A 57,671-nucleotide genomic window follows, 5' to 3' on the forward strand; every position below is an offset into this window, starting at 1 on the left:
CCGATGACCGACGATCAGCTCCGGGCGAAGGCGCATGAGCTCCGGCTGAGGGCCCGCCAGGGGGATTCGCTCAACCTGTTGCTGCCGGAGGCGTTCGCCCTGGTTCGCGAGTCGGCCAAGCGGACGATCGGCCAGCGGCATTTCGACGTCCAGGTCCTCGGGGGCGTGGCGATCCACAATCGCTGCATCTCGGAGCTGGAGACGGGAGAAGGGAAGACGTTGGTGGGGACCATGCCCACCTTCCTGAACGCGCTGCCCGGCAAGGGGGTGCACGTCGTCACGGTGAACGACTACCTGGCCCGCCGCGATGCCGAGTGGATGGGGCCGATCTATGAGCGGCTGGGCATGACCGTCGGCTGCATCCAGACCAATCAGCCCGACGGCTCGCGCCGTCAGGCGTACCAGTGCGACATCACCTACGGCACCAGCAAGGAGCTCGGCTTCGACTTCCTCCGCGACGAGCTCAAGCGGCTCCAGCTCGGCGATACCCACCGCAAGTCGTTCGAGGAGGTCTTCCTGGGGAGCGGGCGGCACACCGAATCCGAGCTGCCGGTCCAGCGGACCCACTTCTTCTGCGTGGTGGACGAGGCCGACAGCATCCTCATCGACGAGGCGAGGACGCCGCTGATCATCGGTGCCAACAATCAGCCGACGCAGGAGGAGGCCGCGGCCTACTACGGCGCCGACCAGCTCGCCCAGACCCTCGTCCGGGTCAAGGACTACAAGTATGACCCCGTGGAACGGAAGGCGGAGCTGACCCCCCCCGGCCGCCGGAAGGTGCAGGCGCGGGCCGCTCATCAGGCCTTCGTCACGCTCACGGTGGACGGGGTCTACGAGTACGTCGAGCGAGCCCTCCGCGCCCAGATCGCCTACCTCCGCGACCGCGACTACGTCGTCCACGACGGCGAGGTCGTCATCGTCGACGAATTCACGGGCCGCATGATGCCGGGCCGCCAGTGGCAGGACGGCCTGCACCAGGCCATCCAGGGGAAGGAGAAGCTGGAGATCACCCTGGAGACGATCACGGCCGCCCGCGTCACCGTCCAGGACTTCTTCAAGCGATACAAGAAGATCGCCGGCATGACCGGCACCGCGACCTCGGACGCGGCCGAGCTTCGCCGCATCTACAAGGTGGGCGTCATGAAGATCCTCACCAATCGGCCCTGCCGCCGGGTCTGGCTCCCCGATCGGATCTTCTCCACCGAGGACGAGAAATTCCGAGCGGTGGCCGACCAGGTCATCGAGTGGAACAAGATCGGCGTGCCGACGTTGGTCGGGACCCGGTCCATCGAGAAATCGGAGAAGCTCAGCCGGCTGCTGGCGGAGGCGGGCGTCGAGCATCAGATCCTCAACGCCAAGAATCACGAGATCGAGGCCAGCATCGTCGCCCAGGCCGGACACATCGGCAAGGTGACGGTGGCCACCAACATGGCCGGCCGAGGGACCGACATCAAGCTCGGCGAAGGGGTCGCCGCGCTCGGCGGATTGCACGTCATCGGCACCGAGCGGCACGAGTCCCGCCGGATCGACCGCCAGCTCGCCGGCCGCTCCGCCCGCCAGGGGGACCCCGGCTTCGTCCAGTTCTTCGTGTCTCTCGAGGACGAGATCGTCGAGGCCTTCGGCGAGAAGCCGGCGGGACGGATCCGACGTCGCTACGCAGGCCACGGCGAGCTCACCAGCGCGGCCTGGCGGCGGTTCTTCGTCAAGGCCCAGGCCAAGAAGGAACGGCAGCACTTCAAGGACCGGAAGCTCCTGATGGCCTACGAGAAGCAGCGAGCCGAGATGCGCAAGAACATGGGCCTCAACCCCGTCCTCGGTTGACCGCGACCGGCTCTCGCCTCAGCGCCGGAAGTAGGACCGCGCCTCGTCCTTGACCTCCTTGTTCAGGCGAGAAAGCGCCCCCAGGGCGGCCTCGGCGACCTTCAGCCGCGCGGCCGAGTCCGTTCCGGGTGCGGTTCGGATCCGGGTCAGGTAGTCGCGGAGACGCTCCCTGCGTGCCGTCGCGCGCATCAGGTGGTGGATCAGGAGCCAGCTCTCGGCATAGGCGAGTTGTTGTTGCTCGCCCTCGAAGGCCGAATCGTCCCGGAGCAGGTCGTCGAGATCGATCCAGCCGCCGACCTGCCGCAGGGCCTCCAGGCGAGGCGTGTTCACGCCCCCGATCGCGTTCTTCACGTTCGGACGCCAGAGCTCCACGTAGGTCGCCAGGCCCTCGCTGATGCAGAGGGGCGGGACGTGGTCGCGATCGAGGAGCCCCGTGTTGTAGCAGAGCTGATGCGCCGTCTCGTGGACCAGCGTGAAGAGATTGATCCGCTCCGCCTCCTGGCGGCTCCGCTCGCCGTCGGCCCGGAAATCGAAGATCACCAGCCGATTGAGGTCGAGATCGAAATGACCCCCGACGTCCCGTCCCGGTGCTTCGCCCAGCAGTTTACCGTAGGACGCGTCGTCCTTCAGACCGACCACCGTGAGCCGCCTGGACGGATAGGCGAGCTCGAAGCCTCGCCCCCGGAAGTGCGTCAGGAAGTCCTTGCCGAGCGATTCACACCGCTCGAGAGCCGCTCGAAGGTATGAGCCGGGGGCGTCGCCGACCGCGAGGAAATGCTCGGTCCGCGCGACCTCCTGCCGCCCCAGCCCGGCATGGCGGGCGGCCTCGCGGACGGCGGCCTCGTCATCGGCCAGCCTCGGTTCCTGTGCTCGAGCAAGGGAGAACGGGTGGAGCCCCCACCCCATTCCGTATGCGGCCACGGCCGCGCGGCCGAGCCAGGCACGACGACTCCCGTTCCAGGCTTGCTCCATCCGCATCGTCGTCCCTCGCTCGTAGATTGCCGCTTCTGTCACGATCGAATTCTACATGCCCCGACCGCGGCGGCAACCGGGTCTGCCTGGTCTCCGGCCCGGTCGATCCTTGATCGCGACCTGCGCCGGGTGGAAGATGGCCGAGAGGGCGCCCCGTTGAGGCGACGGCCCTCGATGCCGCGAGGATTGACAGGTTCTGGGAGAATCGCCATGACCGGCCCGAAGCCAGCAGATCGTACGTCGCGTCGAGGATTCCTGGAGACGACCGGCCAGGGCCTGGCCGCCTCGGCCCTGGCCGGCGTGGCCATCCCGGCCGTTCACGCCGGGGAGAGCCACACGATCAAGATCGCCCTGGTCGGCTGCGGCGGCCGGGGGACGGGCGCGGCCGCCAATGCCCTGTCGACGCGGAGCGGCCCCATCAAGCTGGTGGCCATGGCCGACGTGTTCGAGAACCGCCTCAAGATGAGCTACGAGGCGCTGACGAACACCAGCGGAGACGGCGGCTCGGTCGATCGGCCGGCCGGCACGTGGGGCCGGGACCAGGTGGACGTCCCGCCGGACCGCCGCTTCATCGGCTTCGACGCCTACAAGCACGCGATGGAATGCCTTTCGCCGGGGGACATCGTCCTCCTCACCACCCCCTGCGCCTTCCGCTCGGTCCACTTCGCCCACGCGATCGAACGGGGCCTGAACGTCTTCATGGAGAAGCCGACGACCGTCGACGGGCCCAGCACTCGCAAGATGCTCGAGCTCGCGGATCGCTCGTCGACCCGCAACCTGAAGGTCGGCGTCGGGCTCATGTGCCGGCACTGCGACGCGCGCAAGGCCCTGCTCGAGCGGATCCGCGACGGCCAGATCGGCGACATCACGCTCCTCAAGACCTACCGCCTAGTCGGCCCGGCGGGCTTCACCGGGCCGAAGCCGCCGGACATGTCCGAGCTGCTCTATCAGGTCAAGAACTACCTCAGCTTCTTCTGGGCGAGCGGCGGCCTGGTCCACGACTACACGAGCCACAACATCGACGAGTGCTGCTGGATGAAGGGCTCGTGGCCGGTCCGCGCCCACGGCCTGGCCGGGCGCTATTACCGGACCGACGAGGTGGACCAGAACCTGGACCATTACTCGGTGGAGTACACGTTCGCGGACGGGACGAACCTCTTCCTCAACGCCCGGAACATGAACGGCTGCCACGGGGAATTCGCCAGCTACGCCCACGGGACCAAGGGGTCGGCGGTGATCTCGACCTCGATGCACACCCCGGCGAAGTGCCGCATCTACAAGGGACACAACTTCGCGAAGGGGGAGCTGAACTGGGCGTTCCCCCAGCCGGAGCCGAACCCCTACCAGCTCGAGTGGGACCACCTGGTGGCGGCGATCCGCGAGGACAGGCCCTACAATGAGGCCCGCCGCGGCGCCGAGGCGAGCCTGGTCCAGATCATGGGCCGGATGGCCTGCCACACCGGCCAGGTCGTCACCTGGGACCAGGCCCTCAACCACACCCAGGAGTTCGCACCGGGCCTCGAGTCGTTGACCATGGCCTCGGCGGCGCCGATCCATCCGGGCAAGGACGGGAGGTATCCCACGCCCCAGCCCGGGCTCCTCGGCGATCGCGAGTACCAGGCCTAGGGTCGCGGACGTGATACAGCCCCGCTTCTCTCGGGGCTGGAAGACCGGCCGCCGACGACGTCGAGCCGAGAAAAGGCCCGGGGCGAGAAATGCGCCGGGCCTTGTGCTATGATCTTCCGCGAGGTCATTTGCAGCTCCCTCGGCCACCCGAAGGCGAAGTCGATCATGCCCAGCGGCGAGGTTCACTGGCACGAAGGGATGTTCCTCCGCCCGCATCATTTCCTGGCGGAACACCGGCGGGCGCTGGGCCTGATTCAGGTCGACGGCAAGTGGAACCAGCAGCACAACTGGGGCCTGCGGTCGATCTCTCTGAACACCGAGGCGCTCAGCAATCACCGATTCTCGGTCGCGTCCCTGAAGGCGCGGCTCCGCGACGGGACCCTCGTCGAGGTGCCGGAGGAAGGCCCCCTCTCCGACCTGGACCTGAAGCCCGCCTTCGTCGCCGAACGCAAGGTGACGGTCCTCCTCGGGGTGCCGATGTTGAGGTCCGGCCAGCCGAACGTGGCCGCGGAGCAACCTGCTGAAGGGCTCCGCTACTACTCGCGGATGCAGCAGGTCGACGACGAGAACGTCGGCTCCAATCTCCAGCCGATCGCGATCCGACGACTGAACGTCCGGCTGCTCCTTTCCACCCAGGATCTCTCCGGCTACGACGCGATCCCGATCGCCCGGGTGGAGAAATCCGAGCGGGCCGAGGCGACGCCGCAGCTCGACCCGAGCTACATCCCGCCGCTCCTGGCCTGCGACGCCTGGCACGAGCTGTCCGTGGAGATCCTGCGGGTGATCTACGACCGGATCGGACGCAAGATCGAGAAGCTGGCCAACCAGGCGGTCTCCCGCGGCCTCAGCCTGGAGAGCACCGCCCCGGGGGACGTGCTGATCTTCTCCCAGCTCCGCGAGCTGAATGAGGCGTATGCGACCCTGACCAACCTCGCCTTCCTGGAGGGGATCCATCCGCTGCCGGCCTACCTCGAGCTTTGCCGCCTGGTCGGCCAACTGTCGGTCTTCGGCCCGGGTCGCCGGACTCCGGCGATCCCACGCTACGATCACGACGACCTCGGCGGCTGCTTCCACCGGATCAAGAACTACCTGGATGACCTGCTCTCGATCGTCCCGGAGCCGGACTACCAGGAGCGCCCGTTCGTGGGCTACGGGCTGCGGATGCAGGTCTCGCTGGAGCGGAGCTGGCTGGACCAGTCGGTCCATCTCTATTTCGGCGTCCGGAGCCCGCTGGACGCGGACGCCTGCGTCGAGCTGATGGGCCCCCGCGGGATCGACATGAAGGTGGGGAGCTCCGACCGCATCGAGACGATCTATCGCCTGGGGGACCTGGGCCTGAAATTCAGCCACGTCCCGACCCCCTCCCTGCCGCAGGCCCTGCCGCGCGACAAGGGGCTCATCTACTTCGAGATCAACCGGGAGCAGCAGCAGAACGAATGGCAATACGTGGAACGGTCGCTAACCCTGGCCATCCGGTTCAACGAGAGCAAGATTGTCGGTAACATTGACGGCCACGAGACCATCAACCTCCGGCTGTCGTCCGAGATGCCGTTCCGCTTCGCGCTGTTCATGCTCGGAGCGGGAGTCTCCGCGAAACCCTGAACCGGGCCGGCCGCTCGGCCCCGCTCGGCCTCGGCGAAGGCGGCCCAGAGCCCTCCACAACCCCGGACCACCGCGACGAAGGATCCATGACTCCTCAGCTCAGCGAACTGGTCTTCCCCGTCATGACCTATGCCCTGGACCTGAAGGACCGGCTCGATGAGGGCCAGGAACTCGACCTGGAGGCGGAACAGCGGCAGCTCGTCGACCGCCTCCGCTCCGAGACCGAGGTCCGCCGCCTGACGGACTACGCGGGCGACGGGTCCGTCTTCCTCGGGGCCCGGTACGCCCTGACGTGCTGGATCGACGAACTCTTCATCGTCTACAGCCCCTGGGCGGATACCTGGAAGGAACGGATCCTGGAGCTATCCCTCTACGGCAGCCGGGACCGCGCCTGGAAGTTCTGGGACCAGGCCGAAATCGCCCTCCGCCGACCCAACGCCCCGCGAGTCGCGACGCCCCCGGGCCCCGATGCCCTGGAGACGTTCTTCCTCTGCACGGCGCTGGGGTTCCGGGGCAAGTACCTGGAGAATCCCGCCAAGGTGAGGGACCTCCTGGAGGAGATGCGGCCGCAGGTCACCCGGCAAGTCCCCTTCGTGGCCCCGAGGGATCTCGGCGCCGGCACCAACGTGCAGCCGCTCACGGGTCGGGCGGCGCTCGGCAGGGCCGTCGCGATCTACGGGGGCCTCTGCGTGGTCCTGCTAATCGTCCTGATGATCCTCCTGGGGGTCCTGGGATTCCTGGGACGCTGAGGCGAGGAGAACCATGCTCAAGCTCATCAACAAGCCCTGGGAGTGGATCTGCTACCTGTGGGGCCTGGTCTTCCCCATGTTCTCCTCCCAGGAGGCCGCGGAGAAGGCTGCCCCCGCGGCCCGCTGGATCGGCCGGGCCTGCCTCGTGGGGATCGTCCTGGGCATCCTCTGGGTGATCAACCAGTTGCCCGCCGTCGGGCTCCCCAACCTGATCCCGAATTACCCGAAGCTCGCCAGGATCTGGCTGCCGCTCTTCGCCCTCTGCCTCTACGTCCTGCTCTGGCTGGGCTGGTGGCTCTACCGAATCCTCAGCATGGAGGTCGAGACCGAGGCGTCCGAGTTCCCGGACATCGACCGGGCCTGGGCGCAGGCCATGGAAGCCCTGGCCCGCGCCGAGGTCCGCCTCGACGCCACGCCGCTCTATCTGGTCCTGGGGTGGACGAGCGGCACCGAGGAGTCCTTCTTCCAGGCCGGCGGGATCAAGGCCCGCGTGAAGCAGGTCCCTGCGGACAAGCTGGAGCCGATCCACGTCACCGCCGATCGGGAGAGCATCTGGGTCTCCTGCCCCGGCGCCTCGCTCCTGGGCCAGCATGACCCTTCGTTCGTCGGCCAAGCGGACGGCGGGGGCGCCGTCCTGTCGACGATGATGGAGGATCAGCCCGACCCGTTCAAGACGATGGGAGCCGGGCTCGGCCCGGGGGGCCTGGAAGACCTCCTGGCCAACGCCCGCAAGGAGATCGACGCCACCCGGGCCGCGGGCCGGCCCAGCCAGAGCATCGATCGGCAGAAATACCTGGCCCGGCTCCGCCACCTCTGCCGCCTGATCCGCCGCGATCGGCTGGGATTCTGCCCGATCAACGGCGTCCTCGTCGTCCTGCCGATCTCCGCGGCCGATCCACGATCCCGCCCGGAGGAGATCGCGGCGGCCTGCCGGCAGGACCTGGAGGAGGGCTTCGAGACGCTCCGGATCCGCTGCCCGATCCTCGTCTTGATCTCCGACCTGGAACGCGTCCCCGGGTTCTCCGACCTCACCTCGAGGCTCCCCTCGGCACAGCTCAACAGTCGGATGGGCCAGCGATTCCCGCTGGTCCCGGACCTGCGCGAGGACGAGGTGCCGGCGAAGGTGGAAAGCTCGGTCGAGTGGGTCACCAGCAGCCTCTTCGGCTCGATGGTCTATTCTCTGTTCCGCGTCGAATCCAACCGCAGCATCGACGAGATCGCGGAAGTCCTCCGCGGCAACCAGGCCCTCTTCCAGTTCCTGGGCAAGGTCCGGGAACGGAAGGAGCGGCTGGCACGCCTGGTCCGCGATTCGATCCCAACCCTGCGCGGCGAGAAGCTCATGTTCGGCGGCTGCTACTTCGCCGCCACCGGCGACGGTGACGGCGAACGGGCGTTCGCCTCGGGCGTGCTCAATCGACTCGTCCAGGACCAGGACCTCGTCTCCTGGACCGAGCAGGCCATGGCGATCGATGCGGGCTACGCCAGGACCGCCGTCGCGGTCAAACGCGTCCTGATGGCCTTCGCCGCCCTCCTCGCGCTGGGGATCGTCGGCCTCCTGGTCATGAAATTCTCCGGCCGTGCCTGACGATTTTGCGGATTCTCTCGATTGCGAAGCGCTCCGGGTCAAGTTCGGTGTCGCTCCGGTCGATCCCATGGGACGAGACGGCCGCATCCGGCAGCTCGGAAGGCCCGCAATGCACGGGTCCGTGGATCGAATCAGGGGAGACGATGGGACGCTGGACAGCCTTCATCCCGCTCGCGGCCCTGGCGGTGGCCTGGGTTGTTGCGGCGAACCGGGCGCAGGCCGACGATCTCCCCTCGGCCCTGCCGGCCGCGGGCGGCGGCGATGCCCTGGAAGTCCGCCTTCGCAAGCTCGAGGCCCTGAATCAGCAGATCCTGAACCGCCTGGAGGACTCCGAGCGGGCGCGCGAGGCGTCGCAGGAGCGTTATCGGAAACTCGAGGAGCGATACGACGAGCTCACTCGCAAGGTGGAGGGAGAGGGGCGAGAGGCCGAGCCGTGGGGCAGTTCGGTGACCGAGCGGGCCGGCGAGTCCGCGACGCGTGGTGAAGGATCGGCCGGGCGCGAGGCCAGCCGGGGACAGACGGGCAAGCGGCGCGGGAGCGGCCAGGGGTTCGACTCGCTGCCGGAACGCGAGCAAGAGATCCCCATCTTCGGGGCGCTCGGCGAGGGTTTCACCTTCAAGACCCGGGACGACGAGTATCAGCTCCGCGTCCGCGTCCTCGATCAGACGGACTTCAAGAACTTCGTCCCGGGCGACCAGGTCCCCGCTCGAAGCGGGCTGTACATCCCTCGAGTCCGCGTCTACTGGGAAGGGCAGCTCACCCGCCTCTTCGAGTATGAGGTCTCGATCCAGCGGAGCGTCGAGGGGCTCTGGGACCTCCTCGACGGCAACGTCAACATCGTCCCGGACCGGCGATTCCAGGTCCGATTCGGGCGGATGCTCGTCCCCTACAGCTACGATTGGTATGACCACCTCGAGCAGTATTTCATCACCCCGGAGCGCTCGCTCTTCCCGCTCAACTTCGGGCTGTCGCGATCCGCGGGGCTCATGGCCCACGGCTTCCTGTTCGACGATCGGCTCGAGTACGCCGCCGGCGGCTTCGACGGCCACCTCACGGGCCTGGCGGACGACAACACCACGAGGGATGCGGTCGGCTACCTGAACTATCGCCCCTTCCTCCACTCCGAGCAGCTCCCCCTGCTGCGCAACCTGAACGTGGGGGCGTCCGGATTCCTGGGCCAGCAGGTCAACCCGCTGAACCCGCTCCCCCTGAGGACCTCGATCCAGACCTCGGAGAACGACGAGGCGGCACAGGCCGCGTCGTCGATATTCCTCAAGTACAACGAGGATGCAAGGAACTTCGGCGGCCGGAGCGCGACGGCCCTCCATCTCGCCTGGTACGGGGCGGGCTTCTCGTTCGAGGCCGAATGGCAGGGCGGACGCGATCACATCACCCGCCCCGGTCTCACGGCCCTCCAATCGATCCCGGTCAGCGGCAACCACTTCACCCTGGCCTACTTTTTGACCGGCGAGGTCGTGAACCGACGCGAGGTCGTCGCGCCCCTGCGGCCATTCGACCCCATCAAGGGGGAATGGGGACCGGGCGCCATCGAGCCCTTCGTCCGGTACAGTCAGCTCAGCCTGGGTGACACGATCTTCACCGGCGGCTTCGCCGACCCCAACGAGTGGACGCGGAGCATCGACCTCGTGGACCTGGGGGTGAACTGGTATCTCACGAAGTACATCAAGGTCTACTTCGACTGGCAGCACTCGATGTACGGCACGCCGGTCCTGCTGAACCCGTCAAAGGACCAGTACGGCCGCACGAACGACCTCTTCTGGATCCGCGGCCAGCTCTATTTCTGAACCGGAGTGGGGCGAGATCGCGAGGCGAGCCCAGGTTTTTGACCGCGAGACGGCGACGCGAGTAGAATACTCCCCTCGACTCCCGGCGATGGTCCGGGGCGATCCTCGAATCCAGGGAGCGTTTCCTACCGTGGTGCCGGCCAAGGACTTCAAGCGGCGGATGGTCGTCGAGATCGACGGCGCGCCGCACATGATCGAGCATATTCAGGTCCAGACCCCCTCGGCGCGGGGCGCGGCCACCCTCTACAAGATCAAGGCGCGCAACCTCAAGACCAAGAACCGGATCGAGAAGGCCTATCGCGGCACCGAGGGGCTGAACGAGTCGAGCTTCGAGCGTCGGCCGATCCAGTATCTCTACCGCGACGCGGACGAGCTCCATTTCATGGACGCCGAGGATTTCACCCAGTTCTCGATGCTCGCGGACGAGCTCGGCGATCTCGTCTCGTTCATGACGGAGAACATGGAAGGGATCGAGTCCCTGGTCGTCGACGACGAGGTGATCGCCATCGAGCTGCCGGACACCGTCGAGCTGCCGATCGTCGAGTCCGCGCCGGGAGTCCGGGGCAATTCGGCCACCGGCCGCACCAAGCCGGCCACGCTCTCCACCGGCCACGTGGTGCAGGTCCCTGAGCACCTGGACCCCGGCGCGGTGGTCCGGGTCGATACCCGCACCGGCGAATACCTCGGCCGGGCGACCTGAGCCGGCTCGGCCGCCAGGAGCCGCTCCGCGGCGACGGCTTGTCTTCGTCCGGCGCGACGGCCAAACTACGAGGATTCGTCCGACGTCCACTCGCCCGGGGAACTCACTCATGAGCCGCGTCGCCATCGTTTCCAGCCTGGCCCTGGTCGTCTCGCTCTGCCTCGCCGGTCCGTCGATGGCCGACCCGCCCGGCCTGGCCACGCTCGCCATCGGGGCGACGGCTCCCGACTTCCGCCTTCCCGGCGTCGATGGCAAGGACCATGCCCTCAAGGACTATGCCGGGGCGAAGGTCCTCGTGGTCGTCTTCACGTGCAACCACTGCCCCACCGCACAGGCCTATGAGGCGCGGCTGGCCGACTTCCATGAGAAGTACAAGGACCGGGGCGTGGCCCTCGTCGCGATCTCCCCGAACGACCCGAAGGCCGTGCAACTGGACGAGCTTGGCTACACCGATCTGAGCGATTCGTTCGAGGAGATGAAGATACGGGCGAAGGACCACAAGTTTCCCTACCCGTACCTCTACGATGGCGAAACCCAGGCCACGGCGACGGCGTACGGCGTCCTCGCCACGCCCCACGTCTACGTGTTCGACGCGGGGCGGAAACTGCGTTACGTCGGCCGGTTCGACGACTCGGAGGTCAAGGAGGTCAAGTCGCACGACGTCCTCAAGGCCGTCGATGCCCTCCTGGCCGGGCAGCCCGTGCCGGTGGAGAAGACTCGCGTCATCGGCTGCTCCACCAAATGGGCCGAGAAGCAGGCCGCGGCGAAAAAGGCCCTGGCGAAGTGGGACGCGGAGGACGTCACCCTGGAGGCGATCGACGTGGAGGGCATCCGCAAGCTTGCCCGGGGCGATGGCAAGAAGCTGACCGTGATCAACGTCTGGGCCACCTGGTGCGGCCCCTGCGTCGCGGAGCTTCCGGAGTTCGTGACGATGCATCGGATGTATCGGGGACGTGACTTCCGCCTGGTGACGATCAGCCTGGACGATCACGCGAAGCGGGACGAGGCGCTCAAGATCCTGAGGCAGAACCACGTCTCCGCCACGAACGTCATCGTCAAATCCTCCGACAAGGATGCGATCGCCGAGGCGCTGGATCGAGAGTGGCCCGGCCCGGTGCCGTACACTCTCATCGTGGCGCCCGACGGCAAGGTCCTCTATCGCAAGGTCGGCGCCATCGATCCGCTCGAGGTTCGTCGTGCGATCGTGGCCGTCCTGGGCCGCACCTACTGACGAGCCGCCGTCCCGGAGCAGGCAGGTCATGCGAATCGTCCGATGCCGGTTCGACGCTCACGGGAAGGCCATCCTGGAGATCCTCAACGACGCGATCGTGAATACGACCGCGATCTACGATTACCAGCCCCGCCCGCTCTCGGCGATGGAGACCTGGTTCGAGGCCAAGGAGCTCCAGGGCTTTCCCGTGGTCGGGGTGGAGTCGGACGGAGGGGATCTCCTCGGCTTCGCCAGCTTCGGTCCGTTTCGCGCTTGGCCCGCCTATAAGTACACGGTGGAGCATTCCGTCTACGTCCACCCGGGCCATCGGGGTCACGGGTTGGGGGCGATGCTGACCCGGGAGATCATCGCCCGCGCGCGAGCAGACGAGAGGCACGTCATCGTCGGCGGCATCGACGCGGAGAACCTGGCCAGCATCCGCCTCCACGAGAAGCTCGGCTTCGCCCACGTGGGCACGATCCGGCATGCCGGCTTCAAGTTCGGCAGGTGGCTCGACCTGGCCCTCTACCAGCTCATCCTCGAGACTCCGACAGCTCCCGTCGATGGTTGAAGTCGCTCCGGGCGGGTCGGGGCCCCCAATGCGCCCCTTGAATCAGCCCGCCAAGGGGTCCGGCACGTGATGCTCTCCGGATCGGGCCTCCGACCAGTCTCAAGTGTCGCGACCCGCAAGAGGCCGAGAAGAAGCCGCGTCATTGCGCCCTGCCTGGATTGGGATTTGCTCCTCTTTCATCCGGGTGAAACGGTGACTTGATCTTTTGAGTGCGGGACGGAGTAACCTATAATGGTGCCACTGGGGGTGATCCCCACTTCGCAGGTTTCCCCATCTTGCCGAAAAAGGGCGAGAAGGATCCAAGGCGGGTCCGGGGAGCCCGGCGGAAATCTCTCGAGGGATGAGGAATGACCGTACAGTCCGATCGCGCGGCGTGGTTCGAGGGAGGCGAGGCGAAATGCTCGCAGCCTCCCTCCCCCAACGACAGACCATTTCGGCTCGTCCTGCTGGGGCCCCCCGGGGTCGGAAAGGGGACCCAGGCGGAGTTGCTTTGCAAAACGCTCGGGACTTGCCACCTCTCCACCGGCGACGTCTTCCGCGCCGCCCAGTGCCGCAACGACCATAGCCCCGCACTTCGCACGGCGCTCGACGCCATGAGGCGTGGGGAGCTCGTCTCGGACGGATTGGTCGTGTCGATGGTCCAGGAGCGGTCGAATTGCCTGAGCTGCTTCGGCGGCTTCCTTCTGGACGGCTTTCCGCGGACCGCGGCCCAGGCCGAGGCGCTCGATGACCTTCTCGACCAGCAGGGCGTGAGGCTCGATGCCGTGCTCAGCTACGAACTGCCGCTCGCCGAGATCGTGGACCGGCTGGGGGGCCGCCGAACCTGCTCGAAGTGCAAGGCCGTCTTCCACACGACCTCTCGCCCTCCGCACCAGGAAGGGGTCTGTGACATGTGCGGCGGCGAGCTCATCCAGCGGGAAGACGACCGCCCCGAGTCGATCCGCGTCCGCATGCAAGCCTACGAGGAGAGCACCCGCCCCCTGGCGGATTACTACGAGAAGTCAGGCCGCCTCCTTCGCATCAACGCGGCGGGGGCGCCCGATGAAATCCTGGAGCGCAGCCTCGAGGCGCTCCAGGCGAAGGCGTCCGCCCCGCGGACCTGAACGGTACGGACCTCGAGAACGGACTGGGCTCTGCCGGCACCGCGCCGGGTCCTTCCAGGACCCGCGCGATGCCGATGACGAGATGTCTCCGGAGCCTGCCACGTATCGAGTGCCCTCAATCCACCCCCTTTAGAGGTAAGCCGATCATGTTGAGTCTGCTGCTCTGGTTCATGCCCATCCTCCTCGAATCGCCATCGGAAGGGGAGGCGACGGATCGGCTCGTCCCCGCGGGATTCCGTGGGAATTACTGGGGCCCGGAAGCCTGCAAGGCCCGGAAGGAAGGGAAGCTCTCGGCGCTCAAGATCACCCCGGAGATGGCGCGCTGGGACGACTGGGGCCGCAAGGTCCTCAAGGATGGCGACATCGTCTTCCGGATGGGAGACGCCCGGGTCCTCCGCGGCCTGTTCCCCATGAGCAAGTTCTACGCGAATTGCAGCAACAGCAAGTTCTCGCACACCGGGATCGTCGAGCTCGAGGACGGCCAGCCGTTCGTCTATGACACGACCGGCACGGGACCGGCTCGGCAACCGCTCTCGATCTGGCTGCTGGATAACGTCGGATGCCTGGGCGTCAAGCGGCTGAAGGAAGGACTCAGGCAGGAGAAGGTGCCCAAGATCCTCGCTTACCTGCATCGGACGTTCAAGGAGCAGCCCCCGTTCGACTATGAGCTCGGGCTCGATGACTCCGCGCTCTACTGCGTGGAGATGACGGAGAAGGCCTATCGCTACGCGGGGGTCCGCCTCTCCGAGCCCGTGAAGATCGGCGACATGGAACGCGCCACCGAGTTCCCCGTCTGCATGCTCGGGATCGGCATCTGCACCAAGTTCGCGCTCGAGCATCCGTTGACGGCCGAGACGCCGGTCTATTTCCCCGGCAACGAGAGGCACGGGATCTGGTCGAGCCCCGACCTCGTCGTCGTCGTCCCCCCGACGTTTCGCCCAGCGGTCCCGGACGCCGCCGATTCGAGTCGTCCTCTCGTCGCGGACTTCGGCAATACGCGGAAGTGAGCCGCCCGGGCCGCCTCAGTTCGGTGCCCGCTCGGCACGCGGCGGACCGTTCCCGGGCTCTCCGGGGTGGAGCCGGCCCTCGATCTGCGAGAGGGCCTGTTGCGCCTCCTGGTCGAGCGGGTCGGCCTGGATGGACAGGCGATACCAGGCACGGGCCTCCGGAAAGAGTTCGGCGTCGATGCACGCGGCGCCGAGCTGCTTGACCAGGGCGGGAGTCCGCTCCTTGTTGTTCGCGGCACGCTGGATCAGGGTGTTCACCTTCTCCATTGCGTGCGAGTGCTGCCTGAGTGGTCCGACGGCCTTGTCGTCGCCTTTCAGCGAGAGGGCGTTGATGAGGCCGAACAGCGCGTCATGATCCTCGGGCATCTTCTCATAAGCCACTCGGAAGGACCTCACCGCGCCCTCGACGTCGTGACGGGCCAGGGCGAGCCGCCCTCGGAGTCGCGCCAGCTCCGGTTCATCCGCGGATCCGTTCGCGAGCAGCTCCTCCGCGCGATCGTACTCGTGGCGATCGATGGCCATCAGGACCCGCAGGGCCTGGACCTTCGGGTCCGACTCGGGGAGGGTCGCGATCGCCTTCTCGGCCTCGTCGTTCTTCCCCATCCGCCGATAGTTCTCGGCGGCGGCCAGTCGGGACCAGTGGTCGTCGGGATCGGCCTCCATGAACTTCTCGAGCTCCGGCAGGGCGCTGTCCGGCTCCCAGGTCGCGTTCCTCAGCAGGCACCAGTCGAAGGCGTTCTGGAAGGTGAGATCGGTCAGCTTCGACAGGGCCAGGAATTCCGCGGCCAGCTCGGTGCGACGTAGCTGGTAGCCGAGGATGTAGATCAGCTCGCGATGGGCCGCGGCAAGCTTCGGATCCAGCCGAGAGGCCTCCCGGAATAGCCGCTCCGCGTCGCGGGCACGATGCCGTTTCAACTCGACGCGTCCCGCCATCATCCGCGCTTGCGGGGCCATCTCATGGCCGTCGGGGATGTGCGAGAGCGAATCGAGGGCCGGATCCAGGCGGTCGCGGGCCAGTTCCACCTGGGCGCGAAAGAGCCAGTCGATGGGCGTGGGGGGGCGTAGCTTCTCCAACGTACGGAGGGCCGATTCGGCATCGTCGAAGCGTTCCTCCCTGAGGGCCTCCTGGCCCGCCTGCCAGACCCGGTCGGCATCGACCGGTTTCCGCATCACCCGGCCGATCAGGACAAGCCCCACGATCAGGCACGCCAGGGCAATTCCGACATGGGCCGCGATCGAGGGCCAGGTGGAAGGCCAGTCGAAAATCGTCCTCTCTCTGGCCTTCGTACTTTCTCCGGACGGCCCCAACATGCCGACTCTCTCCGCTGCATTGCTGCGTCCGTGGGGGTGAATTCGACCGGACTGAGCCTTCCCGGAGTATAACAGGAGCGCTCGGTCGCTCTCCACATTCCCGCAACGTCGATCTCCGCGAAGGTGATCGCGGCGCCTCCGGCCTCCGGCGTTTTCATTGGACAGTCGATACCGGATCTCCTAGATTCAGATTCAGTACCGGCATGGCCGACGGCGGTCCCTCTCGGCTCGCTGTCCGCCGCGATCGGACGTCGATTCCATCTCATCCGCTGATGTGCACGGGCCCTGGACATGGATGCCTTCGTGATCAGCGACCTCGAACGCGGAAAGGCCGCGGACCCCGACCGGGAATCCGCGGGAGCCCATGCCGGCCGACGCGACCGGCTCGGCGTCTCCATGATCGTGCTGGGGACGGCCACATTCCTGTGCGCGGCCGGCGAATCGGCCGTGAGTTTCATCGAATGGAACAGCTCCGGCCCTCTGACCTGGAGTGCGACGAGTCTCTTCCTCGGCGAGAGCCCTCCGATCTTCGTGATCGCCATGAGCTGGCCCCTGCTGATCGGGCTGCTGATCCGCCGGCCGCGAGGGTCGAAGTATCTTCCGGTGGCCTCGCTCACCTTCTTCGCGCTGGCCATGGGCGGGGTGCTGGAAGTGATCCGGGCGATATCGCTCCGGTCCGAGAGCCCGGTCCTGGTCGGCTCGTTCGTCGTCTCTCCCGTCTTGTTGCTCCGCGGTCAGCCGGGCGCGTGGGCGCGAGCCATGGCGGGGATGCTCCAGGTCGCCTTCGAGCTCATCGTCGCGATCGCCGCCGCGATCGAGACGCGGGCCCAGCGGAGCATCCCGGGCGAGCGGGAGGCCGCGAGGGCCCGCGTCCGGGGCCGCCTCGCCTTCTACCTCACGGTTTGCTTCGTCCTCGTCTGCATCCGGATCCCCATCTGGTCCTCGTACGTGACCCTCGTCAATCAGTCCTCGTTCGTGCGTTCGTTCGTGATGGCCACGGACACCCGTGCCCGTTACAGGAAGGGGACCTACGGCCCTGGCCAGGATCCGTTCTCTCGGTGGGCCACCCTCACGAAACTGAACGAGGCGGCGGGGCTGGCCGCGGAGGATCGCGTCCCCGAGGCGAAACGCGCCTACCTGGCGATCATCTCGCAGATCGAGCGCGGCCGAAAGTCCGGCGATCATGGCTTCGACGCGGAGCTTGCCCAGGCCTTGAACAACCTGGCCTGGATGCTCGCGACCTGCGAGGACCCGGACCAGCGTCAGCCCTCGGACGCGGTCGGGTATGCGATGCGGGCCGTCGAGCTCGAGGAGCGGGACGGGAATTACCGGAACACGCTGGGGGTCGCGTATGTCCGATCGGGCCAATACCAGGATGCACAGCGCGCCCTTGCCCGCTCGATGGAACTTCGACAGGGCGCCGGTGACGCCTACGACTGGTACTTCCTCGCAATCCTCCAGGCACGTCAGGGGAATCTCGCGGAGGCTCGAGGATGGTATGAAAAAGCGGTGGAATGGACGACTTCGGCCCGCCCCGATGATCGCGAGCTGCATCGATTCCGGGTCGAAACGGCCCGCGAGCTCGGCATCCCCGCCCCCCCTCCCGGCCGTTTTGCCGAGCGAGACGAGCCGGGGTCTCCCCTCGCGCCGGCCCCTTGATTCGTGTTGACCGGATCAGGGGTTCCTTGCATACTCCCGACGGTCCGGCGGAGCCGGCCCGGAGGGCTTGCCTCGCGTCCCACTCCCCAGTTCTCCCCTCGACGATCCCCTCGGTCGCAGCCTCGACGCCGCAAAGCCGTCGTCCGGAGTTCGATCCCTGGACGGTCCATCCCGCGAGCAGGACAAGGAAGTCATGCGACAGGCGCTTTCGATTGCACTCCTGACGGTCCTCCTCCTCGCTTCCGGCCGCGCAGCGCAAGCCGGCGACTCCCCGCCGGCGCTCGAGCAGGCTCGGAAGCTGCTGACCGCCCGCGACAGCGCCGGGGCGGCCCAGATCCTGGAAGAGGCGCTCCCGTCCGCCGCGGCAGCCGACCGGCCTCCGATCGTAAGGCTCCTCCGCCAGGCCTACCAGGAATTGATCCGCGATGCGGAGTCATCCGGAAAGGCGAGCCTTGCGGCCGAGTACCGCGACAACCTCTCCATTCTCGAGCCGACTTCGGATGCAGGAACCGCGGATCCGAAGGCAGGCTCGCCGCAGAAGCGACCGGACACGGCCGCCGCTCCCGTCGTCGCGGCCCCGGTGCCGCCTCCCTCCGCCTCCCCGACCCCGGTCCCGGCCCCGGCCCTCGCACCGGTTCCATCATCGGCTCCGGCCCCGACCGAGGAACCGTTTCCTCCCCTTCCGGGCGAGCCCGCCCCGCGGCGGGCCGATCCCGGGGTGCGGCTCGCGTCCAGCAAGGGACCGCAATCGAGCCCGGTTCGCGAGCCCGCTCCCGTCCGGCGAGCCTCCGAGGGCGACGACCTGCCGCGGCTGTCCGAGCCGCCCGAGGTCCCGGCGCCGGTCGGTGGCTCCACGCCGCCGGCGGAATCCCCCCCCGTGCCTGCGAGCTCCACGCCCGGCGAGGGTGCAACGGCGAACGCGCCGCGAACGAGCACCGGCGGCGACTCCCCTGCCCCGAAGAAGGCGGCCCCCTCCGCGGTCGACCTGGCCGACCAGGCCGATCGGCTCTTCACGGAGAAGCGATACCTGGACGCCGGCGTGATCTACACGAAGCTCGCCGCCGCAAACCGGCTGCCCAGCGATCGGAAGGGTGTCTGGGCCTACTGCCGCTGGGTCGAGGTGGTCAACCGGATCAACGCTCACCCCCGCACCGATCGCGAGTGGGACGACATCCAGGAGGAGGTCCGCGACGTTCAGAAGCTGGTGCCGGGTAACTGGTACGGCGCGTACCTCGAGAATCTCGTCAAAGACGCCCGACGCAACAAGACGGCTGCCGGCGGCCGGCGAGCCGGCGTCGTCGTCCGCGGTTCCGCTCCCGAGGAGCAGCCGACGCGGCGCCGAGGGCTCTTCGGCCGCGAATCGACCCCCTCCCCGTCCGAGCCATCGGCGGCCGCGGCCGCCGCCCAGCCTCTTGGGCTCCCCGCGGCCCCGGCGTCCGCCGAGATGGACGCGTCGCCGCCGGCTGGGTCCGCAACGGCTCCCGCCGCCCGATCCCCGCGGGCCTCCGCCGAGGTCGCCAATCCTCGGCTCCCGCGCGGTCCCGCGTCGGCCAATGGGACGCTGGGCTGGCAGGTCATCGAGACGGCCAATTTTCGGATCTTCCACGTCGACCCCACCCTCGGCGCGGAAGTCGCTCGCACCGCCGAATCCGTCCGCGGGATGCAGGCGAAGCGTTGGGGGAGCACCGCCACGCGGTCCACATGGACTCCGCGTTGCGACGTTTACCTCTATCCCGATCCGGCCGCCTTCTCGCGGATGACGGGCCAGCCCGAGACCTCGCCGGGATTCTCCTCGCTGGGAGTCAGCGGCGATCGCGTCACATCACGACGCGTAAATCTCCGGGCGGATCATCCCCAGCTTCTTCCCGCGATCCTCCCGCACGAGATCACGCACGTCGTGCTCGCCGACCTGTTCACGCACCAGCCCATCCCGCGATGGGCCGACGAGGGGATCGCCGTCCTCTCCGAACCCGAGGACGAGCAGGCCAGCCGCGCCGGGGATCTCGCCGCGCCGCTCCGGGACGGCTCCGTGTTCAAGCTCAGCGAGCTGATGGCCACGGACTCTCCGAATGCGAACACGTGGAACCTCTACTACGCTCAGAGCGTCTCCCTGACGCAGTATCTGGTCGAGCTCGGTACCCCCGCCCAGTTCGTCCTCTATCTCAAGGGTGCCCAGCAAAAGGGGATCGAGGCCTCGCTCCGGGAGACGTACGGGATCGAGGGATTCCCCGCGCTCGAGTCGGGCTGGCGGCAGTTTGCCGCTCGACAGGTCGCGCATCTCCCGGCCGAGGGTCAGCAGGTCGCCGCGGGGCCCGAGTCCGCGGAAGCCCCGCGTTGATCGGGCCGGGCCTCGACTCCTCACACCCATCAGTGCGGACGTCGTGATGCGACCCATTCCGCGATGGCGGCGTGCACCGCGGGCCGGCTCCGCGAGAGCTCGCTCTCGATCTCGAGGTCTCCCCCACGCTCCGAGACGACCCACCAGGCCGGGCCGACCGGCACCTTTTCCAGGTGCTCCAGGGCCGTCGGGCTCAGGAGTAGCCGCAGGCGATTGGTGTCGACCTCGGCCTGCCGGGAGGCCAGGATGACGGGCCGCCAGCGCCCCCCCCGATCCAGATAGAGGACGTCGATCCGGCCTCGGAGGATCGTCTCGGCCCCCTCTCCTCCCGACCACGCGAACGACCAGGCCACATCGGCCTGGATCGGACGCCTCGCCCGGAGTGCATCGCGGAGATCGGCGAAGAGCGCCGTGCCGGGCCACCCGCGAAGCCTGTCGGCCGCCTCCTGGGCCAGGACGGAGGAGGCCGCGGGGATCATCCTGTCGGCGGCGCGAGAGCAGGCCATCGCAAGGTTGCCCCCACGCAGGAGTCCGTGATCGGAGATCACCGAGCGGATCAGCTCGTCGAGCCGCGCCTCGGAATTCGGCCGCTCCGGGACCTCGTCCAGGCGGATCGAGGCCGGCCACGGCGACGCGGATTGGCCCGGCTCGCCCCGGGGCGAGGCCCGCTCGATGACCTGCTCGATCCAGTCCAATCGGGGACGCGACGAGGTTCGTCCGCGGGGTGAGTCGTTCGGCGCCGCCAGATGCTGGACATCGACGGCGACCGAGGGCCAGGCGGCGGGCAACTCGGCACGGCAGGCGCCGGTTCGCCAGTCGTAGCGATCGAGGAGGAGTTGGATCGCGGGCGATTCGTCGCGCGGCGGCACGGCCTCCGAGTCCTTCGGCGCGTCCAGCCCCGCCGAGAGGATCAGGTGGTCGCGGGCCCTGGTCGCGGCCACGTAGAAGAGCCGGAGCGATTCGCGGCGATCCTCCTCGGCCTCGATCGCCGTGTAGGCCATCCAGCCGAGGCTCGACCCGGCCTCCCGAGGCTCCCCCTCGGCGCCGACCTCCACCGTACGGGGCGGCCGGATCACCAGCCCCACGTCGTCGCGGAGGCCGATCAGCGCGGAGGGTGGGTTCGACCTTCGCGACAGGTCCGGCAGGGCGACGATCGGGAACTCGAGGCCCTTGGCCTGGTGGATCGACATCAGGCGGATGATGGGACTCTGCTCGTCGGTCGTCGAGGCCTGCTCTTCCTTGGGCGGGTCGTCCAGGTCCGCCCGCAGACGATCCACGAGGTCGGCCAGGGTGAAGCTCTCCTGGCGGTCGAAGTCCCGTGCCAGGCGGACGAGCTTCCGCGTGTTGGCCAGCTTCCGCTCCCCGAGGAACTCGCAGACGATCGCCGCCTCGAAGCCGGACTCGTCGAGGACTCGCGACACGAGCGAGGCGAGCGGCACGCGATCCTTGATCTCGCGCCAGCGATCGAGGAGCGAGGCCGCGCGGATCGCGGCGGCGCGGTCCCGATCGGAGAGCTCGGCGACCCCGCCGGCCTCGAGGATCCCCCGGGTGATCCCTCCGGTCACCCTCCGCGAGAGCCAGAACAGCGCCTCGTCGGTCAGCCCGAAGAACGGCCCCCGGAGCGCGCCGGCGAGGGCCACCTCGTCGAGCGGATCCTCGATGACCGAGAGGACGTTCACGACGTCGCGGACCTCCTGCTGGGCGAAGAAGGCGGACCCGCCGATGGTCTGGTAGTCGAAACCCTCGTCGGCGAGCGCCGTCTCGTAAGGCCAGACGTCCGTCATGGCCCTGAAAAGGAACGCCACGTCTCCGGCGTGGGCGTCCCGGGCCCGACGGGACTGGCGATCCAGGATCGTCCAGCCGGCATCGAGCCGCGACCGCAGCCAGCGGGCCAGGGTCCGGGCCTCATTGTCGAGGCGATCGCCCTTGCTCAGCCTCGCCCTGGCCTCGGTCGCCTCCGGCTCGCCCGGTCGGACCGCCGGACTGGCCCAGAGGAAGGTCACGGCGGGCTCGTCCCCGACCGGGCCCCGCACCGGCTCGAGGCGGGGCGGAGTCCATTCATCGCGATCGTCGGACCGGCCCGGGCGCTCCCGGAAGGCGTCCGCGAAGAGGGCGTTGACGAAGTGGATCACGCCGGGGACGCTGCGAAAATTCTCGGAGAGCGGCAGCCGGCCCGCGGCGGGGAACTCGTCACGCCAGCGGCCGAAGAGCGCGGGCTCGGCACCTCGGAAGCGGTAGATCGACTGCTTCTCGTCGCCGACCACGAACAACCGACCCGTGGCGAAGTCGTCGCCCCCCAGGCTCCTGAGGATTCGGCCCTGCACCGGATCGGTGTCCTGGAACTCATCCACCATCAGGAACCGGATCTCGTCACGCCCTCCCCCCGCCGAATCGGCTTCCCATTCGGCGCGATCCGGGCGCTCCAGGGACCGGAGCGTGAGGTCCAGGAGGTCGTCGAAATCGAGCGCCTGGCGAGTTCGCTTTATGTGATCATACTCTGTTTTTACCTGTCGGGCCAGGCGGGCCAGCCGGAGGCTGTTGCCGGCGTTCTCGCGGGTCGCGTCCTCGCTGGAGGAGAGCTTTTCCACGGCCTGGTCGATCCGCCGGCGAAGGGCCGCGAAGGCGTCCCGGATCGCGGCCCGGTCCTCGTCGGAGGGCCAGATCCCCTTCTGTCGGAGGTCGTCGACCCGGGCGATGGCCCGGGCCTCCGCGAGGTCCGCCGCGCCGGCTTGCCCATCGTCGATCCGGTCGAGCACGGCCGCGAGCTCGTCCCGTCGGGCGGTGAGCCTCGGATGGAGGGATTCCGGCAGGGCCGCGAACGCCTTTCGGCAGTCGCGCACGGCCGGCTCGATCAGGCCCAGCACGGCGTCCTTGCCGCGAGCCTCCCAGGACGCCCGCCAGCGGTCCATGACCTCGTCGGGCGTGAGCGCCGACCACGCCTCGAGGAGTCCGTCGGAGCGTCGATCGATGGCCGCGACCAGGGCGCTCCGGACCTGCTCCAGGCCGTAATCCATGGCGAGGAGCGAGAGATCGGGATCCCGGGCGGAGATCCGCCGCCGCATCGTGGTGCGGACGGCCCGGTCGCGGAGCGAGGCCGCGATCGGCGGGTCGATGATCGCGAACTCGGGGTCGATGCCGAGCTCGAGCGCGTGGGCGCGCAGGAGCCCGGCACAGAACTCGTGAAAGGTCCCGATGGGCGCCGATTCCAGGGCTCGCAGCACGGCCCGCCAGCGGTCCTCATCCACGCCCTCGGCCAGTCGCTGTCGGCACCGTGCCCGGATCCGCTGGCGGAGCTCGCGGGCGGCCTTCTCCGTGAACGTGAGCGCCGCGAGCTCGCCGAGCGCCCGTCCGCCCGGCGAGCGGGCCTCGCCGTCCTCGGATTCGCCGCCGGTCTCGAGCTCGCCCAGGAACCGCTCGGTCAGGACCAGCGTCTTGCCGCAGCCCGCCCCGGCGCCCAGGGCGACGCTCGAGCCGGTCACCTCGATGGCCCGCCGCTGCTCCGCGGTCAGGCGAATGCCGGGGCTCGCCGTGTCGCTCACGCCCCACCCCTCTCGGCCGCCGCCGCGGAGGCCCCGGCGGCGTTCGTCCTGCGCCGCGGCGGGACGCTCAGCGTCGGCAGGATCCAGGAAAATCGCTTGCCGGCCCGGCGGACCTGGCCGATCCGGCAGACGCCACGGTAGTCGCAGAAGCTCTCGCAGCCGTCTCGCCGCGAGTGGACCACGAAAACGCCCCGGCGGAGCTGATCCACGAGCGAAAGGACATGCGCGATCAGGGCGGACTTGTCCTCCTCCCAGTCCCCGAACGAGATCGGTGTGTAGCCGTCGTCCTTCAGGCCCCAGTAACCAAGGTCGGCGAGGATCGTCTCCCGGTCCTGGAAGACGATCCGCTCCACGGCCATCGCGTAGAGCGGGAGCTGGAGCATCGCCCCCGACCTGACCTCCCCGGTGCTGGGCGTGTGGCCGCTCTTGTAGTCGATGACGCGAAACCGGAGCCCCGCGTCGGTCTCGGAGACGTCAATTCGGTCGATCCGGCCCAGGAGTCGGACGGATTTCGCCCCGTCGCGGATCTCGAGCATCGGATACTCGGCCCCCTCGGAGCCGAAGTCGAGCTCGAGCATCCGGGGCGCGAATTGACGGCCGTCTTCGTCCCCGTACTTCTGCCGCTGATGGATGTAGAGGCGGATGCTATCGATGAGCCTGGTCTTCTGGATCTCCCAGAGCCCGAGATCCAGATCCGTCGCGTTGGCCGGCTCGATGTTGGAGATCCGCTCGATCTCGCTGGCGCCGGCGGCCAGCCAGTCGGGCTCTTCTCGCGAGTTGAGATAGCGAGCCTCCATCTTCTCGAGGATGTCGTGGAGGTCGCTGCCCCGCTGGGTCAGGTCCTCGGCGAGCTCGTCATGCTCCTCGACCGGACGGAGCTTGAGGACGTGTCGGGCGTAGAACTGGAACGGGCAGGAGAGGTACGTCTCGAGCTGGCTGGCGCTGAAGGCGTGGGAGGGCCCGAAGAATCGATCCAGCTCGAGGAGGGCGGCACCATCGCGGATCAGCCCGTCGTACTCGCCGAAATCGGTCCCCCGCTGCCGCCGACCGGCCGCATGGAGGGCCCCCGCCGTGCCGTCGAGGATCCGGCGATGGACCGGGTCGGAGGCGAGCCGCGAAAGCAGCTCGGACTCGCCCCGCTCGGCGGCGAGCGCGGCGGCTCGGACCCGGACGTCCGCCGCGGAGCCGGCCAGCTCCGGGGCATCCACGAGCGCCGCATGGAGCCGCGGCAGGGCGGTGTGGCAGGATCTCTCGACGCGATCGTCGAGGAGCAGCAGCAGGTCGTCGAGGAAGCCGGCGCGGAGCAGCTCCTGGCCCTTCGGGTCCGTGGTCGGATACGCGAGGATCACGCCCTTCCGCGCGGATCCCAGGACTTCCAGGAAGCGGAGCATCTCCCCCGCGTAGGCGGCGCGAGCGGCCTCGCCGGGCTTCTCTCCCGGCCTCAGGGAAAGGAGCCCCTGGACCGCGGCACGGCCGGGAAACGTCCCCTCGCTCAGATCCGCGAGGATCACCCAGTCCGCCCCGGCGCCGTCCGCCTCGTCGACGGTCGCCAGCCGGACCGACCCGGGGACGGCCTCCGGCGACGGGGCGTCCAGCTCGCCCAGGATCGACTCGGCCTCGGCCACGAACGCCGCCCAGGTCCAGCGTTCGTTCGCCCTGCCCAGCCGGTCGAGCGAATCCGAATGGTCGTCGAGTCCCTCCAGCCAGGTCTCGATCGGCGTCCCGCCGTTCATCTCGACTCCGAGGTCGGCGACGGCCCGCCGCAGCTCGACGACATGCTCCTTCCAGCGGCGGGGATCGTCGAGGGGCCCGAGCACGTCAAAGAGCCGCTCGATGACCGCCCGCGCTCGATCGATCCGGCGGTATTCCTCGTCATTCGCCTTGAAGCCGAGCCGGAGCCGTTCCAGGCCCCGCAGGGCCTGCTCGCGGCCCCGGAAGACGCGGGCCGACTTGATCGTGGACGCCGCCGAAGCCAGCGACAGCCGGTCCTCTCCGGGCCAGTCCGGCCGGACCTGGCCGTGGCGAAGGAGGCGGACGATCCGATCGGTCTCCCATTCCTCCAGGGGGATCGACGCCGCCAATCGCAGCGCACTGACGCCGGGATCGTTCCGCAGCGGCAGACGCGCGTCGGTACGGGCGGGGATGTCCCAGGCCCGAAGCGTCTCCAGCGTGAGCGCCGCCTCCTCCGTCCAGGTCGGGAAGAGGATGAGCAGATCGTCCGGGTCCACCCCCCTGTCGAGGAGCGAGCGGACTTCCCGCGCGACGACCCGAGCCGCCCCGTCCCCGCGCGGTCCACCACGGACGATCAGGCCATCGGGGCTCGGCACCACGCGGCCCTCGGCCGGGCCCGTGCCGAAGAGCACGCGCTCGACCTGGGCGAGGCCGGGCGGCCGGCCCGGCGGTCGTGGGACCGCCGTCTCGACGAAGCCCATGTCCAGCAAGCGGCCGCGGAGCGGCGCACGGGCGTGGTAGACCTCGGCGAGATCCGCCGCGGGGTCGTACGTCATCGCCACGTGGAGGGCTCGTCCCGAGTCCATCAGCCGCCGCAGGATCCGCCAGTGAGCCGGGGCGGGCTCGGCGAAGTTCAGCACCACGACCGCCCCGTCGCCGGCGAGCGGCCCGCGGAGTTCCTTACCTCGAGAGAGCCACTTCGAGCCCCAGACCAGCATCCCCGCGTCGTCGTCCGCATTGAGCTGATCGAGTCGCTCGCGGTAGCGGCCGAAGACCGCCCGCTCCGCCGCGCCGATCCGATCACGCTCCGCTTCCTCGCCTCGCCCCGCCCGGGGCGGTTCCTCGCAGATCGTCCAGGTCGCGATCCTGGCTCGCAACCGGCGGCGGTATCCGGCAAGGCCCAGGATCCCGACCAGCTCGTCGATCTCTCCGAGTTGCCTGGCCCGCTCGATCGCGTCCAGCAGGACCGCCCGTGCGGCCGTCTTCGAGAGCCATCGAGGCCCCCCCTCGGCCTGGCGGCGTACCAGCCTGGGGAGATCTCCCCAGCAGAGGATGCGAGGCCGGGAATCGGTCCCGTCAGCTCGTTGCCGGCGCGCCAGCGAGTATTCCAGGCGGTCCCGAGCCAGGGGCGTGGGGACGATCCAGAGGGAGGGGATATCCGCGCCGGATTCCGTCAGGATCCGTTCCCAGATCGCGGCCGACGGCGGTCCGGTCCAGAGTCTTAGCGGCGCCGGCATCGGGCGATCCTCCGGAGACCGCGGAGAGGGCCAGGACCAGCGATCCCAGGCCGATCAGGTATACAGAAAAATACCACAACCTGCCGCCGCGGACAACTCGGATCAGCCAGAGGATGGCGAAGTAGCCGACGATCCCGGCGAGGACGGTGGCGGCCAGAGTCTGGGCGATCCGGTCCGGAGTCAGGCCGAGGGCCGAGGGGTCCTTGAGGGCGTCCTTGAGCTCGAAGACCGCCGCGCCGCAGATGGCGGGCACCGCGATGAGCAGGCTGAACCCGACCGACCACGACCGGGTCAGCCCCAGGAGGAGGGCCGCCGCGATGGTCATGCCGCTCCGGCTCACGCCCGGCAAGGGTGCGGCCGTCTGGGCGATGCCGATCAGGAGCGCATCCAGCCAGGTCATGGTTGTCGCGTCCTTGCTGCCGTCCCGAGATCGCATCCGCCAGCTCACGACCAGGAGCGCGGCCGCCGTGATGAGGAAGCCCACGCCGGCGGCCGTCGTGCTCTGGAATGCCTCTTCGAGCTTCTTCTTGAAGATCAGGGCGAAGGGCACCAGCGGCGAGGTGGCCACGCCCGCGAGCAGACCCACGCGGAGGACGGCCCCGCGGTCGAAGCCCGGCCGCACGTCCTTCGCGTCCAGCAGCAATCCGCGGGCCCCCTCGAGGATCTCCCGCCGGTAGTGGAAGAGGATCGCGCAGAGCGTCCCGACGTGGAGCATGATGTCGAAGAAGAGGTCTTCCTTGCCGCTCCGCCGGTGCCCCGTCAGCCAGGCGAACCCTTGCTGCGTGATCGCCAGGTGGCCGTCGCTGGAGACGGGGAGGAACTCGGTGACGCCCTGGATGAGCCCCAGGAGCAGGGATTCGAGCCATTCGATCACGGGGATTTCCTCACGGCCTGGCCGCGCAGGGCGGGCATCGCCCCGGAGAGATAGCTGGCCCCGCTGTAGATCGTGAGGCCGACGGCCAGCCAGGTGATCACGTCGCGAGTCCGAAGGAGCCAGTCGGGCGGGTTCGACAGGGCCAGCGCCAGCAGCGCCGCGCCGATGGAGAAACACTGGGCTGTGGTCTTGAGCTTGCCGGCCATCTTGGCGCCGAACGGCTGCCCCTGGCCTTCCAGGAGGCTGCGCAGGCCCTGGATCAGGAGCTCGCGCACGACGATGGCGGTGACCATCCACGGATAGACGCCGGTGCGATCGGTCATGGCGGCCAGGTAGATGTAGCAGCCGGAAACGATCACCTTGTCGATCAGCGGGTCGAGCTGGCGGCCGATCGGCGTATCCTGGTGAAGGAGGCGCGCGAAGTAGCCGTCCAGCCAATCGCTGAATGCGGCCAGGATGAAGACCACGAGTGCCGCGGCATAGAGCTCGCTACCCATGAGGGCGAAGACGACCATCGAGAGCACCAGGCGCCCGACGGACAGGCTATTGGGGACGTTCCAGAACCGGGGTCGGCGAGCCGGCGGATAAGGGACTGTCGCCGTGGCGTCGGCATCTTCGCGATTGCTGCTCATCCCATCCCGTCCAGAATCGTCAGAGAGCTCGAGGCTGGCCGTTTGCGGGGCCGAGGTCGAGGGCGCTTGCGCCGGGGGGGAGCCGGGGCCAACGGGCTGGCGATGAGGTCATGCCCGCGGGTGTCCAAGATTTCGCACGGGACGATGTCTCCGGGGCGAAAATCCGGGCCGACCAGCAAGGTCAGTCCATCCACGTCCGGGGCATCCGCGTAGGTCCGCCCGAGCCACCCCTCCCCCTCGGGGATCCCCCCCGCGCCGGCCGGAGCCGGGGAGTCGATCAGGACGTCAAGCGTCCGGCCGATGAGGGTGCGATTGAACGCCTCGGCGATGGGCTGCTGGACGGCCATGATCCGTGCCTGGCGTTCCTGCTTCACGGCCTCTTCCAGGTGATTCGGCAGCTTGGCGGCCGGCGTGTCCGGCTCGAAGGAATAGGCGAAGGCGCCGAGCCGCTCGAACCGAGTCGCCTCGACGAACTCGAGGAGCTCCTTGAATTCGGCCTCGGTCTCGCCCGGGAAGCCGACGATCAGCGTCGTCCGGAGCACCAGTCCGGGCATCGTCGCCCGCAGACGCCGAATGATCGCCTCGGTCTCCGCCCGGGTATGCCGCCGGTTCATCATCCGGAGCATCCGGTCGTTGATGTGCTGGAGCGGCATGTCCAGGTAGGGGATGATTCGCTTCGCCGACCCGAGGACCTCGTAGAGCTCCTCGGTGAAATAATTCGGGTAGTTGTAGAGGATCCGGATCCAGTCCAGTTCCTCGACTTTGTCCAGCTCCCTCAGCAGCTCGGCGAGCCGCGGCTTGCCGTAGAGGTCGACGCCGTAATACGTCATATCCTGGGCGACCAGGATCAGCTCACGGACGCCGTCGGCGGCAAGCTCCCGGGCCTCGGCGACGACCTCCTCGATGGGCTTGGTGACGTGCTTGCCCCGCATGTAGGGGATCGCGCAGAAGGTGCAGAGGCGGTCGCAGCCCTCGGAGACCTTCAGGTAGGCGAAATGCCGCGGCGTGATCCGGAGCCTGGCGCGGTCCTCCTGGGCCCGGACGGGCGCCGGTCGGAACAGGGATCGCTGCTCTTCCAGGCCGCCGAGGATCCGCCGCGAGACCTTCGCGATCTCCTCCCGGCCGAAGACGCCGACGACCTGGTCGACCTCCGGGAATTCCTCCAGCAGCACGTCCTTCTGCCGTTCGGCGAGGCAGCCGGCGACCACGACTCCCTTCACCCCGCCGGCACGCTTGCGCTCCAGAAGCTCCTCGATGACCTCGCAGGACTCCTGCCGGGCCGCATCGATGAACCCGCACGTATTGACGATCACGAGGTCCGACGGCTGGCCTTCCGGCACGAGCGCGAACCCGTCCTTCGCCAGGAGTCCGAGCATCCGCTCGGAATCCACGAGGTTCTTGGAGCATCCCAGGCTGACGAAGGAGACCGTCGCCTTTCGATCTGATGGTGGATTCATAGGGTCCGCTGAAGAGGGTAACTGTCAATTCGTGGACGCGGCGGTTGGAAGGACTGGACCGTTGCCATGATCCTCACTGACAGTTCGTGCCACGCCTCGGGCTGACCGTCGGCGGCGAGCGAGCAAGCCCTCGCCGAAGACCTGCCGACCTGGATCATCTCGGAATGCCTGATCTCGAAAGCTGTCCGCTCGCCATGTGAATCGGATACGGTCGGAACGGCGCCGCGGCGTTGGACTGCGCCGGGGTGCGAGCCGAGTGCATCGACTTCCCCATGAATCGTCGCCGAGGACTGAGGTCTCTGCTCCTCGAAGCATCGATTCCGAATTCAGGAATTCAGGATAGAGGCCCCGGGCTCGGAGCGTCAAGCAAGCCGGAAACTCTTCGCCCGTTCCACGAACCTTCGGAAGCCTTGCCCCATCCCGGTGATTCATGATATTCTAGCCTCCGTGACGAATCTCTGCATTCGGCACCTCCTGCGCCCGTAGCTCAACGGATAGAGTCGCGGACTTCGAATCCGAAGGTTGTAGGTTCGAATCCTACCGGGCGCGCTTTCGTCCCCTCCCTTCCCCTCCTGCCCATCGACAGATCCGAATCCTCTTCCCTTCCCGCCCCGAAACCGCCATTTCCGGCTTAGCTTCAACCGGACTGGCCGTCGGTCCGATGCTAATCTAGAGCGAGATCGCACTCAGCGGCAAACGGGGCAATCTGCGCTGAATGCGGAATCCTGGACACCTCCGGCGATGCTTGCCGTTTCGGTCGAGCGTTGCCGGGGCCTCGGGAATCGAGATCATGGATGATCCCGGGCGTGACGGAGCCGAACCGATGAGCGAGATCGAGCGACAGGGGGAGTTGCGGGCGCGCGGGACCGACGGTCGGTCGAACCGGGCTCGACTTCGACGCCCCCGAGTCGATCGTCGTCTCGGCGCCAGGCCGATCGAGATCCTCGAGGATCGTCGGCTGCTCGCCGTGTTCACGGGCTTCAGTCACGTACGCCACGTCCCCACCCGCACCGGCGTCTTCTCGATCTCGATCGACGGTCCGGGCGTCGTGAAGACGGTGCCGGCCGGCAAGGGGGTCTTCAGCATCAAGGTGCTCGGAACGTCGGCGGATTCGAGCCTCGATATCAGCCTGGTCCGCCCGCGCTTCCACCTGTCCACCGGCCTCATGCCGGTCCGCAACATCGAGATCCGCTCCGGCGTCATCGGCTCGATCAAGGCCGAGGCCGTCGACCTCGAGGGTGCGGTCACGCCGCTGACCTCCTCGGTGGATACGCTGGCCTTCGGCGCGCTGGGGCGGGCGGCCCAGATCGAGATCGGGGGCGATGTCGGGACGCTGAACCTCGGGACGATCGATCTCGGCCCGACCGGACGCGTCATCATCGCCGGAGATGCCAACGGGGCGTCCAAGAGCAAATCGTCGGACACCGCCAGCCCCGCGATGACCGTACAGATCGTTCGGATCGACGGCGGCCGATTCGTCATCGGCAGGGACTCCGCCGCGCAGATCGAGGTGAACGGGGATGTGACCCTGATGCATAACGGCCTCTTCTCGATCGGCCGCGATCAGCTTGCCCCGCTCAAAATCGGGGGGACGATGACTCTCGACACCGGAGGAGTCCTGTCGGTCGGCCGGAATCTAACCGCGTTGAACGTGAACGGCGACCTTCTCGTGAATCCGACCGGCAGCGGCGTTCAGGTGGGCGGCGACCTCGGCATTGACCTGACCGGCCTGACCGTCAATGGGATCTTTCGCGGGCAGGGCTCGCCGTCGGCCGTGGACCTGGGCGTCGGCCTCAACCTGAATGGCCTACTGGTCAAGGGCGGGACGGCGAACCAGGGTGGCGTCCAGGGCGCCAACATCAATGTGGGGAAGAACCTCAACAATCTCGACGTCCCCCACGGCATCTTCAACAGCTACATCACGGCGGGGGTGTCCATCAACAACACCACCGTGGGGGCCGACGGCGTCATCGCCATCTATAACTCGGAGATCGATGCGACGAGCAGCATCAACCGCTTCACGGTCGACGGCGACGTCAAGTCGGGGTTCCCCACCGGCGGGACGACCGGATATCCGACGAGGATCATCGCCGGCAAGAGCCGGGCGCCGCAGGCCGGGGCCACGCCCAACCAGGGGCTCTACGTGGCCAACGGGTCGATCAACAACCTGGCGATCCATGGCACCCTGATCGACGCGGTCCTGGCGGCGAGCGTGGCCCCGTACGGCGGCGACGGCTCGCTACCCCCTTCCGTCCCCTACGGCGGCACGGAGCGGACCTCCGGCTCGCCCCCCGCCGGTTTCAGCAACTTCAACGCGCCGGGCGGCCTGACCGACCTGGGCGGCGGCATTGCGACCAAGAACTATTCGATCCGCTCCCTGATCGGCGGCGTCCTCCTGCCGACGGCCGTCTGGGACACGGCCACCGATCCCGACATCCACGCCAACGTCCTGGCCAACGGCACGATCACCGCGACCGTCACCGGAGGCGTCGTGTCGACGACTCACGGGGACAGCTACGACTACGCGGGCGTGTTCGCGGTCAACACCTTGGGAGTCGATGGCGGGGCTGTCCCGCTCGGTTCGAGCGGGAGCTGACTAGCGAATCTCGGTCGCGGTGGGGCCCGGTCGTTTGTGCAGAAAGCGGACGAGGTCCGTCAGCTCGGCGGGACGAAGCGTGACGGCTTGCTTCGTGACGGCGGCATGAGCGGCGGCGACGGCTCCCGTCGGTTCGAGCACGGACGCGATGATCCGGGCTCGCTCGCCGCGGGCAGGGTGATTGGTCAGGTCGGTTTTTCCGGGCCCGGGTTCAGCACCCTTGCCGTCGATCGAATGGCACGACGCACAGCCGAGACCGCGATTCTCGAAGAAGAGGACCGAACCCTTGCGGGAATCGCCGGCCTGGCGGAGGGCGATACGGGTCAGGAAGCCGACGCGACCCGATCGCTCGTCCTCGCGGGCGGAAGTCCGGCCGACCTCGGGATCGCGGGGTGCGGCAAGGGCCTTCAGCGCCTCTGCCCCGGCGCGTCGTAGCGCGGGGTCGGATGACGACTCCGCTTCCTTGTACAGGGCCAGGGCCCGGGGATCCGGCATCCGGCAGAGGGCTCGGATCGCCTGCGGCCGGAGCTCGGCCGCGGGATCGGCCGCGGTCTTCAGCAGGGACGGGATGGCCTCCCGCAGGTGGAGTGCGGCGGCGGAGAGCATCGCGGCCTCGCGGACCTCGCTCGCCGGATCGTCGAGGCGGGCAAGGACGGCGGGTGCCAGGCCCGCCGCGGCCGGATCCTTGACGTTCAGGCTGAGCAGGGCGGCGGCCCGCACCGCCGGGGCTGGATGCTCGAAGAAGGCGGGAATCTCGTTCAGCGGCAAGGCACCGTCACGGGTCAGCGACGGCAGCACCCGTGCGATCAGCGTGGGCGGCGTGTCCGGGGCATAGACCAGGCCGAGGCGGGCGCGAAAGGCGTCCGGGAGTCTGACTCCGGCCAGACCGTCGATTGCCGCCGATCGGACGGGCTCCGCCTCCTTCGGATCGGCCGCCAGACGGGCCAGGACCTTGGCGCTGTCCGGCGTCCGGTCCTGGGAGGCAATCGCCTCGACGATCGCGGCGCGGTTGTTGGAGTCCTTCTCCACGACGAGGGCCTGGCGAAGGCTCGCCAGGCCGGCCGGGCCGACCTCCCCGAGGGCGAGGATCGACGACAGCCGGACGGAGGTCTCGGGATCGACGAGCCCGCGCCGGAGGCCGGCGACGATCCGGCCCATCCCCTGTTCGTCCCATGGCTCCGTCTTCCTCGGCAGCTTGCCGGCGAGCGGGTCGGGGCCCCACCACGAGCCGTCCCAGGGGGCCGGCCTGCGATACTGGGCGGCCAGGTCGGCGATGATCTGGCCGCGGACCTGCGGTTCGGGCGTGCGTTCGAGCGCCGCCGCCAGGGCCTGGACGGCCGGCACGGACCATGATTCATCCGCCAGCGTGAGGGCGTTCTCGCGTCGCCGAGGGTCGAGGAGCGCCTCGGTCAGTTCGGCCGTCTCCGGATATCCGAGCCGACGGATGGCGACCCGGATGGACCAGGCCGCGAACCGATCCGGGTCGCCGACCGCGGCGACCAGGGGCGACATCGCCGACCGGTCGCCGATCCGGCCGAGGGCAATGGCAGCCTCGCGGCGGACCGCCGGATCACGGTGCGATAGCTGGCCGATGAGGGCCGGAGTGACATCCTTGCGAGCCTGATTCCCGCACGATCGCGCAGCCTGGATGCGGACGAGCGGCGAAGGATCCGCGATCGCCCCGGCGATGGCCGCCCCGGCCTCGCACCGATCGATCGCATCGAGGGCCCAGATGGCCTCGATCCGGCCCTGTTCGGCCCCGCCGGCCCGCAATCGATCCACGAGCGCGGGGATGGCCGTTGCGCCTTCGCGAGCGAGCGCCCTGGAGGCGGCCCTGCGGACGGAGACGGCGGGGTGATCGAGGGCACGTATTCGCGAGGTCGTGTCGTTGAGCGCCGGCCTGGGACCGGGGTGCACGGCGTCGGCGGCGGTATAGGTCAGGCGATGGATCCGGCCGGATTCCTCGGCAATCCAGAACCCGTCTCCCTCGGCGGTGGTGGCCAGGGCGATGGGACGGAAGTCGTCAAGCAAACCCTTGGTGGCGACCGAGGTCCGTTGCCTGAGGACGAAGGAGCCGCCGGCCTTGCGGATCTCGTCCCTGAGGACGCACTGGCGGACGGGGTCGGCGAAGAAGAGGTTACCGCGGAATCGCTCCGGCAGGCCGTCCTCGGCATAGCACACGCCCTGGTTCCCCGCCCCCCCGGGCTCGCCGGAGATGGGGCGGAGGCAGCGAAATGAGGCGGCCAGAAACTGGTACGGATAGCCGAAGTGCCCCCCGGAGACGTGATGCGTGAGCGACGCCGGCCAGCGGCCGCGAAGGTCGGCCGGGCCGAGCGTCAACACGTCTCCTTCCGGCGTGATGACGAGCGAGCGGGGCCGATATTCGCCCGTCGAGACGACCTCGAGGTGGGTGCCGTCCGGACGGACGCGAACGACTCCACCTCCCCGGAGCTGGATCACCCGACCGTCCTTGCCGACCGCCCGGGGTATCCCTCGGTCGCCGATCGCGATGTAGAGGTATCCATCCGGGCCGGAACGGACGGCCGACGGACCGTGCCCGGTCTCGGCGTCGGGCGCAAGGCCAGTCAGCAGGTCCGCGCGCGTCTCGGCCCGCGCATCGCCGTCGACATCCCCGAGGAGGCTGAGCGTGGAGCCGTGGACCACGATGAGCGTGTCGTCCACCCATTCGAGGCCGTGAACCGGGCCGAGGCCCTCGGCAAAGAGTTGAATGCGACCGTCGCGAAGCAGGGAGACCGAGCCACGGCCCTCGAGCGATCGACCCAGCGTCAGGGCACCGACCGGAGCCGTTGCGATCGTGGTCAGCTTCGGCCTCGCGGGATTCTTGGCGTGGGTGGGATCGGGCTTGAGGGGCTGCTCGTCGATGACCCAGCCGTCCGCGGCCTGGGGACGATCCACGATCGAAGCCCGATCGGCCGGCAAGGTTGCGGAGGCCATCGCGAAGGCCAGGATGAAAAGCAAGGTCTGCCTCCTTCCCTGGAGAAGTCGCCGAAGGGATCGTGGGCCCCCGGTGCTGGGCTGGCCACGAGGCCGGCGTTCGATCAGAATGAGGTCTGATCGTCGAATCCGGCCGGCGGATACACGCCTTCTTCATTCTGAAGGTCCGCATCTTATCGGCCGGGTCGATTTCCCTCAACGCGAAGCGCACGCACGCAGGAGACGCCGACGTGTCGTCCCCCCTTGCCCCGATCTCCACGACCACGGACGCCCAGGTTCCTCGTGTCGCGGCCCCCGCGATCCCGCCCAAGAACCCGTCCTATCCGCCCCGCACCCATTACGGCGAGAAGCCCACCCTCGTCGCGGCGTTGAAGTCGTGGGACGAGAAAATCGCGGGTGTCGCCCGGAAGCTCGCGACCCTCAAGGCCGACCAGCCGAACCGCCTGACCTTCGAGCGTGCCTACCATCAGATGCTCGGCGCCCGGGACCAGATGGCCGACGCCATCCGCCGGATGCCCCTGGAGGCCGCGGCCCTCTACCACGAGGACCAGGAGCGCCTGAAGAACGCCGAGGCCGCCCTGGTGCGGCTCATGGCTCGTTGGGATACCGGAGGGCGTTGATCCCGCCGGCTCGATCAGGCGCCCGCCGCCACGACGGGCCGACCGCCGCCCGACACATGCTGAAGGGCCTCCATGGCGATCCGCTTGAGGGCCCGGAGGTCGAGCTTTCCGGTGCCGAGCATCGGGAGCGTGTCGACCTTGACGAACTGATCACGCCGGGGGATGAAGAGATTCGGCAGCCCGCTCGACTTCAGCCCCTCGAGCGCCCGGCTGACCGTCTCATCGGTGGTCGTGTACAGGACGGCCAGGCGGTCGCCATTGCGACCATCGGGGACCGCCGTCACGGCGAAGACCGGATCGTTGGTGCCGACGGCCTCGTTGAGGGCGTCCTCGACTCGTCCATGGGGCACCATCTCTCCCCCGATCTTCGAGAATCGGGAGAGCCGGCCGGTGATCGTCAGGAAGCCATCGACATCGAGCTTGCCGAGGTCGCCCGAGACATACCAGCCGTCGCCCAGGGCCTTGCGGGTCAGGTCCGCTCGGTTGAGATAGCCCGACATCACGTTGGGCCCGCGGACCAGGACCATGCCCTCGACATCCGGCGGCAAGGCCGGGATCGAACCGATCCCCGCGAGGTCCTCCCGATCGGCGATCTGATCGGCGGCGACGATCCGGACGGCCACCCCGGGGAGCGGCTGGCCGACGGTCCCACGCCTGGCTCCGGGCTGATAGAACCCGGGGGCCCGGAAATCCAGCGCGTTGACCGCGATGACCGGCGAGCACTCCGTCGCCCCGTATCCTTCCAGCGGACGGAGCCCGAAGGTCTCCTCGAACGCCCGTGCGGTGGAATCCGGCAGCTTGTCGGCGCCGGAGACCACGATCCGCAGCGACCCGAATTGCCCCGGGGAGCATCGTCGCGTGTAGATGTGCAGGAAGGCCGGCGTGGCGAAGAGGACCGTCGCCCGGAACTTCTCGACGAGAATCCCCACGACGTCGGCTTCCTGGGGCTTGACGTGGCAGACGAGCCCCATGCCCCGGCAGGCGCCCAACCACAGGAGCATGTAGCCGAACGAATGGAAGAGGGGCAACACGTCGATGATCCGGTCCGTCGCGTGGATCTGGAAGGCCTGGCCGATGGCCTCGACGTTCGAGTCGATGTTGAAGTGGGAGAGGACGACGCCCTTGGGATCTCCCTCGCTCCCGCTGCTGAAGATGATCGCGGCCGGATCGTCGATCGAGGCGTGGCGGACGGCCCCGACGGCCGTTTCCAGCAGTCGGATCGGCGCGAGCAGGGCGAGTGCCAGCGCCGCCAGCCGGTCCACGGTCCGGATGAGCGGCCGGAGGTCTTCGAGCCAGATGACGTCCACGCCTTCCGGCAGCGGGAGCCCGGCCTTCTGCACGAAGGCGCGGCTGGTCAGCAGGGTCTCAAGCCCCGCCTGCTCGGCCGCGGAGGACATGGCGGCGGCCCCGGCCGTGAAATTCAGGTTGACGACGACGCGGCCCGAGATCGTCGCCGCGAGGTTGGCGATGATCCCGACCACGCTGGTCGGCAGGAGGATTCCGACGGTGACCTGATCCCCCCACGTCGGGCGGAGCGCGCGAGCCAGCGCGACGGCTCCGGTCAGCAGCTTGAGGAATGAGGTCTCGGGCGTCATCGGATCGACGGCGGCGAGTCGCATCGGATGTCGGCGGGCCCGGCGGATGAACCCGTGATGGAGCGGGTGCCGGTCCTCGCGGCGGAACTCCCAGGCTCGCTCGGACATCTCGACGATCGCGCCGCGGATCGCCTCGACGCCCGCCGTCGAGGGGAGCGGCTCTCCGAAGGAGATCGTGATCGGCAGCGGGATCCGCTCGGGGATCCATCGCGTGCTCAAGGGGTTGAACAGACTCGAATTGGCGCGATCGATGTGCACCGGGATGATCGGCACGTCACGACCCTTGACGATCCGCTCCATGCCGCGCTGGAAGGGGAGGGTCATCCCGGTCCGCGTGATCTGACCTTCGGGGAAGATGCAGACGATCTCGCCCGCATCGAGGGCGCGACCGGCGGTGCGGAAGGCCTCGAGGATCTGCCTGGGGCCGCCGCTCGAGCTGATCGGGATCGCTTTCATGACGCGGAGGAAGCGCCCCAGGAGCGGCCTCTTGAAATAGTCCCCGAAGACGACGAAGCGGATGGGGCGATCCGTCGACGCGATCAGGAAGAGGCCGTCGACGAACGAGACGTGGTTCGGGGTCAAGAGCGCCGGACCTTGCTCCGGGACGTGGTTGCCGCCGACGATCCGCAGGCGGTAGAGCGTCCCGGCCAGGAGGACCAGGATGAACCGAAAGAAGGCGTCCGGGATCAGCCAGAGTGCCCAGATGGTCCCGGCGGCCAGGCCGACCGCGGCCCCCAGGAACGTCCCCTGGGGTGAGACCCCCCACCTGGCCAGCAGCATCGCCGCGACCGTGCCGACGAGCATCCCGATGCACGCGAGGACGTTCGAGACGGCGATGATCGCCCCGCGAGACTGGCCGGGTGCTCGCCACTGGATCAGGGCATTGAGGGGCACGAAGACCAGCCCCGCACACGCGCCCAGGAGCGCCAGGATGAGCAGGGTGCCGGGGAAGCCCGGGCCGAGGAGGCCGAAGGCCAGGGCGGAAAGGGTCAGTCCGATCGCCCCCAGGGGGATGAGGCCGTATTCCACCTTGGATCGGGACAGCCGGCTGACGGCCAGCGACCCGAGGCCGATTCCGATCCCGAGCGCCGCGAGCGGCAGCCCGTTCCACTTGTCGTCCAGCCCGAGCACGCGCTTCGAATAGGAGAGGATCGGGGCGGGCACCATGCTGGCCACCGACCAGACGATCACCTGCCCCGCCACCGCGAGCTTCAGGATCCGATCGCCCCTCAGGGCTCGCCAGCCGATCCGAAGCGTCTCCATCTCGCCGGACGTGGCGCCCGCCGCGGGGACCCGGGGGATCCCCATCGCCGCCGCCAGTCCGGCGATCGAGACCACGGTCAATCCGAGACCCGCCAGCCAGGGTTGATGTCGGAGTCCGTCGAGGATCACGCCACCGGCCACGGTCCCGGCGATGATCGACAGGTTCGACCACATCTCGAGCACCCCGTTGCCCGCAGCGAGCTCCTCGTGCGGGAGCAGCTCCGGGAGGATTCCGTACTTGGATGGGCCGAAGAGCGCCGCCTGAATCCCCAGGGCGAAGAGCACGCCCAGGGCGAAGGTTCCTCCGGCGGGGTTACGCCAGAGCGCGTACGTCCCCAGGATCATGATCCCGACCTCGAGGGCCTTCGTCCCGAGGATCACCGATCGCTTGCTGAAGCGGTCCGCGAGCGCGCCGCCGACGAGGTAAAAGAGGATGAGGGGGAGCAGCAGCATCGCCTGGACCTTCGCCGCGCTCTCCTGGCCCGCGGTGTCGCTGGCCGCCGCCCCGACGGCGAGGAGGGCCACGATCGTCTTCCATGCATTGTCATTGAAGGCACCCAGTGCCTGGGCAATTAACAACGGAAGCAACGGGCGCCCCTCGCGGCGAGGGGTGCCGGGGTGGACCTCGGCGATCATGGATGGCTCACTCCTCGTTCAACCGGCTCGAAGGATCGGGCGCCCCAGGAGGGTTGGGGCACGACCGACTGGCTCGTAGCATGTACCGCCCGTGCAAAGGGGGCAAGCCCGGATCGGGTCGTCCGTCGACGCTCAATCTTGCGTGCCCCACGGAACCCGATCGCGCCGACCGGCCCCGTGTCCGGGATGAGTCGTCGCAAGGTGCCGCACTCTACTTGATGTAGAACCGCTGCGGCGGAATGCCAGTCGATCTGTCGGAAGCGAGGGAGGAGGCAAGGCGGGATGGAGAGGAGAAGGTCCCCGCGACCGCCGCAAGGGCGATCGCGGGGACCTCGACGGGGGATAGCGGCATCAGCCGAAGAAGATGCCTCCGACGACGCTGTTGACGCCCGACGTCCTCGTGATCACGAAGCGGACGTGGCCGGAGACGTTCCAGGTCAGATAGGTGCCCCCCTTGAAGGAGGAGGCGGTCCGGCTGTCGAGGATGTTCCCGGTCGCCACATCGACGACCTGGATCTGCTCGGCGCGGCCGTTGGCGTCCCAGTCCAGGAGGTAAAGGGAGACGGAGTGCGACTGGCCGTCGGTGATATTGACATCGAGGGCAAAGCTGGTCGGACTATACCAGGTCGAAGCCATCCGCCTGCCCGTGGTCGATCCCGGGACGGTCAACGCCCGCGTGTCCGTGGTGCTGGAGGCCCAGGTGTACAGGTAAGTACTCTGGGGGGTAACGGTGGCGTAGGACGGGAGCGACGTGGTCCCGGCCGGGATGACATACCCGTCGGCCCCGTAATTTCCCTGCCAGTTGCCCTGCACCGTGGTGTTGGTCGAGGTGAAGCTCGCCGTGGCGGTCGTCCGGATCAGACCGTCGAAGAAGATCCCACCCACGACGCCGTTGCCTCCGGCCGTTGCCGTGATCAGGAAGTTGACGTGGCCGGAGATGTTCCAGGTCATGTAGGTGCCCCCCTTGAATGAGGAGGCACTCCGGGTGTCGAGTACGGTTCCGGTCGTGGCGTCGATGACCTGGATCTGCTCGGCGCGGCCCCTGGAGTCCCAGTCCAGCAGGTACAGGGAGACCGGGTGCGACTTGCCGTCGGTGATCTTGACGTCGAGCCCGAAGGTACCGATGTTGTACCAGGTCGAGGCCATTCGAGTGCCGGTGGTCGAGCCCGGGTTGGTCAGCGCCCGGGTGTCGGTGGTGCTGGACGCCCAGGTGTACAGTAACGCGTTGAAGGGCGAAACGGTGGCGTATGAGGGGAGAGAGGTGGACCCGCCGGGGATGGAATAGCCATTGTCACCGTAATTCCCCTGCCAGTTGCCCTGCACCGTGGTGTTGCTCGAAGAGAAGCTCGCCGTGGCGGCGTCCCGAACCGCAGCATCGAAGAACAAACCACCGACGACGCCATCGATACCCGCCGTGCACGTGATCATGAAGCGGACGTGGCCGGAGACGTTCCAGGTCAGGTAGGAGCCCCCGCTGAAGGAAGCGGCGGTCCGGGTGTCGAGTATGGTTCCGGTCGTGGCGTCGATGACCTGGATCTGCTCGGCGCGGCCCTGGGAGTCCCAGTCCAGCAGGTAGAGGGAGACGGGGTGCGACTCGCCATCGGTGATGGTGACGTCGAGCCCGAAGCTGGTCGGGCTATACCAGGAAGAGGCCATCCTGGAGCTGGTCGTCGTTCCGGGCACCGACAGGGCCCGGACGTCCGTGGTGCTGGTCGCCCAGGCGTACACGGAAGAATTCAACGGCGTGACCTTCGCGTAAGCGGGCACCGAGCTGGAGCCGCCCGGGATCACATACCCGTCGGCCCCGTAATTGCCCTGCCAGTTGCCCTGCACCGTGGTATTGGTCGAGGTGAAGCTCGCCGTGGCGGGCTTGTCGGCGTTGGAGCCGAAGAAGACCGCGTTCACGACTCCGTTGGCTCCCGCCCTCCTGCTGACGACGAACCGAACCGCGCCCGAGACGTTCCAGGTCAGGTACTTCCCACCGTAGAACGACGAGAGGCTTTGCGTGTCGAGGACGGCCCCGGTGTAGCCGTCGACCACCTGGATCTGCTCGGCGCGGCCGTTGGCGTCCCAGTCCACGCCGTAGAGCGAGATGGCATGAGTCTGCCCGTCCGTGATGTTCACGTTGATGCTGAAGGTCGTGGGGCTGTACCAGGTGGCGGCAAGCCTGGCGTTCGTGGTCGAGCCCGGGACGGAGAGCCCCCGCGGGTCGGCGGTATTGGATGCATAGGTGTAAATAAAGGAGCCCGTCGTGGTCACCGTGGCGTAGGACGGGATGGAGGCGGGACCGTTGGCGAGCACGTAGCCGTCGCGTCCGACGACGCCCTGCCAGTTGCCCTGGGCCGTGCTATTGGTCGAGACGAGGCTCGCCGAGGAGGCAGGGGGTGCGTTGATGCCGAAGAAGAGCCCGCTGACGACGGCGCTGGTGCCGGTGGAGCGCGAGACCACGATCCGCACGGGCCCCGAGACGTTCCAACTCAGGTAGGCACCCCCGTTGAACGCGGAGACCGAGGCGGTATCCAGGACGGCCCCCGTCCTGGCGTCGGTCACCTGGATCTGCTGCCATCTCGCCTTGGTATCCCAGTCCAGGAAGTAGAGCGAGAGTGCGTGGGTCTTGCCGTCCTTGATGTTGACGTCGAAGGTCAATTTGCTCCCGCTCCATGCGGAGGCGAGCCTGGCGCCGACGGTCGTGTTCGCCGCGGTGAGGGCCCGAACGTCCGACGTGCTGGATGCCCAGGTCAGGGGGCTCCCCCCCGTGACCGACACGGAGGCGTAGGCGGGTAAGGACGACCCTCCGTTGGGGATGAGGTAGCCTTCCGTGCCGTAGATGGCCTTCCAGTTCCCCTGGTTGAGGGTATCGGTGAGGGTTCGCGTGGCCGCGGCGGGCTGGGGGGGATTGTAGCCGAAGAGGACGCCGCTGACCGTGGCGTTCACGCCGGCCGTCCTGGTGACGATGAAGCGGACCGCGCCGGAGACATTCCAGGTCAGGTAACTGCCGCCCCCGTACGCGGAGACGGACCGGAGGTCGAGGGTCGCGCCGGTCGCGGGATCGACCGCCTGGACCTTCTCGGCGCGGCCATTGTTGTCCCAGTCGAGGAAGTAGAGGGAGACGGCGTGCGACTGGCCGTCGGTGATCTTGACGTCGATGCTGAAGGTCGTGGGGTTGTACCAGGTGGAGGCCATCCTGGTCCCGCTCGTCGAGCCGGTGGAGGCGAGGGCCCTGGAATCCGAGGTGTTGGTCGACCAGACGTACTGGAGGGCGTTCGAGGTGGTCACCGACGCATAGGACGGGACTGAAGACGGGCCGCCGGGGATGACATAGCCGTCACCGCCGTAGGTCCCCTGCCAGTTGCCGCTGGTGGCGACGTTGTTGCCGAGGAATCGAAACGGCATCGAGACCCCGAGCGCGGCGCTCACGATGGCCAGGTCGTCGGCGTTGACGATCCCGTCATGGTTGAAATCGCCCTGGCTCCACCAGGCGCCCTGGCGGCCCATGTTCGCCTTGACGATCGCCAGGTCTGCCGTCGTGACGGTGCCGTCGTAGTCGGCGTCCCCGGGGGGGAGGATGTAGCTCATCGCCGCGTCCCAGCGGTGGCTGCCCGGATCGTTGACGTATTCCTTCAGCCCCCAGAAGTCCCCGGACACCCCGTAATAGGTCAGCGGCATCGAGGTCTGACTGCTCCAGGCCTGGAGCAGCTTCTTCATCACGTCGTACATCCTGGGATCGGTCTCGACGGTGTTGAAGAGGGCGGTGGCGGTGCTGCCGCTGAAATAGCCGTTGAAGCCCGCCTCGTACGACATGAGCGGCAGGTTGTAACTGGCGGCGATGGAGGCGTTCTTGGCGAGGATGGGGATGACGTACGAGTCCATCGAGTTGTAAATCGAGGCGATGTACGCGTCCGGCGACATGCCGGTCGGCGAGTCCCCCGGGCTGACCGTGACGTAGGGGGCGACGGCGAGCCCGACGATGTACTTGCTCGGGTCGCCGTAATTGGCCTTGAGGAAGCTGAGCATGGTCTCGTTGTATTCGGTGACGGTGTAGAACCCCGCGAGGACCGGCTTGACCCTCGCGGCGTCGGCACCGAACGCCGACCGGAATGCGTCGCCGATCTTCTTGACCATGAACGCCGACTGCTGGGCCACCGCCAGCGTTGAATTACCCTGGGTGACCAGGGGGTTCGATTTCGAGGCGGCCAGGACCTGGTTGTACTCCGAGAAGGCGGTGTTCCACGTCTCGTTGCTGTATTCCACGTAGACGTTCAGGGACGGGTCGAGCTGGCTCTTGAGGAGGCTCGCGAGGTTGGCGATGTAATCGTCGGTCGCCATCGCCGGGACGTTGATCCACATGTCCTTGTGAGTAAGATTGCACAGCTCGATCATCAATTCATAGGGAATGCCATTGACGGTCGTGTTGAGGAACGCGTCGGGCTGGACGCGGCCCGCCCAGGTCGACAGCGTGCTGTTGGTGCCCCCGTCCATCTCGACGAAGCGCAGGTACGAGAAGGGCTGGAGGGTCTTCAGGTAAGCATCGGTGAAGTCCTGGGTGGGGGCCGTGCCGTAGCCGGGCTGGATGATCCGGAGGTCGCCGAAGGGGTTGCTGGGGTCCTGGCCGGAGGCCGTGACGAAGAGCTGCTTGGTGGCCGTGGTGTCGACGGTTATGGCCCCGTGGTAGAGCCCGTCGGCCCCGAGCGTGAACGGCGTCGACAGCTTGGCGGCCCCGGAGAACTCGAGCGTCGCCTTGCCGGAATAGCTCACCGGGAAGACGCCGTTGGAGATGCCCTGGAGGATCACGGTGGTGATGGCCGGCGAGAGCGGGTAGCCCTTGGGAGTGAGGTTCGTCACCAGGGTCGAGGGGTTAGAGAGGTTCTGCCAGGCGCCGAGCGAATGGCGGATATCGACCCAGACGTTGTCCGCCCACCAGTTCGGCTGCCCTTTCAGGTTCACTCCCATCGTGCTCATCACCAGGCGCGGTTCCATCACGTCGAGTGCAGGCCGGAACCTGCGAGCGGATCGTCGCTTCATCGGGGGTGCTCCCGCATGGATTGAACATCATCGTCGAACGGGCCCCGAGGCCCGCGCGCAACACCGAAGAGGGGGTCGAGGCCAGTGGCGTTGTCCCGCTAGGGTCGCAGGCTTACCTGGATGCGATGCGAACGCACGCGGGGTACGTCAACGTGAGAGCCACACAGCCTTGCGTGCAAACTTGGCGTCAATAAGTTATGCGAACATACTCAGATATGACGCATGGCCGACGATTCTATAGTGGGCGGCGTCGCGGCTTCAAGGGATTTTCCCGCGGCCGGCAAGAATATCGATTCATTCATGTCAACTTCCGTCGATGCCCCGCTCATGGCGTGGCGATGCCCGCGGGCGGGGGCTCGGCACGGGGGCGGCCCGCTGCCTACAATGGGGGAGCCACATTCGAGGCCGGGGGTGGTCGCCCCGCCCCGGCCGGCGGCTCGTGGGGCGGCACGCCCCTCGCCCTCGCGATCGACCGACGCTGGCCGCCCGGTCGATTTTTCCTGGAACTCGCCGGCTAAGGGATGCGTCCAAGGACATGATGACCGGGCGCCACGACGATCAGGCCCTCGTACAAGCATGCCGCGGAGGAGACACCGAGGCGTTCGGGATCCTCGTGCGTCGCTACCAAGATCGGCTCTACCCGACGCTGGTCCGCCTGACGGGCTCGCCGGAGAATGCCCAGGATGTCCTCCAGGACGCATTCATCCGAGCCTTCGAAAAGCTCGACCAGTTCCACGGCGAAAGTTCCTTCTATACTTGGATTTACCGGATCTCGATCAACCTGGCGCTGAGCGCCCGGCGGAGGCGTCGGCGGGGGAAGGACCGGGTCGAGGCGATCCCCCTCTCGCCGGTCGTCGACCCGGTCGACGATTCGCCGGGGACCGACCCCGGCTTCGCGCTCGAGCATCGCGAACGGGAGGCGCTCGTGGAGGCAGCCTTGAAGGCCCTGGCCCCGGATCATCGCGCGGTCGTGGTCCTCAAGGACTTCGATGGCCGCCGTTACGAGGAGATCGCCGACCTCCTCGACATCCCGGTCGGTACCGTCAGGAGCCGCCTCCACCGGGCGCGCTGCGAACTGCGAGAGCGGCTCCGCCCGCTCGTCGAGGAACAGGCGGCAGCCGCCCCCGGGCTGGCCGACGTCGGCGGACCGGCGCGGGCCGGCGCGAGTCCCTCCCCGTCGGCCCGTCGTGATGGGGGATGATCCGAGGACGTCCACTTGATCCTTGATGAACCACGGCGATCGAATCGGAGTCCAGGTGAACGAAATGATGTCCCTGCCGGACCTCGTCGGCCGACGGCCGCCAAACCCTCAACCCATGGCCCGATCATGCTGAGCCGAGTCGATGAAGAACTCCTGAGCGCCTACCTGGACGGCGAGCTCCGAGATGAGGACGCCCGCAGGGTTGAGACGGCGATCGCCGACGACCACCGCCTCGCGGAGGCGCTCCGAGAGCTCCGCGCCGTCTCCGACCTCGTCGCCGAACTCCCCAGGACTCCCTCCCCGGACATCTCCGCCCCGGTCCTCGCGAGTCTCCGCGGACGAGCCGGCGACCGACGGTGGTGGCGGGGCCGGCGGGGCGCGTGGGTCGCCACGGGGGTTGCGGCCTCGACGGCCGCGTCGTTGCTGGTCGCCGCGCTGGTTCACGGGCCGGCCCCTTGGAGGCGCCAGATGCGACCGATCCCGGCGGGCATCGAGGCCGCTTCCATCGCCCCCGCGGGCGGTCCGCCCACGATCCCCGCGCCGATCTCGGCGGCTCCGATCGCGAAGGCCCTCCCATCCGCGCGATCCGGCGAGGCCGTGGCTCGGGCCGTGCCGGCCCTCGAGTCTCCACTCGACCGCGAAAGGCTGCGATCGGTCATGGATGACCTGAGCCTGCGGCGTGTCTTCCTCATCACCGATCGGATCGGCGGAGAGGCCGAGGCCCGCGTCGAGTCCCTGGTGGAGCAATCCTCGCGGCGTGACTACTTCAAGGTCACGATCTCCCAGGGGATCGTCATCGACCCCCTCCACCCCGGCGAGGCCGTCGTCTTCGCGGTGGTCCTCGACGAGGTCGAGCTCGACCCCCTGCGTCGCGGCCTCGAGGGCGAATTCGGGGCGGCGATGAAGGATGCCGAAATCGGGCCCTCGTTGGCCATGCACATCGCGGATGTCGGACAGGTCGTCTGCCTGCCCGCGCGGGGTGCGGGGGTGATTTCCTTCCCGACGGCCTCGATGTCCCTCCGGACCCCGGGGGACCTCCAGCCGACTCCGGAGCAGGAACGCAGCTCCCCCGCGGCCGATCGTCGCAAGGCGGGTGCCCCGGCCTCGCCGATCCCGCCCATCGCCGACGGCCCTCCGCTCGACGACCACCCCAGCGTCGTGCTCGTCTGGATCGAGCGGCCCGGGGAGGGATGACGGCATCCGGCCGGCCGTCCCGCCCCCGTGGGAGGCGGTCCAGCCCCGCCGCCCTACCCGGCGGCCGGTCGTCACTTTCTCCGCCGTGTTCGTCACGGCCTCGAGAATTGCGGTAAGATTAGTGGCCGCCCAGGCAGGCCGACCGGGCGCCCGAGTCGGGGCCGTCCACGGCCTCGGCCGGCCGGCGAGCCCGGCCCATCGATTCACACCGTGCGCGGACCCATGATAGCCGTCGAGCAATTGACCAAGACATATGGCACGGTGAGGGCGATCGATCGGATCACCTTCGCCGTCGGGCGGGGAGAGGTGGTCGGCCTGCTGGGGCCCAACGGGGCCGGCAAGACCACCACGATGCGAATCCTGACGACCTACCTCGCCCCGACGAGCGGGCGGGCGACGATCGCCGGTCGTGACGTCCTGGACGAGCCCCTGGAGGTGCGCAAGGCCGTGGGCTACTTGCCGGAGAGCGTCCCCCTCTACGGGGAGATGCGGGTCCGCGAGTATCTCGGTTACCGCGCACGACTCAAGGACGTGCCCCGCGGCCGCCGGCGGATCGCGATCAGCGAATCGATCACCCGCTGCCGCCTGGGGGACGTGGAGGACCGGATCATCGGCCACCTCTCGCGCGGTTATCGGCAGCGAGTCGGGCTGGCGGAGTCGCTCCTCCACAATCCGGACGTCCTGATCCTGGACGAGCCGACCTCCGGCCTCGACCCGATCCAGATCCGCGAGGTCCGGAGCCTGATCCGGGAGCTCGGCGATCGGCATACCGTCCTCCTCTCCACCCACATCATGTCCGAGGTGGAAGCGGTCTGCTCCCGCGCGATCATCATCGCCGGCGGGCGGATTGCGGTGGACGACAGCCTCGAGCACCTGAGGCGAGGCCCCGCCGTCTTCATCGAGGCCCGCGGGCCCTCGGAGGCCATCCTGGCCGCGGTCCAGTCGGTGCGGGGGGTCCGGAATGCCCGCTTCATCTCCTCGGATGGGGAGTTCGCCGGCTTCGAAGTCCAGGCGACTGACGGAGTCGATGTCCGCGAGGTCGTCGCCCGCAAGGTCGCGGCGGCGGGCTGGCCGATCCGGGCACTCGAGCTCCGGCGGAGCACCCTGGAGGAGCGATTCGTGGAGGCGGTCACGGGAGACTCGGCCGCGTCCTCGGAAGTTGAGGCGACGCGATGATGCGACACATCCCCACGCTCCTGGGCCGAGAGATCGGGGCTTTCTTCCTGGGGCCGATGGCCTACCTGGTCATCCTGGCCTTCCAGTTCATCGCGTTCCTCAACTTCTGGGAGCTCGTGGAGTCGTTGAGCCTGCCCCAGAAGGAGCTGTCGATCCTCCGCGATCCGATGACGGCCTACGTCTCCTCCAGCCCCCTCTTCTGGTTCGCCGTGCTGGTGGCGGTCCCGCTCTTGACCATGCGGCTGATCGCGGAGGAACGACGGTCGGGGACGATCGAGACGCTGCTGACGCTCCCGATCACCGAGGCCGAGGTCGCCGTCTCGAAGTGGCTGGCGGGGGTCCTGATGTACCTCGCCTTGCTGGCCCCATTCGCTCTCTATCTGCCCTTCCTGTATTTCCAGGCGGGCTACCAATTCGACCTCGGCCCGCTGCTCAGCCTGGGGATCGGCCTGACGACGATGGGCATGATGTTCGTGGCCGTGGGCGTCCTCTTCAGCTCGCTCACCAAGAACCAGCTCGTCGCCGCGGTCTGGACGTTCGTGGCGCTCTTCCTGTCGGTCGTGCTGACGCTCCTGCTGTCGTCGTATGCGGCGGGAGGTGGTTCGGGGTGGGCCGAGGTCGCAAGGTCCCTGTCGGTCTACCTGCAGGTCGTCTCCTTCGGCCGGGGCCAGCTCGACCTGAGGGCGATCGCGGTGCATCTCTCGGTCAGCGTGCTGGCCCTCTTCCTGACGGTCAAGGTGCTCGAGTCCCGTCGCCGGCGCTGATCCGGGGCGCGACGTAGTGGGGTGTTTGTGCCGATGCTGCAGAGCCTCTGGACACTGATGGGACGGCCCCAAGCCGTGATTCTCGGACTGGGAGTTGCGGCATTCCTGGCGCTCTACTGGACCCTCCGCGGCGCGGCACCGGGCATGTCGATCGTGGAGGACGAGCCCGGGGCGATGCCCGCCCGCCGCCGCGATCTCCTCATCGCCGGCCTGGCGGGAGGCCTGGTGGCACTCGTCCTCGGGGCCTTGATGGCGTTTACCGCCGGGATCCTGCCGGCCATCCCGGTCATGGCCGCGGGCACGGGGCTGGCCTTCCGGCTGATCGTCGTGGCTCGACGCTACCGTCACGCGAGCCCCGTCCTGGGCCGGGCCGCCGAGATCTCGGCCACCCTGCTGAACGCCGGCCTGCTCGCCGGCGTCCTCGCCGTCATGAACGTGGCGGCGTTTCGCTACGGCAGCCGGGCCATCGACATGACCCGCGAGCGGACGTTTTCGCTTTCCTCGCTCTCTCTCAATCAGCTCCGGCGGCTCGACCGCCCCCTGACCTTCCACCTGGTCTACGGGGGCGGGGCCCAGGCCGTCCGGCAGCTCGAGCGGATCTATCAGCTCCTGGATCTCTACCGGGCTGCCGGCGATGGCCGGGTCCGGATCGAGAACCTGAACCCCTACACCGAGATCGCACGCGCCGAGGACATGGCCCGACGGGCCCCCGACCTGGCCGTACTCCGCGGTGGGGGCGTGCTGATCGAATACGGCGAGGGCAAGGACGCCGAGTATTCCGTGGTCGCCAATCAGGACCTGTTCGCCCTGGCGTCCCCCGAGTCGGCCCGCCCCGACTCGGATCGCTTCGAGACGACGTTTCGGGGCGAGGACGCCATCACCTCGGCGCTGATTCGCCTCGGCGAGGGGAAGAAATCGAAGGTCGCCTTCACGATCGGTCACGGCGAGCCTTCTTCCGTGGACGTCAATCCGAACGGGCCCGGTATCGGCCTCTGGCGGGGCCGGCTGGCCTCGGTCGGGTGCGAGGTCGTGGAGCTCAACCTGCAGCGCGATCCGGTGCCGGACGACCTCGCCCTGATGATTGTCGCGGGCCCCAAGGACCCCTTCCGCCCCGAGGAGGTCGCGAAGCTGAAGGCTTATGCCGATCGTGGCGGTCCGATCCTGGCGCTGGTGGGGAACCTCGAGCCGGTCGGGCTGGACGAACTGCTCAAGTCGTTCAATCTCGAGCTCGGGCGTGGCATGGTCATCGACCCGACGCACAACTTCAATTCCAACCTCCAGTTCGTCTTCGCCTCGCCCCGCGGGACCCAGGGCCAGCCGATCGCCGATGCCATCCCGCCGAATCGGGCCATCCTCCTGCCCTACGCGGCGCCGATCCACGTCCTGGGGCTCGGCGGACAGGGGAAGGCGGCCTCGGCCCCGGAGAACCCCAACCTCATCCCGACGGTCATCCTCCGGACCGGGCCGCAGTCATGGGCGGAGACGGACCTCTCGAATCCTCGGCCCCAGATCGACAAGGTGGCCGATGAGGTCGGGCCGATCATCGTGGGCGTCGCCGTCCAGGATCGGGCGGCGACCGCGACGCCGGGGGCGGAACGAAGCACGGCCGCGCCGAGGCCCCGTCTCGTGCTCTTCTCCTCCGGCACGATGGGCGCGAACTTCGTCAAGGCGATCGCCCCGGCCAACATGGATCTCCTGATGAGCGCGGCGAGCTGGCTTCGCGGCCGGCCGGACGCGATCGGCATCACCCCGAGCACTCACACGGCATTGACCCTCAGGGCCGACCCGGCGCTGCGGAGTCGCCTGATCCTGGTGCCGACGGTGATGTCGATCCTCGGAGTCCTGGCCGTGGGCACGATCGTCTACGTGTCCCGGCGCGAGTGAGTGGACGCGCCTCTTCGCCCTTGCCGCCCGGTCGCTTCGGGGAGCCAGCAAACGTCCTCGCCCTCAGGTCCGCCATGAAACAGGTCCGCCCGACGATTATCCTGATGGTCCTCTTCTTCTCCGGCCTCCTCGGGCTGTGGTGGCTCGACTCCGCGGGGGTGCCCACCGAGGCCGATCGGCGCGCCCGCCAGCAGCGCATCCTGCCGAAGCTGGCCGATGCCGGCGAGCTCACGATCCGTCGGATCGAGATCGACCGCGAGGGCCAGAAGCTGAGCCTTGAACGCCGGGGGAACGTCCACTGGCAGATGACCGGGCCGCTCGACGTCGCCGCCGAGCCGGCCGCCGTCGAGTCGCTGATCCGGAGCCTCAAGGATCTGCGGCGGTCGCCGGATGCCGGGGCCGTCCCGGGTCCAGCGGAATCATACGGCCTGGCCCCTCCCTCGGCCGTCGTCCGCGTCTTCGGGGAACCGGGGAACGGCGATGGCCCGCTGGCCGCTCTCGAGCTGGGCCGGACGGTGCGAGGGGTCACCTACGTTCGCCCGGTCGGAGGCGGCGAGATCGACGTCATCGACGGCAAGCTCGCGGCCTCCCTAGATCGTCCGGTCGGATCCTGGCGCGAGGTCAACCTCGTGCCCACGCCGACCTTCCAGGCGAGCAGCCTGCGGGTCACGAGGGGCGACGCGACGATCCGGGCGGAACGCTCCGCCGCGGGCCGCTGGACCCTGACGACCCCAATCCGCCTGCCGGCGAACGGACCGAAGATCGAGAGCCTCCTCGCCGCACTTTCCGCGGTTCGGGCCCTCGGCGACAAGGGCTTCGTCGCCGACGGGGTCAAGGACTTCTCCCCGTACGGGCTGGACCATCCGCAGGCCATCGTCGAGATCGGGGCCCCCGAGCAGGCCGGCGGCCCGATCGTCCTGGAGGTCGGCAAGCGGGTGCCCGGCGCAGAGGGCCGGGTCTACGTCCGACGAGGCGATCAGGACGACGTCGTGGAGGTGTCCGACCGCTTCCTGGGCGAGATCCCGACGGATGACACGGCGCTCCGAAGCCAGGCGGTCGCCGACTTCAATCCGGCCTCGATCCGCAAGATTCAGATCGACGGCCTCGGCACCACGTTTCGTCTCGAGCGGAAGGGTGACGGCTGGCAGGCCCTCTCGCCGGAGGCGGAGAAGGCGGACAACTTCGCGGTGCAGTCGATGCTGAACCAACTGGCGAGCCTTCAGTCCAGCGAGTTCCTGCCACCGGACAAGGGCCTCCGGGCGGATCTCGTTCCGCCGACCATGTCGATCAGGCTCTGGGGGCCGGAGAAGTCCTCGAAGGGGTCGGATCAACCCATCGACGCGGCGCCGGCCCTCTCCTTGCAGGTCGGCCGCCACGACGTGCTGAGGAAGGCGATCTACGGCCGGTTGGAGGGCGACCGCGTGATCCTCGTCCTTCCCGATGCCCTCCTCGACAGGCTCCCGCGAAGTCGGTTCGCGTTCCGCGACCGCTCGCTGGTGGCCATCAGCCCGGCGAGCGTCAGCAGGCTCACGGTCTCTCGGCCGGGCCTGACCGCCGTGGTGGAGCCCGATCGGTCCGCGACCGAGCCGAACCAGTGGAGGATGCTCGCCCCGGTGAAGGCCCGCGCGGACGTCCGGGGCGTGACCAAGATCCTCGGCCTGCTGTCGGACCTGCATGCCGAGGATTTCGTCGGCGACATCCAGGCCGCGGCCAGCTATGGGCTCGATCCGCCGGCCATGTCGCTCACCTGGGAGGTGGATCCCGCCCCGCCGGCGCCGGCGGGAAAGGCCGCCGCCGGGGGACCCACCGGGAGCTCCATCGGCCGGTCCGGCCGGCTGAACATCGGCAAGGAGGCCGCGGGGAAGGCCGGGGCCCGCTACGCGTCGCTGGAAGGACAGCCATTCGTCTTCGTCCTTCCCGCCGCGGCCATCGAGACCCTCGGGGTCGAGCTCCACGAGACCGCGATCTTCTCGACCTCGGCCGCCAGCGTCCGCCGCCTGGTCTTCCGGAGCCGAGGCCGGACCCTGGCCTTCACGCGCCGGGCGACCCCGAAGGGAGACGCAACCGACTGGTCGCCGGAGCCGGGGACGGACATGCGTGGCATCGATCTCTCGCGGTTCAACGACCTGGTGGCGCAGGTCTCCCGATTGCAAGCGCAGCATTTCCTCCAGTACGGAGGGCCGATCCCCGAGTCCACCGGCCTGGCCCGCCCACGCCTCGAGATCGAGCTCGCGGGCGATCCGGACCGGCCGCCAGAGATCCTCCGACTGGGGGGCACCGACGGCACGCTCGTGGCCGCCGCGGCCGGCCGTTCGGCCTCGGGCGCCGTCTTCACCCTGCCGGCCGCGGCCTGGGACGCACTCATCGGCTCCCTGACATCCGGCGAGGAGCTGCCTCGTCAGCCGTTCGCCCCCTGAGACCAGAGACCGGACGGGCATGCGGCAGCACCGGGCTGGAAAGCTGGCACGGGGCGGCCCGGCTCGCGTACAATCGACCGATCCTCGATCCTTCGCCCGGGAGCCCGCATCGTGCTGCGCATCGTCCATTATCCCCACCCCGTCCTCCGCTATACCTCTCGGCCGCTGACCGAGATCGACGACTCCCTCCGAGGCATCGTCCGGGAGATGTTCGACCTCATGTATGAGGCCCGTGGGGTGGGGCTCGCGGCCAATCAGGTCGGCCTCCCCTTCCGCCTCTTCGTGCTGAACGTGACGGCGGACCCGGAGCAGAAGGACAAGGAGCTCGTCTTCATCAACCCGGAGATCATCAAGCGGCATTCGTCGATCGAGGACGAGGAGGGCTGCCTGAGCCTCCCGGGCATTCACGGCGACGTCCGGAGGGCGAGGAAGATCAAGCTCCAGGCGTACGACCTCCGCGGCGAGCTGGTCACGCACGACGCCGAGGACCTCTTCAGCCGGGCCGCCCAGCACGAGATCGACCACCTCGACGGCAAGCTGTTCATCGACCACCTGAGCCTGCTGGCCAAGCACGGGATCAAGGACAAGCTGAGGGAATTCGAGGCCCGCTACCTGCAGGCCCAGTCCGTCGGCGAGATCCCCGGCGACGCCGAGATCGGCAAGATCCTCGACGCCATGGAGCGGCCCTCGTCGGCCCCCTTCGAGGCGAACGCGACCTCGGCCTGATCCGAATCACGTTGATCCTCGTGGAGTCCACCGAGTTGACCAGTCCGGAACCGAGATCCGCCCGGATCATCATGCTGGGCACCGGAGATTTCGCGCTGCCGACTTTCGAGCGGCTCGCCGAATCGCGGCATGGGGTGCTCGCGCTGGTGACCCAGCCCGATCGCCCGCAGGGGCGGAAGCAGGAGCTCATCCCCAGCCCGATCAAGCTCTCGGCCGTCGGCCGCGGGATCCCCGTCCTCCAGCCCGAGGACGTGAACGCGGCGGAGGGCCTCGCCCTGATCCGACGGCTCGACGCCGAGCTGCTGGTGACCGCGGCCTACGGCCAGATCCTCTCCGCCAAGCTCCTCGGGCTGACGGCGATGGGAGGGATCAACCTCCACGGCTCCATCCTCCCCGCCTACCGGGGCGCGGCGCCCGTGGCCCGGGCCATCCAGAACGGCGAGGAGGAGACGGGGGTGACCGTGATCCGGATGACGCCACAGATCGACGCGGGAGGGATGATCGCCGTCGCGAGCACGCGAATCGGACCGGACGAGACGGCCGGCGAGCTCGAGGACCGGCTCGCCTCGCTCGGTGCCCCCCTCATCCTTCAGGCTATCGATGACCTGGTCGCCGGACGCGCCCGCGTCACGTCCCAGGATCCGACCGCGGTCACGAAGGCGCCCAAGCTCCGCAAGGAGGACGGGCTCATCCGATGGGCCCTGTCCGCGCAGGCCATCCACAACCTGGTCCGCGCGATGCAGCCCTGGCCGCTCGCGACCGCGGAATGGACACCATCGGTCCCGGGCAGGAGTCCGATCCGGCTCATCCTCCACCGCACAACGCCCCTCGAGGATCCGAGGGCGGCCACGGCCCGGCCGGGGACGGTGCTCGAGGCCCATGCCGATCGCCTCGTGGTCTCGACGGGCAACAATTCCTTGCAAATTCTCGTTCTCCAGGTTCCGGGGAAGAAGCCGGTCGCGGCGGCGGACTTCCTCCGGGGATATCGAGTCGCGCCCGGAGACCTCTTCACCTGAACCCCCGGGTCCGCCCGAATCCGCCGACCAGGGACCGCAACCCGTGCCGAGCCGGCGTCACGTGCTCGCTCCCACGGATCCGGAAAGACGTTGATCATCCGCCTCACTCCTTGACGGCATTCCCCCCAAGGTGGTTACATGCAATATGTCTTCGCCGTATGAGACTGGGACTCGCTGCATCGATATCTGGAGCCCCCTCGTGGTGTCCCAACGTATCTACAGGGTGATCTTTGCCATTGTCGCCGTCCTGACAATTCTCTCCCGAGATGCTTCGGCGGGTCAGATCAAGATCGTGCTGGACGGTTTGGCCCTCGCCTATGGGCAGAATCAGGATCAGCTCTCGCAGCAGTTGCTGCCGTTCTCGATCTACGATTCACATGATTACGTGAGCGGCCATGGCCTTCCCGCGGAGGCGACGGATCTCTCGTCCGTCTCCTATTACCTCGATGGGGTCCTTCAAGGGAAGCTCGACGTCGGCCAGGGGGACTTCGCCCGGTCCGACGTGTTCATCGCGACTCCCGAGCTGACATCCGGCCAGACCGTCAGCGCCACCCTCCCGGGGAATCAGATCTTCGATCTGCTGCTCTACGACTCCATCGGCGGCTGGGGCCTGGCGTTGAACTCGGATACGTGGAAGCTCACCTACGACTCGTCGACGAACCAGATCGTCGGCGACGCCTCGGCCATCGTCTGCCCGACCTGCACGCCGAATCAGAAGAACCCCTTCGACCTCTACTTCGACCCCGCAGCGCCCATCGACGTCCACTTCGCGGTGACGCAGGTCTCCGGCGGGACCGACCCCGGCCAGGCTCCGATGTACTTCCTCGGATCGGCCACGATCATCGGCACGGCGCGAGGGGCGGACGTCATCCCGGAGCCACCGTCCGCCGTGCTGACGCTCGTCGCCGCCGGCGGACTGCTCGGAGGCCTTCGATTCGGTCGATCGGTGCGTCGCGGCGTGAGCTGAGCGGTCCCCCCGCGCCCCGCGGTCCTCTTCGCGCGGGTCACGAGATGGGATTGCTGCCCATGCGAGTCTCGTTCACGAAACGCTCGGTCTCCTCGTCGATCGACCGGCCCTTTCGGCCCCTCGGCGGATGAACATACAGGCTGTGGGGATCGATGACCTCGCGGTGGGCGGGGGGCAAGGACATCTCGTACCGGACCTGCGCACTATGGTCGGCGAGCTGGAGCGAGGGGTCGTACACGCTGTTGAACTTCCAGAGCATCCGGAGCGTGTTCGTCTGGCCTCGCGCGAGGTTCCGGGCCAGGATGCCGCCGAGCGCCTTCATCGCCGACCAGCCGAGGTGCTTGCGGTTGAGGACCTGCTGCGTCCGGACCAGCTCCCCGTAAAACTCATGGAGGGGAAGACGCGTTGGCAGGACAGCGTGCTGGATGTCGTAGAGGCGATAGTCCCGAGAGGTCAACCGTCGCGACTCGGTCATCCAGCTCTCGGTGCCGGGATACGGCGTATTCACGCTGATGTTCACGATCTCGGGGATCTCGAGGCACCACTGACGGATCACCTCGAACTGGCGGCGGTCCCAGTCCGGATCGGCGATGATGTTGATCGCCACCATGATCCCGAGCGACCGCGCGAATTCCAGGGCCTCGAAGTTCGTCGACAGCGTGACCCGCTTCCGGTATCGCTTCAGTCCCTCCTCGTCGATCGCCTCGACTCCCAGGAACATGTACTGGAGGCCCAGCGACTTCCAGAGCCGGAAGACGTCCTTGTTGCGGAGCAGGACGTCCCCCCGCGTCTCCAGGTAATACTGCTTCCGAAGGCCGCGGCGCGCGACCTCCTCGGCGATGGCCATCCCGTGCTCGCCCTGGATGAAGGCCACGTCGTCGACGATGAAGACACCCGGCTCGCGGATGCTCGCCAGCTCGTCGACGGCAACCTCCGCCGACTTGACGCGGTAGCTGCGGCCGTAGAAGGTCCACGCGCTGCAGAACGAGCAATCCCAGGGGCAGCCGCGGCTGAACTCGATCGAGGCGCAGGGATCCAGGACGCCGATGAAGTACTTGCCGCGATGGCGAAGCAGGTCCCGCGCCGGGCGAAGCTCGTCGAGGCTCCGGGAGAACATCGGCGGCGGCCCAACGCCGGCCGCCGTGACGGCCCCAGGAACTTCCAGGAGCGCCAGCGGATCGCCCCCGGCGGCGGCCTCCACGAGCGCGGCCACGCTCGTCTCCGCCTCTCCCTTGAGCACGCAGTCGATGGCGCCTTCCGAATGCTCGATCATGTCCCCCGCGACGAAGGACGCACTGTGACCGCCGACGAAGATCGTCGCGCGGGGTAGGATCCCCCGCGTCTGCCGCGCCAGGTCGATGACCTCGGGCACGTTCGCGAGGTAGTTGCACGAGAAGGCGATCACGTCCGGCTGCCAGTCGCGGACCTGGCGGAAGTAGGCCCGATGACTCTCCACCTGCAGGTCGATCAGTCGCACCTCGTGCCCGGCTCGACGTAGCTCCGCGGCGATCAGCTCGATCCCCAGCGGCTCGAGCCGCAGGAAGATCTTGGTGTACATCAACGAGCCGGGATGGACGGCCAGGATTTTCATGCTCGAGTGGAGACCTTCCCGCGAATCGATCGAGGAGCAATCTGGACAAAGACTTCTATCAGGAAGCGAGGCGACTGGCCAGCACAGTCCCCGCAACATCGCGGCCGATGGGGCGGATTGGCCGGAAAACTCACTGCGGCGGACCGCCACGGCCCCGCAAACCTCGCCCAGCCTGCGTCGTCACACAGTCAGCGACTCTCGCCGCGGAGCCGGATCTCGGGGACTTGTTTGATTCTTGCTTCCGAAAGGGGCAGAATGGAGGTGTCGAATGCTCGCGATGGGCATGCCGCGCCTGGCGA

General features: G+C 68.3%; 35 protein-coding genes and 1 tRNA gene (1 of these 36 cut by a window edge). 25 read left to right on the forward strand and 11 right to left on the reverse strand.

The genetic code is table 11. The features are described from left to right. Window positions 1–1,821: the 3' portion of a preprotein translocase subunit SecA gene (locus G6O54_RS00415; protein WP_165219101.1), read on the forward strand. It extends 129 nt beyond the left edge of the window; only the last 1,821 of its 1,950 coding nucleotides appear in the window; its start codon lies off the left edge, out of view; it ends in the stop codon at window positions 1,819–1,821. 18 nt (window positions 1,822–1,839) lie between these two features. Here the strand turns inward: G6O54_RS00415 and G6O54_RS00420 are convergent, their stop codons facing one another. Further along, a complete protein-coding gene (locus G6O54_RS00420; protein WP_165219103.1) occupies window positions 1,840–2,835 on the reverse strand; it encodes a DUF1570 domain-containing protein in 996 nt (331 codons plus the stop codon). 168 nt (window positions 2,836–3,003) lie between these two features. On the opposite strand from G6O54_RS00420, the gene G6O54_RS00425 reads away from it, so the two are divergent. The 10 genes from G6O54_RS00425 (at window position 3,004) to G6O54_RS00470 (ending at window position 14,751) form a co-directional block, all read left to right on the forward strand. Further along, window positions 3,004–4,419, forward strand: a complete 1,416-nt coding sequence (locus G6O54_RS00425; protein ID WP_165219105.1) for a Gfo/Idh/MocA family protein — start codon at window positions 3,004–3,006, stop codon at window positions 4,417–4,419. 165 nt (window positions 4,420–4,584) lie between these two features. Next, a complete protein-coding gene (tssK, locus tag G6O54_RS00430) occupies window positions 4,585–6,021 on the forward strand; it encodes a type VI secretion system baseplate subunit TssK (protein ID WP_165219107.1) in 1,437 nt (478 codons plus the stop codon). An 86-nt stretch (window positions 6,022–6,107) separates the two neighbouring features. Then, window positions 6,108–6,770, forward strand: coding sequence for a DotU family type IV/VI secretion system protein (locus G6O54_RS00435; protein WP_165219109.1), 663 nt, complete (start codon window positions 6,108–6,110; stop codon window positions 6,768–6,770). 13 nt (window positions 6,771–6,783) lie between these two features. Then, complete coding sequence (locus G6O54_RS00440; RefSeq protein WP_165219111.1) at window positions 6,784–8,355, forward strand: type VI secretion protein IcmF/TssM N-terminal domain-containing protein; 1,572 nt, start codon at window positions 6,784–6,786, stop codon at window positions 8,353–8,355. 143 nt (window positions 8,356–8,498) lie between these two features. Then, window positions 8,499–10,160, forward strand: a complete 1,662-nt coding sequence (locus tag G6O54_RS00445; RefSeq protein WP_165219113.1) for an OprO/OprP family phosphate-selective porin — start codon at window positions 8,499–8,501, stop codon at window positions 10,158–10,160. Window positions 10,161–10,290: 130 nt separating this feature from the next. Further along, window positions 10,291–10,860, forward strand: a complete 570-nt coding sequence (locus G6O54_RS00450) for an elongation factor P (RefSeq protein WP_165219115.1) — start codon at window positions 10,291–10,293, stop codon at window positions 10,858–10,860. A 109-nt stretch (window positions 10,861–10,969) separates the two neighbouring features. Next, window positions 10,970–12,091, forward strand: a complete 1,122-nt coding sequence (locus G6O54_RS00455; protein WP_165219117.1) for a redoxin domain-containing protein — start codon at window positions 10,970–10,972, stop codon at window positions 12,089–12,091. A gap of 28 nt (window positions 12,092–12,119) precedes the next feature. After that, the gene (locus tag G6O54_RS00460; RefSeq protein ID WP_165219119.1) at window positions 12,120–12,641 is read left to right on the forward strand and encodes a GNAT family N-acetyltransferase; all 522 of its coding nucleotides are present in this window, start codon (window positions 12,120–12,122) and stop codon (window positions 12,639–12,641) included. A gap of 347 nt (window positions 12,642–12,988) precedes the next feature. Next, on the forward strand, window positions 12,989–13,744 hold the full coding sequence (locus tag G6O54_RS00465) for an adenylate kinase family protein (protein ID WP_165219121.1): 756 nt from the start codon (window positions 12,989–12,991) through the stop codon (window positions 13,742–13,744). Window positions 13,745–13,890: 146 nt separating this feature from the next. After that, window positions 13,891–14,751 carry a YiiX/YebB-like N1pC/P60 family cysteine hydrolase gene (locus tag G6O54_RS00470; protein WP_165219123.1) on the forward strand — a complete coding sequence of 287 codons (861 nt, stop codon included), beginning with the start codon at window positions 13,891–13,893 and terminating at the stop codon, window positions 14,749–14,751. 15 nt (window positions 14,752–14,766) lie between these two features. Here G6O54_RS00470 and G6O54_RS00475 read toward each other — a convergent pair whose 3' ends face one another. Then, window positions 14,767–16,062: a tetratricopeptide repeat protein gene (locus G6O54_RS00475; RefSeq protein WP_165219125.1), complete on the reverse strand. Its 1,296-nt coding sequence runs from the start codon at window positions 16,060–16,062 to the stop codon at window positions 14,767–14,769. 291 nt (window positions 16,063–16,353) lie between these two features. Here G6O54_RS00475 and G6O54_RS00480 point away from each other — a divergent pair, with 291 nt between their 5' ends. Together G6O54_RS00480 and G6O54_RS00485 are read left to right on the forward strand one after the other, a co-directional pair. Continuing rightward, window positions 16,354–17,721: a tetratricopeptide repeat protein gene (locus G6O54_RS00480; protein ID WP_165219127.1), complete on the forward strand. Its 1,368-nt coding sequence runs from the start codon at window positions 16,354–16,356 to the stop codon at window positions 17,719–17,721. A gap of 193 nt (window positions 17,722–17,914) precedes the next feature. Then, window positions 17,915–20,059: a peptidase MA family metallohydrolase gene (locus G6O54_RS00485; protein WP_165219129.1), complete on the forward strand. Its 2,145-nt coding sequence runs from the start codon at window positions 17,915–17,917 to the stop codon at window positions 20,057–20,059. A 29-nt stretch (window positions 20,060–20,088) separates the two neighbouring features. Here the strand turns inward: G6O54_RS00485 and G6O54_RS00490 are convergent, their stop codons facing one another. The 5 genes from G6O54_RS00490 to rimO form a co-directional block, all read right to left on the reverse strand. Beyond that, the gene (locus tag G6O54_RS00490; RefSeq protein ID WP_165219131.1) at window positions 20,089–23,598 is read right to left on the reverse strand and encodes a UvrD-helicase domain-containing protein; all 3,510 of its coding nucleotides are present in this window, start codon (window positions 23,596–23,598) and stop codon (window positions 20,089–20,091) included. Then, window positions 23,595–26,267: a PD-(D/E)XK nuclease family protein gene (locus G6O54_RS38675; protein ID WP_369432118.1), complete on the reverse strand. Its 2,673-nt coding sequence runs from the start codon at window positions 26,265–26,267 to the stop codon at window positions 23,595–23,597. The genes G6O54_RS00490 and G6O54_RS38675 overlap by 4 nt, the downstream gene beginning before the upstream one ends. 358 nt (window positions 26,268–26,625) lie before the next feature. After that, window positions 26,626–27,660 carry an undecaprenyl-diphosphate phosphatase gene (locus tag G6O54_RS00500; protein ID WP_250846635.1) on the reverse strand — a complete coding sequence of 345 codons (1,035 nt, stop codon included), beginning with the start codon at window positions 27,658–27,660 and terminating at the stop codon, window positions 26,626–26,628. Continuing rightward, a complete protein-coding gene (pgsA, locus tag G6O54_RS00505; RefSeq protein WP_165219135.1) occupies window positions 27,657–28,292 on the reverse strand; it encodes a CDP-diacylglycerol--glycerol-3-phosphate 3-phosphatidyltransferase in 636 nt (211 codons plus the stop codon). Before pgsA ends, G6O54_RS00500 begins: the two co-directional genes overlap by 4 nt. After that, window positions 28,289–29,749: a 30S ribosomal protein S12 methylthiotransferase RimO gene (gene rimO, locus G6O54_RS00510; RefSeq protein WP_165219137.1), complete on the reverse strand. Its 1,461-nt coding sequence runs from the start codon at window positions 29,747–29,749 to the stop codon at window positions 28,289–28,291. Before rimO ends, pgsA begins: the two co-directional genes overlap by 4 nt. Before the next feature lie 476 nt (window positions 29,750–30,225). Between rimO and G6O54_RS00515 the strand changes: the two genes are divergently transcribed. Further along, window positions 30,226–30,298, forward strand: a tRNA-Arg gene (locus G6O54_RS00515). 274 nt (window positions 30,299–30,572) lie between these two features. Beyond that, the gene (locus G6O54_RS00520; RefSeq protein ID WP_165219139.1) at window positions 30,573–32,345 is read left to right on the forward strand and encodes an autotransporter outer membrane beta-barrel domain-containing protein; all 1,773 of its coding nucleotides are present in this window, start codon (window positions 30,573–30,575) and stop codon (window positions 32,343–32,345) included. Here the strand turns inward: G6O54_RS00520 and G6O54_RS00525 are convergent, their stop codons facing one another. Beyond that, complete coding sequence (locus G6O54_RS00525; RefSeq protein ID WP_165219141.1) at window positions 32,346–35,324, reverse strand: HEAT repeat domain-containing protein; 2,979 nt, start codon at window positions 35,322–35,324, stop codon at window positions 32,346–32,348. Window positions 35,325–35,530: 206 nt separating this feature from the next. On the opposite strand from G6O54_RS00525, the gene G6O54_RS00530 reads away from it, so the two are divergent. Continuing rightward, a complete protein-coding gene (locus tag G6O54_RS00530; protein ID WP_165219143.1) occupies window positions 35,531–35,920 on the forward strand; it encodes a hypothetical protein in 390 nt (129 codons plus the stop codon). 14 nt (window positions 35,921–35,934) lie between these two features. Here G6O54_RS00530 and G6O54_RS00535 read toward each other — a convergent pair whose 3' ends face one another. Together G6O54_RS00535 and G6O54_RS00540 are read right to left on the reverse strand one after the other, a co-directional pair. After that, a complete protein-coding gene (locus G6O54_RS00535; RefSeq protein ID WP_165219145.1) occupies window positions 35,935–39,414 on the reverse strand; it encodes an MFS transporter in 3,480 nt (1,159 codons plus the stop codon). Window positions 39,415–39,765: 351 nt separating this feature from the next. Further along, window positions 39,766–44,436: a dockerin type I domain-containing protein gene (locus G6O54_RS00540; protein ID WP_165219147.1), complete on the reverse strand. Its 4,671-nt coding sequence runs from the start codon at window positions 44,434–44,436 to the stop codon at window positions 39,766–39,768. 613 nt (window positions 44,437–45,049) lie between these two features. On the opposite strand from G6O54_RS00540, the gene G6O54_RS00545 reads away from it, so the two are divergent. The 9 genes from G6O54_RS00545 to G6O54_RS00585 all read left to right on the forward strand — a co-directional run bounded on the left by G6O54_RS00545 (window position 45,050) and on the right by G6O54_RS00585 (window position 55,781). After that, window positions 45,050–45,637, forward strand: coding sequence for a sigma-70 family RNA polymerase sigma factor (locus G6O54_RS00545; RefSeq protein ID WP_250846637.1), 588 nt, complete (start codon window positions 45,050–45,052; stop codon window positions 45,635–45,637). Between the two features lie 126 nt (window positions 45,638–45,763). Further along, window positions 45,764–46,831: an anti-sigma factor family protein gene (locus G6O54_RS00550; protein WP_165219149.1), complete on the forward strand. Its 1,068-nt coding sequence runs from the start codon at window positions 45,764–45,766 to the stop codon at window positions 46,829–46,831. A gap of 240 nt (window positions 46,832–47,071) precedes the next feature. Then, window positions 47,072–48,007, forward strand: coding sequence for an ABC transporter ATP-binding protein (locus G6O54_RS00555; RefSeq protein WP_250846638.1), 936 nt, complete (start codon window positions 47,072–47,074; stop codon window positions 48,005–48,007). Then, complete coding sequence (locus tag G6O54_RS00560; protein WP_250846639.1) at window positions 48,004–48,771, forward strand: ABC transporter permease; 768 nt, start codon at window positions 48,004–48,006, stop codon at window positions 48,769–48,771. The genes G6O54_RS00555 and G6O54_RS00560 overlap by 4 nt, the downstream gene beginning before the upstream one ends. 75 nt (window positions 48,772–48,846) lie before the next feature. Beyond that, window positions 48,847–50,655 (forward strand): Gldg family protein, encoded by a 1,809-nt coding sequence (locus tag G6O54_RS00565; protein WP_165219151.1) that lies wholly within the window; start codon window positions 48,847–48,849, stop codon window positions 50,653–50,655. A 74-nt stretch (window positions 50,656–50,729) separates the two neighbouring features. Further along, the gene (locus G6O54_RS00570; RefSeq protein ID WP_165219153.1) at window positions 50,730–53,072 is read left to right on the forward strand and encodes a DUF4340 domain-containing protein; all 2,343 of its coding nucleotides are present in this window, start codon (window positions 50,730–50,732) and stop codon (window positions 53,070–53,072) included. 111 nt (window positions 53,073–53,183) lie between these two features. Then, entirely contained in the window at window positions 53,184–53,798 is a 615-nt protein-coding gene (gene def, locus G6O54_RS00575) for a peptide deformylase (protein WP_165219155.1), read from the forward strand. A gap of 35 nt (window positions 53,799–53,833) precedes the next feature. After that, window positions 53,834–54,814: a methionyl-tRNA formyltransferase gene (gene fmt, locus G6O54_RS00580; protein ID WP_250846640.1), complete on the forward strand. Its 981-nt coding sequence runs from the start codon at window positions 53,834–53,836 to the stop codon at window positions 54,812–54,814. A 292-nt stretch (window positions 54,815–55,106) separates the two neighbouring features. Beyond that, a complete protein-coding gene (locus G6O54_RS00585) occupies window positions 55,107–55,781 on the forward strand; it encodes a hypothetical protein (protein ID WP_165219157.1) in 675 nt (224 codons plus the stop codon). Between the two features lie 37 nt (window positions 55,782–55,818). On the opposite strand, the gene hpnR is transcribed toward G6O54_RS00585, so the two are convergent. Next, window positions 55,819–57,372 carry a hopanoid C-3 methylase HpnR gene (hpnR, locus tag G6O54_RS00590; RefSeq protein WP_165219159.1) on the reverse strand — a complete coding sequence of 518 codons (1,554 nt, stop codon included), beginning with the start codon at window positions 57,370–57,372 and terminating at the stop codon, window positions 55,819–55,821. Between the last annotated feature and the right edge of the window lie 299 nt (window positions 57,373–57,671).

The organism is Aquisphaera insulae (assembly GCF_011064615.1).
GTDB classification, from domain to species: domain Bacteria; phylum Planctomycetota; class Planctomycetia; order Isosphaerales; family Isosphaeraceae; genus Aquisphaera; species Aquisphaera insulae.

Bases quoted from the DNA above. Each gene is read 5' to 3' on its own strand.
- G6O54_RS00465 (WP_165219121.1), top strand. From the start codon at position 12,989: ATGACCGTACAGTCCGATCGCGCGGCGTGGTTCGAGGGAGGCGAGGCG.
- G6O54_RS00460 (WP_165219119.1), top strand. From the start codon at position 12,120: ATGCGAATCGTCCGATGCCGGTTCGACGCTCACGGGAAGGCCATCCTG.
- G6O54_RS00560 (WP_250846639.1), top strand. From the start codon at position 48,004: ATGATGCGACACATCCCCACGCTCCTGGGCCGAGAGATCGGGGCTTTC.
- G6O54_RS00440 (WP_165219111.1), top strand. From the start codon at position 6,784: ATGCTCAAGCTCATCAACAAGCCCTGGGAGTGGATCTGCTACCTGTGG.
- tssK (WP_165219107.1), top strand. From the start codon at position 4,585: ATGCCCAGCGGCGAGGTTCACTGGCACGAAGGGATGTTCCTCCGCCCG.
- G6O54_RS00550 (WP_165219149.1), top strand. From the start codon at position 45,764: ATGCTGAGCCGAGTCGATGAAGAACTCCTGAGCGCCTACCTGGACGGC.
- G6O54_RS00455 (WP_165219117.1), top strand. From the start codon at position 10,970: ATGAGCCGCGTCGCCATCGTTTCCAGCCTGGCCCTGGTCGTCTCGCTC.
- G6O54_RS00520 (WP_165219139.1), top strand. From the start codon at position 30,573: ATGAGCGAGATCGAGCGACAGGGGGAGTTGCGGGCGCGCGGGACCGAC.
- rimO (WP_165219137.1), bottom strand. From the start codon at position 29,749: ATGAATCCACCATCAGATCGAAAGGCGACGGTCTCCTTCGTCAGCCTG.
- G6O54_RS38675 (WP_369432118.1), bottom strand. From the start codon at position 26,267: ATGCTGGTCTGGGGCTCGAAGTGGCTCTCTCGAGGTAAGGAACTCCGC.
- G6O54_RS00445 (WP_165219113.1), top strand. From the start codon at position 8,499: ATGGGACGCTGGACAGCCTTCATCCCGCTCGCGGCCCTGGCGGTGGCC.
- pgsA (WP_165219135.1), bottom strand. From the start codon at position 28,292: ATGAGCAGCAATCGCGAAGATGCCGACGCCACGGCGACAGTCCCTTAT.
- G6O54_RS00540 (WP_165219147.1), bottom strand. From the start codon at position 44,436: ATGAAGCGACGATCCGCTCGCAGGTTCCGGCCTGCACTCGACGTGATG.
- G6O54_RS00535 (WP_165219145.1), bottom strand. From the start codon at position 39,414: ATGATCGCCGAGGTCCACCCCGGCACCCCTCGCCGCGAGGGGCGCCCG.
- G6O54_RS00435 (WP_165219109.1), top strand. From the start codon at position 6,108: ATGACTCCTCAGCTCAGCGAACTGGTCTTCCCCGTCATGACCTATGCC.
- G6O54_RS00485 (WP_165219129.1), top strand. From the start codon at position 17,915: ATGCGACAGGCGCTTTCGATTGCACTCCTGACGGTCCTCCTCCTCGCT.
- hpnR (WP_165219159.1), bottom strand. From the start codon at position 57,372: ATGAAAATCCTGGCCGTCCATCCCGGCTCGTTGATGTACACCAAGATC.
- G6O54_RS00425 (WP_165219105.1), top strand. From the start codon at position 3,004: ATGACCGGCCCGAAGCCAGCAGATCGTACGTCGCGTCGAGGATTCCTG.
- G6O54_RS00475 (WP_165219125.1), bottom strand. From the start codon at position 16,062: ATGTTGGGGCCGTCCGGAGAAAGTACGAAGGCCAGAGAGAGGACGATT.
- G6O54_RS00480 (WP_165219127.1), top strand. From the start codon at position 16,354: ATGGATGCCTTCGTGATCAGCGACCTCGAACGCGGAAAGGCCGCGGAC.
- G6O54_RS00570 (WP_165219153.1), top strand. From the start codon at position 50,730: ATGAAACAGGTCCGCCCGACGATTATCCTGATGGTCCTCTTCTTCTCC.
- G6O54_RS00470 (WP_165219123.1), top strand. From the start codon at position 13,891: ATGTTGAGTCTGCTGCTCTGGTTCATGCCCATCCTCCTCGAATCGCCA.